Consider the following 57,671-nt stretch of genomic DNA (forward strand, 5'->3'; position numbering starts at 1 on the left):
CGCGGCGGACGCCGACATGCCGCTCACGGTCGTCCGGGTCCTGCTCGTGGACCTGGTGGAGGCGGGTCTGGTGCGGATCGCCGAGCCGCCCGCCGCGCGGGGTGCCCACGATCCGTTCCTGCTGAGGGAAATAGCCGACCGGCTGCGCGAGATGTGAACACCTTTGCGCGGCTGTGCAATGTTCTCCCGTCGTCGCCCCCAGTACGCAACGATCTTGCGCGGGTGCGCAAAGCTCATGCATTACGGTCGGGAACGTCAACCTCGTAGGGTCCTGCCTGTACGTGGAGTGGCGGGGACCGTCTGCTCGGCGATCCCCCGCGCTCCGGGCTGCCCTCAGCCATGCCCGCGCCGGGCCGCCGCGGTCGCCGCCTCACCGATAGGCAGCGATAAGGAGCCTCCCCAGTGTTGGACCACGGCGCAGCGCCCACCATGACCCCCCAGAGGGATCCCGGTGGCCCCGCCCAGGGCCTCGGCAGCCGTCTGATGCGGCGCAAGCCCGTCGAGCAGCTCGTCTCCGAGGGCGGCCAGGGCGAAGGCGGCACGCTCCGCCGCTCGCTCACCATGTGGCAGCTGACCATGATCAGCATCGGTGCCACCCTCGGCACCGGTATCTTCGTCGTCCTCGGCGAGGCCACCCCGCTCGCCGGCCCGGCCGTCGCGATCTCCTTCGTGGTAGCCGGCCTGACCGCCCTGTTCTCGGCCCTGTCCTACGCCGAGCTCGCCGGCGCCGTGCCGGTCTCCGGCTCGTCCTACTCGTACTCGTACGCCACCATGGGCGAGCTGATCGCCTGGGTGTGCGGCTGGTGCCTGGTGCTGGAGTACGGCGTCTCCGTCGCGGCCGTCGCCGTCGGCTGGGGCGAGTACCTGAACGAGCTGCTCGACGGCACGATCGGGGTGACGATCCCGGACGCCGTGTCCGCGCCGATCGGCGAGGGCGGGTTCATCAACCTCCCCGCCCTCGTCGTCGTGCTGCTCGCCATGGTCTTCCTGATGGGCGGCGCCAAGGAGAGCGCCCGCGTCAACACGGTCATGGTCGTCATCAAGATCGTGACGCTGCTGCTCTTCATCGGCATCGGCTTCATGGGCATCAAGGCCGGCAACTACACCCCGCTCGCCCCGCTCGGCGTCACCGGCATCAGCGCCGCCGCGGCCACGCTGTTCTTCTCGTACATCGGCTTCGACGCCGCCTCCACCGCCGGTGAGGAGGCGAAGAACCCGAAGAGGGACCTCCCCCGCGCGATCATGCTGTCGCTGCTGATCGTCACCGTGCTCTACTGCCTCGTCGCCCTGGTCGCCGTCGGCGCCATGCCGTGGCAGGACTTCGAGGGCACCGAGGCGGCACTCGCGCAGATCATGAAGGACGTCACGGGCCAGAGCTTCTGGGGTGTGGTGCTCGCCGCCGGCGCCGTCGTCGCGATCGCCAGCGTCGTCTTCGCCGTGCTGTACGGCCAGACCCGGATCCTGTTCGCGATGTCCCGCGACGGCCTGGTGCCCAAGGTCTTCGCCAGGGTGAACGAGAAGACCGGTGCCCCGCGCGCCAACACACTGATCGTCTCGCTGTTCTGCGGCGTCCTGGCGGCCTTCATACCGCTCGGTGAGCTGGCCAACGCCACCAGCATCGGCACGCTCTTCGCCTTCGGGCTGGTCAACGTCGCCGTGATCATCCTGCGCTGGAAGCGCCCCGACATGAACCGCACCTTCAAGGTGATGCTCTTCCCGGTCACCCCGATCCTCGGATTCGGCTTCTGCGCCTACATGATGCTCAGCCTTCCCGGCATCACCTGGGTGTGGTTCGGTGGCTGGATGGCCGCCGGGCTCGTGTTCTACTTCCTGTACGGCCTTCGCCGCTCCCGGTTGGCAACAGCAGAGAAGTGATCCACCCCCTGTGCGACTGAACGATCTCGACGAACGCATCGTCCACGCCCTCGCCGAGGACGCCCGCCGTTCCTACGCCGACATCGGTTCGCTCGTCGGCCTGTCCGCGCCCGCCGTGAAGCGGCGCGTGGACAGGCTCCGGGCGGAGGGAGTCATCACCGGCTTCACGGTCCGCGTCGACCCGGCCGCGATGGGCTGGGAGACCGAGGGCTTCATCGAGATCCACGCACGCAGCAACACCTCGCCCGAGACCATCAAGCGCGGCCTCGAGCGGTACCCGGAAGTCGCGTCCGCCTCCACCGTCACCGGTGAGGCGGACGCGATCGTCCAGGTCTTCGCCTCCGACATGCGGCACTTCGAGCGCGTCCTGGAGCGGATCGCCGGCGAACCGTTCGTCGAGCGGACCAAGTCGGTCCTCGTGCTGTCCCCCCTGCTCAGGCGGTTCTCCTCGGGGGCACCCGCCTGAGTCCGCGGCGGCCCGAGCCCGCGGTGGGGGAGGCGGTCCCACCGGTACCGCGCGGGCCCCTCCGGTCCCACCGGAAGCCGTCGGGGGTGCCGACGCCCGAGGCGCAACGGATCACCGGCCCTCGCCGGATTCACGCAACGGATCGACACTCGGAACGCAACGGTCTCGCCTTGTCCCGGCGGTTGGCCGGAACGTACCGTTTTTGACGTCTCCCCGACACCCTCCCCACTCCTTCCGAGGTAGGTCCATGCCGCCGCTGCGCACCGCCCTGCTCCAGAGCTCCGGGACCCCCGGCGACGTCGCGAAGAACCTCGAGATCCTCGACACCCACGCGGCCCGCGCCGCCGCCGCCGGGGCCGGCCTCCTCGTCGCCCCGGAGATGTTCCTCACCGGCTACGCGATCGGCGCCGACGTGCACCGCCTCGCCGAGACGGCCGACGGCGCCGCCGCCGGGGCCGTCGCCGCGACCGCCGCCCGGCACGGGATCGCCGTCGTCTACGGCTACCCGGAGCGCGGCACCGGGCCCGAGGCGGAGACGGTGTACAACGCGACGCAGCTGATCGGTCCCGACGGCGCCCGCCTCGCGAACTACCGCAAGACCCATCTCTTCGGCTGCTTCGAGAAGCAGTGGTTCGCGCCGGGCGACGAGACGGTCGTCCAGGCCGAGCTCGACGGCCTTCGCATCGGCCTGCTGATCTGCTACGACGTCGAGTTCCCGGAGAACGTGCGCGCCCACGCCCTGGCGGGCACGGACCTGCTGGTGGTGCCGACGGCGCTGATGAACCCCTTCCGGTTCGTCGCCGAGAAGCTGCTCCCGGTCCGTGCCTTCGAGAGCCAGATGTACGTCGCGTACGCCAACCGCACCGGCCCCGAGGGCGACTTCGACTTCGCCGGGCTGAGCTGCCTCGCGGGCCCCGACGGCATCGTCCGGGCCCGCGCCGGCCACGGGGAGGACCTGGTGGTCGGCGACGCCGACCCGGCCCTGCTGGCCGCCTCCCGCGCCGACAACCCGTATCTGCGCGACCGCCGGCCCGGCCTGTACGGGCCGCTCGCCCGCTGAGACATCCCGCCCCGCCCCCGCCACACCAGGAGCAACACCCCATGACGTCCACGGTGCCCACCGCCGTCCCGCACACCGACGCGCAGCCGCCCATCACCATGTTCGGGCCGGACTTCCCGTACGCCTACGACGACTTCCTCGCGAACCCGGCGGGCCTGGGCCAGATACCCGCGACCGAGCACGGCACCGAGATCGCGGTCATCGGCGGTGGTCTCTCCGGCATCGTCGCCGCGTACGAGCTGATGAAGATGGGCCTCAAGCCGGTCGTCTACGAGGCGGACCGGATCGGCGGCCGGCTGCGCACGGTGGGCTTCGAGGGCTGCGACCCGTCGCTCACCGCCGAGATGGGCGCCATGCGCTTCCCGCCGTCCTCGACGGCGCTGCAGCACTACATCGACCTGGTGGGGCTGGAGACCAGGGCCTTCCCCAACCCGCTCGCCGAAGCCACCCCCTCCACCGTCGTCGACCTCAAGGGCGAGTCGCACTACGCCGAGACCATCGACGACCTGCCGCAGGTGTACCGCGACGTGGCGCAGGCGTGGAACGCCTGCCTGGAGGAGGGCGCGGACTTCTCCGACATGAACCGCGCCATGCGCGAGCGCGACGTCCCGCGGATCCGCGAGATCTGGGCGGAGCTCGTCGAGAAGCTCGACAACCAGACCTTCTACGGCTTCCTCTGCGACTCCGAGGCCTTCAGGTCCTTCCGGCACCGCGAGATCTTCGGCCAGGTCGGGTTCGGCACCGGCGGCTGGGACACCGACTTCCCCAACTCCATCCTGGAGATCCTCCGCGTCGTCTACACCGAGGCCGACGACCACCACCGCGGCATCGTCGGCGGCTCCCAGCAGCTGCCGCTGCGGCTCTGGGAGCGTGCGCCGGAGAAGATCACGCACTGGGCGTACGGCACCTCGCTCGCCACGCTGCACGTGGACGGGGAGCCCCGGCCCGCCGTGACCCGGCTGCACCGCACCGCGGGCAACCGCATCACCGTCACGGACGCCTCCGGCGACATCCGCACCTACCGGGCGGCCATCTTCACCGCGCAGTCCTGGATGCTGCTCTCCAAGATCGCCTGCGACGACTCGCTGTTCCCCATCGACCACTGGACGGCGATGGAGCGCACGCACTACATGGAGTCGTCCAAGCTGTTCGTCCCGGTGGACCGGCCGTTCTGGCTGGACAAGGACGAGCAGACCGGCCGTGACGTCATGTCGATGACGCTCACCGACCGGATGACGCGCGGCACCTACCTGCTGGACGACGGCCCGGACAAGCCCGCCGTCATCTGCCTCTCGTACACGTGGTGCGACGACAGCCTCAAGTGGCTGCCGCTGTCCGCGAACGAGCGCATGGAGGTCATGCTCAAGTCGCTCGGCGAGATCTACCCGAAGGTCGACATCCGCAAGCACATCATCGGCAACCCGGTGACCGTGTCCTGGGAGAACGAGCCCTACTTCATGGGCGCGTTCAAGGCCAACCTGCCGGGTCACTACCGCTACCAGCGGCGGCTGTTCACCCACTTCATGCAGGACCGGCTGCCCGACGACAAGCGCGGCATCTTCCTCGCCGGCGACGACATCTCGTGGACGGCCGGCTGGGCCGAGGGCGCGGTGCAGACGGCGCTCAACGCCGTGTGGGGCGTGATGCACCACCTCGGTGGTGCCACCGATGCCACCAACCCGGGCCCGGGTGATGTCTTCGACGAGATCGCCCCGGTGGAACTCCCCGAGGACTGACGCCCCTCCCGGGACCCGCACGCCGCGGGTCCCGGCGTGAACGAACCCCCGCCGCCGACCGCGATCCGGCCGGACCCGGGAGGTCACCCAGCCGCCGCCGGCCGGACACCCCGGCCGGCGGCGGCCCCGTGTGCGCCGGGTCCGGCGCGGTGGGTCCCGCGCAGGCCGCCCGTGTTCGGGCCCGGGTTTGCCGCCGACAGGCGGCATGCGACGGTACGAGACGCTGCCGCTGCCGGGAGACGCCGAGTCGCACTGCCGACTGCTGCCCGGTCCTGGCAGTGTGCTTCCGCGGTGATCGATGCAACGATGCTTCATCGGCGCGTTCGCCGCCACGGCGGAGTGGCACTGAAGGCCTGCCCCGATCTTCCGGTTCCAGCCTCTTCGGGCTGGTTCCTCCCACCGCTTCCCCGGATTCCCCCATCGCAGACAGGACACGGTATGACCGAACCCCGGGCGAGGCGATACCGGCACTGGGCCTCCCGCGCTCTCGCCACTGCGTTCTTTGCAGTGCTCGCAGGTGTCGGATTCCTGTGGACCGCGCTGGGAATCTCCGGGGGTGGAGCTGCCGTCGGCCTCATCGGTGTGCAGGGCAGCATCACCGTGACGGCCTGTGACACGCGTCCAGCCGCGAGAGGAGGCGACACCACCTACTGCCGGGGGACCTTTGTCTCGGCGGACGGCCGGATCACCGACAGACATGCCGAGACGGAACCCGCGGAAGCGCGCCCCGGGGACCAACTCAGGGTTCGCAGTGTGCTCACCGGCGTGTATACCGTCGAGGACATGTCATCAGAGGCTCACCTGCACATCCTGGGAATCGTCGGGGGTGGGATCGCGAGCGCCGCCGGGTTCTACGGGATGCTTCGCGCGCCGGCGCTGAGCGAAGTGCGGGCCTCATGGCGGTCGTGGTCCCGCGTGCGCTCTGGACGGTGAGTTGCCGTCGGCCGGTGACGGCTTCGGCTGTTCCGGCGAGAGTGGTACCCGGGGAGGACCGGCCGCTTGCGTCATCGAACGCCGCAAGCGTCACCGCGCCGTGGCACCGACGTACGACAGGCTTGCCGTCCGCTACGAGGCGACCGTGCGTCATGGTGCGCCGTGAGCGCCCGCACCCGGCGCCCGGCAGTGCTGGTCAGAGCACAGGCCCCATTGCCGTCGACCGCAGCCCGTGACTTCGCGGCCTGCCCTTTCGGCCGGGGCCGTGCCGTCAGCGCAGCGGGGTGAGCAGGCAGCGCCCGACCAGGCCGACCCCGGCGTCCAGCCGTTCGGCGAACTCGTCGGCCAGAGAGGGAAGTTCCCGAAGCCCCCACAGCAGCCGCGCCGCCGACCAGGCGCCGTCACGGGCCCGCTCCAGGCTCCATGAGCTGAGGAGGTGGGTGAGGGGATCGGCGATCTCCAGCAGATCCGGACCGGGCATCAGATCCTCGCGGATGCGCTCCTCCAGCATCGTGAGGATGTCGCCCACGCGGTCGAAGTCGGCTTCCAGGTCCGGGGGTCGGCAGCCGAGCGTACGGCAGGTGTCCACCACGGCCAGCGCGAGGTCGTGTCCGATGTGCGCATTGATCCCGGCCAGCGCGAACTGCAGCGGGCGTACGCCGGGATGACGCCGGAACTGGAACAACGGCCGCCAGCAGGCGGGCGCCCGGCCGCCCGCGGCGACCGTGTCCGCGGCCGACAGATAGCGCTCGGCGAAGAGGACCTGCAGCGTGACTGCGGACTCGCGGTCGGGGAACCCGCCGTTGTCGATGCACCGGCCGAGTTGTTCCGTGACGGTCAGGTAGACGCGGTTGAAGACCGCGATCCCGTCGCCCGCGGGCCAGTCGGAGCGGAACGCGCGCATCCGGTCCAGCACCGTGCCGACCGGGGCTCGGCCCGCTCCGCCGTCGGCCGCGTACTGTGCGATCTTCGCCATGGGGGCAGCGTCCCAGCCTTAGGCTCGGACACGCGCCGCCCGGCCGCAGGCGTCCCCGGAACGGGGGAACGTCACGGCCGCGGCGGCCTGGGGAGGGAGCACAGCACATGTCAGGCGTACCCGATCGGCGCCGGGCGGAACGGCAGGACCGGCGCCTCGCGGCCGGCCGGGGCGTCATGGCCGCGGCGGCCTCCGCGGTGGTGGCCCTGGGCACCGTCGCCGGACTGATGTCCACCGCGGGCCGTGGCGGCGAGGAGGGTACGGCACGGCCCGAGGCGAGGAGTTCGCCCCTGACGATACCGCTGCCCGCACGCCCGAGCCGCACGCCGTCCGCACCCGAGGCGCCCCCGGCGCCCTCGCCCCCGGCCGTGTCCGCCACCTCGTCCCCGAAGAGCCGCCCGGCCGGCGGCGCCGGGACGCCCGCGGCCGCCGGCCGGCTCTACCGCCATCCGCAGTCCCAGGTGCTGGACTGGGTGCGGGAGCACCGTGACGATCCCCGCAGGCCGCTGATCGAGTCGCGTATCGCCGCGCACCCCGCCGCAGTCTGGTTCCCCGAGCACGACCCCGGCCGGATCGCGGGCCGGGTGCGCGCGGTGACCTCGGGTGCGGCCGCTTCGGGCCGCGTGCCGGTGCTGGTGCCCTACGCGATCCCGGACCGGGACTGCGGCGGCGCGTCCCGGGGCGGCGCGCCCGATCTCGCCGCGTACGACGCCTGGATACGGCAGTTCGCCGGCGGCCTCGGCGACGGACCGGTCATCGTCGTCCTGGAACCGGACTCCATCGCCCTCGCCGACTGCCTCGCGGACGACCGCCGGGCGGCCCGCTACGCCTCGCTCGCCCGGGCGGCGCGCACCCTGAAGGCCGCCAACCCCCGGGCGAGGGTGTACTTCGACGCGGGCCACTCCGGCTGGCACCCGGCCGCGAAGCAGGCCGCCGAGCTGCGTGCCGCGGGCGCCGCCACCAGCGGCGACGGCATCTTCACCAATGTCTCCAACTTCCACGGCACCGACGAGGAGGCGCGGTACGCACGCCGGGTGCTGGACTCCCTCGGCGGACCCCCGGGCCTGGGCGCCGTCATCGACACCAGCCGCAACGGCAACGGCGCGCCGGAACGGGGCGCCTGGTGCGATCCCGCCGGCCGCGCCCTCGGCCGGACCCCGACCACCGGGACGGGGAAGGCCCGCATCGACGCCTATCTGTGGGTGAAGCTGCCCGGGGAGTCGGACGGGTGCCGGGGCGCGGCGGGCACCTTCGCCCCGGACTACGCCTACGACCTGGCGACCGGCTGACCGCCGCCGTCACCCTCGTCGTACGTGGAGGTGCCCGCGTCCGGCGGCGGTTCCTGCGGCTTCATGCGCGCGGCGGCGAAGGCGCGCAGCACGTGGTGGCCGGTGATGACGGCGACGGTGCCGCCGGGCACGCCGCCCGGATCGCGGCGACGACCGCCGCGGCCTTCGGGCAGAGCCCGAACGGGAGCGCGAGGCACGTGGCGGCCCGGCAGGCGGCCGTCGAGTGCACCCGGGTGGCGGCCCTCACGCCGACGGCGGTGCACCCCCGCGCCGCGCCCGGAGATCCGGTGCCGGAGCGGGAGTCCGAGCGCCGGACGCCCCCGGCGCGGCGGGCGCCGGTCCCCGGGCACTGCCCCGCAGCACTCCCGCCCCCAGCACCAGCCCGAAGGCGAGCACCGTCACCAGCCCGAACGACGCGACCAGCGAGGTCAGATCGGCGATCCCGCCGATCGCCGAGGGAGCGATCAGGCCGGACGTGTACGTGATCGTCGCCACCCCCGCGATCGACTGGCTCGGGTTCGTCCCGCTGCGCCCCGCCGCCGCGAACGCCAGCGGTACCACCACGGCGATACCGAGCCCGATGCAGCCGAACCCGGCCATCGCGGCCGCCGGATGGGGCGCCAGAACCACCAGCACGCCTCCGGCGGTCGCGAGTACGCCGCCGACGCGGACCGTGCGGACCGGGCCGAACCGGTCCACGACCCGGTCGCCGGCCAGCCGCGCCACCGCCATGGTCAGGGCGAACGCCGTCGTGGACGCGGCGGCGAGCCCGGCCGAGGTGCCCAGCACGTCCCTCAGGTACACCGCCGACCAGTCCAGGCTCGCGCCCTCGGCGAACACCCCGCAGAACCCGATCGCGCCGATGACCACCGCGGCCTTCGGCGGCAGCGCGAACCGAGGGGGCGGCTCCTCGTCGGCGGAGCCGCGCAGGTCGAGCACACCCTGACAGGCCAGCAGACCGACCACGGTCAGGACGGCGGACGCGAGCAGATGATGGAGCCGTGCGTCGCTGCCGAGATGCGCGGCCACCGTACCCGCGGCGGAGCCGAGGAGTGCGCCCACGCTCCACATGCCGTGCAGCCCGGACATGATCGAGCGGTCGAGACGGTTCTCGACCTCGACCCCCAGGGCGTTCATGGCGACGTCGGACATCCCCGCGGCGGCGCCGTACACGAACAGCGTGGCGCACAGGGCGTACACGTGGGGGGACAGTGCCGGGAGGGCCAGGGACAGCGTCCAGAGCGCGAGCAGCCCGCGCAGCGCGGTGCGTGCCCCGTAGCGATGGCTGACGGCGCCCGCGAGCGGCATCGCGAGGGACGCGCCGATGGCGGGGAAGGCGAGTGCGAGGCCCAGTTGTCCCGCGCTGACGCCCGCGTGGTCCTGGATCCACGGGATGCGGGTGGCGAAGCTGCCCGTCACGGCACCGTGCACACAGAACACGGCGGCCACGGCGTAGCGCGCCCTGGTCAGCCGTCGCATGTCGTAGGCGTAGGCAGCCACCTCTGTCGGCATCGGCGCCGTCCTCCCCGGGAATCGCGGTCTGCGCGTAAACTATCAGGAACCCTGCCTGATAAATACCCGGCAGTGAGGCAGCATCTGGAAGGATTCCGGCATGCCCGCATCCCCGAGCACCGCCCGGGCCATCAACGACCGGCTCGCGCTGCGACTGCTGCAGCAGGAGGGCCCGTTGACGGCGGGCCAGCTGAAGACGCTCACCGGACTCTCCCGGCCCTCCGTCGCGGACCTGGTGGAACGGCTCCAGGTGTCGGGGCTGATCCGGGTCGTGGGAGAGGCCGGCGAGCAGCGCCGCGGGCCCAACGCCCGGCTGTACGGGATCGTCGCCGACCGCGCCCATCTCGCGGCCCTCGACGTCCGCACCCAGGGCCTCTCCGTCGTGGTCGCCGACCTGGTGGGCGCCACACTGGCCGAGGCGACGCTGCCCATCGGCAGCGACACGGGCACGGAACCGGCCGTCGAGCGGGCCGTGGCCCTGCTGGAGAGCACGGCCCACGAGGCCGGTGTCCGACGTCTGCACAGCGTCGGCATCGGCGCGCCGGGGCTGATCGACCCGGTCACGGGGGAGCTGCGGAACTCCACCAAGCTGCCCGCCTGGCATCGCAGACTCGTCGCCGCCCTCCAGCAACGGCTCCCGGCGACCGTGCTCGTGGAGAACGAGACCAACCTCGCCGCCGTCGCCGAACAGCGCCTCGGGTCCGCCCGCGGCCTGGACGACTTCGTGCTGCTCTGGCTCGGCCAGGGAGTCGGCGCGGCCGTCGTCCTCGGCGGTGCGCTGCGGCGGGGTGCGTCGGGCGGTGCGGGGGAGATCGGCTTCCTGCCGGTGCCCGGTACCGGCGGACTTCCGTCCGCGACGGGCTGCGACGCCGGTTTCCACGCGCTGGCCGGCGCGGCCGCCGTCCGGGAACTCGCCGTGCACCACGGCATCGACGCGGGAGCCGAGGAGGCGGTACGGGCCGCGGCGGCGGGGAAATGCCCCGGCGGGCGGGGCGACGCCTTCCTCGACGCGCTCGCCGGGCGGCTCGCGGTGGGGGCCGCCGCGGTCGCCGCCGTGCTCGACCCCGGCTGCGTGGTCCTCGGCGGGGAGATCGGGTACGCCGGCGGTGCGGCCCTCGCCGGACGGGTGGAGGCGCGCCTGGCGGACCTGTCGCCGCTGCGCACCGGCGTCCGGCCGGCGGAGCTGGGCGGTGAGGCCGTGCTGCGGGGCGCCCTGCTCGCGGCCCGGGACGCGGCCCAGGCGGAGCTCTTCGCGCCGGCGCCCTGAGGGTTCGCCTTGCCGCGGGCGTCCGTTGCGCCTTGCCCCGGTGGTGTACGTGCCGGCCGCCGGGTGCACGTCAGATGTCACGGCTGGGCGGCCCGCGCAGACCGCGGACCGTCGAGAGGGGGGCGCCGGAAGGCGAGGCGGGCCCAAGAGGCCTGCGGACCCGGCGGCGGCAAGGGCCGGGAACCGCCGCCGGGCGTTCCTCACGCGGGGTGCGGCAGGTCCCGAGGTGCCGCACCCCTTACGCGTCAGCAGGCCCCGAGGTCCTGCCACACCCCCCATTCGCCGGTGGTGCCGGGCTCCTCGCCCTTCGTCCACCACTTCGCCTTCCAGGTACGGGAGTCGTGGGAGACGGTCGTGCCGCCGCCGTACTCGGCCGTCGCGTTCCACGGGGGCGCCGTGCACTGCCCGCCGCCCCCGCCCGAAGTTCCACCAGCGGCCCCGCCCGTCGTCCCGCCCGTGTCGGACCCTCCGCCGGACGTTCCCGTGCCGGGGTCGACGACGGTGGCGCCCCGTGCGAGATCGTCCGCCAGTGCGTAGGTCTTCCCGCCGAAGGTCACCGTCCAGTTCGACGGAGTGGACACCGGTAGGTAGTAGACGAAGTCGATCTCCACGGACGCGCCCGGCGCGAGGGTCTGCCAGCCCGGCAGCTTGAGGGAGACGCGGTGGTGATCGCCCTTCAGCCCGCCCGCGTTGGTGCCCGTGTGGTCGCTCCGCACGACGGTCGTGCCGAAGCCGGACTGGTCCTTGGCGTTGCCCGGAGCGGATGTGCCGTAGTCGAACCGGAACTCCGTGCCGCCCGGCAGCGTCGCCGTCGTACGGTTGGTGATCCTGAGCTTGGGGCTGATCGGGTAGTTGGAGTCGCCGAGCGGGAATTGCCCGAACTCCACCTCCACGTCGACCGCTTCGGCGGGCATCGGGCCGGCCGCCCGCCGGGCGCCGTAGGGCGGGGCGGTCCTGAACTTCTCGTACATGGCCGTGGTGAGCGTGTCGCCGGTCTCGTACTGGCCCTTCGCCGCGTTCCAGCCGTAGTCGCCGGCCAGTTCCCAGACCATCGTCCCGCCGATACCGCGGTCCACCACGTAGTCGGCCTTGGCGCCCACCGACTGCTCGTCCTCGGTGGAGAGGAAGACCTTCTTCTCGGCGTTCCACAGCCAGGGCGCCACGAGCAGGGCGTCGTACCTGCGGACGTACGTCCCGGTCAGTGTCGTGCCGGCGGGGAAGCCGTACCGCGTGACGTAGTCGCCGACGACGCCGAGCTCCAGGTTCTTGGCGTGCCACATCGGGTTGGAGCCGGCCGGCGACTCCCTGCCCGCGGTGTCCTTGTCGTGCCAGAGGTTGTCGATCCCGACCGCGCCGTCACCGCACCTGGTCAGTCCCGAGCCGGCCGGGCAGGTCGTCGAGGGCGCCCGTCCCCACAATCCGTCCGTCCCGCCCTGGACGTTCTTGAATCCGCGGGTGTAATAGGGGAGGCCGATGTTGATCCGGCCGGGCGGCATCGAGCCGCGGAAGTAGTGATAGGCCCAGTCGGTGTTGAGATAACCGATTCCGCCGTACTGGGACGTCGAATAGACTCCGGCCGCCGCGAGTTCGCCGTCCTTGCCATCGTCGAACAGCGAGGCGTTCGGGCCGACGTACTCGTTCCAGGCGCCGTGCAGGTCGTAGGACATGATGTTGACGTAGTCCAGGTACTTCTGGACCTGGAACGTCTCCATTCCCCGGAGCAGATATCCGGACGACGGCGCCGCCACCGTGAGGAGATAGTGCTTCCCGTCCGCGGCGCCCGCCCGGTCCAGCTTCTCGCGCAGGGTCCTCATCAGTGCGGCGTAGCCCTTGACGAGGCCGGCGCGGCGCGGGTTGGACACGGTGTGGTCCAGCGGGTTCCCCGCGTCCTTCATCGACGTCGGGTACTCGTAGTCGATGTCGACGCCGTTGAACCCGTACTTCTTCACGAAGGCGACCGCCGATTCGGCGAAGGTGTCGATCCCGGCCTGGTTCACCGATCCGTCGGTGTTCGTCGCCATCGCGTAGAAGCCGCCGGAGTCCACCCTGCTGCCGTCGGCGGCGAAATAGCCGCCGGTCTCGGCCCAGCCGCCGACGGAGATCAGCGTCTTGACGTCCGGGTGCTGCTTCTTGAATTTCCCGAGCAGATTGAAATGCCCCTTGTACGGGAAAGCAGGGTCCATTTCCGCACCCGCGATGCCCGGCCAGGTCGTTCCGGTCGCGGGGTTGTCCGGTACGTCCGCGCCGACGGACAGCCTGTTGTCGCCGTCGACGTGCCCGAACGCGTAGTTGACGTGGGTGATCTTGTCCCACGGGATGTCGGAGGCGAGATAGGCCGGCTCGCCGTTCTTCCCGGTACGCCAGCCGGTGAAGTAGCCGATGACGCGGCGCTGGTGGTCGGCGCCCATCCGCTCGCGGCCTTCGGCGTCGTAGACGGTGCAGTAGGGCACCGCGACGCCGGGGGTGCGGTGGAGTCCGTCGGGCCGGCAGGACTCGTGGTCGTCGGCGGCGTGGGAGACGCCGCCGGTGAGCGAGCCGAGCAGCAGTCCGGCGGCGACCGCGCCGGCTGCGAGCAGCGTGGCTCTCGCACGGGTGGGAGTGAGCACGGTGGGGGCTCCTGGGGAGGGTGGGGATCACACGACTGGCGGTGGGATGGGTGGTGTTGGCCCTGGTGTGCGCACACCGGGGGGCTTCTCCGCGGAGGTGACGCAGAGATTAAGAGGACTAGACCAGTGCGTCAATAGGTCTGGACCATCCCGGGTCGGTGGGCTCCTGTGAGCCAGCACACAGGGAGTCACTCCCATGGCCCGCCGGTGCTCGTGGCACACTGGGCCTGTATCAGCAGCAGCGCACTCCGGGGTCGGTGCAATTCCGAACCGGCGGTTACAGTCCGCGACCCGTCCGCAGCCAGCGGCCGGTTGACCAGGTGAAATTCCTGGACCGACGGTGAAAGTCCGGATGGGAGGCAGTGCGCGGCGGGCGGCCCTGGCGGTCCGCCGGCCGTAGCGGCTGATCGTCCTCGAGGACACTCCGAGGACGGTCGGGACCGTTGACGCCGGCGTTTCCCGAGGTGCCGCGCCGCTTCTCTGTCGACATCGACAGCCCCGGAGTCCGTGCCCGAAGAGGCAGGAGGACCCGGTGGCCACCGCAGCCGACACGCACGCCATGCGCCGAGCCGTTGTGCTCGCCGCCCGCGGTCTCGGCTCCACCAGCCCCAACCCGGTCGTCGGGTGCGTCGTCACCGACATGTCCGGACGCCGGGTCGGCGAGGGCTTCCACCAGCGCGCCGGCGGCCCCCACGCGGAGATCCACGCCCTCCGGGAAGCGGGCGGGCACGCCCGCGGCGGCACGGCGTACGTCACCCTCGAGCCCTGCAACCACACCGGCCGCACCGGCCCCTGTGCCCAGGCCCTGGTCGAGGCCGGGATCGCCCGTGTCGTGTACGCGGTCGCCGACCCGAATCCTCAGGCCACCGGAGGGGCCGACACCCTGCGCGCGGCCGGCGTCCAGGTCGAGCAGGGCCTTCTCGAGGAGGAGGCGGAGGCGGGCAACACCGCCTGGCTCACCGCGGTGCGGCTGCGCCGCCCCTACGTCGTGTGGAAGTACGCCGCCACCCTCGACGGCCGGATCGCCGCCGCAGACGGGACCAGCCGCTGGATCAGCTCGGCCGAGTCCCGTGCCGACGTCCACAGGCTGCGCGCCGAAGCCGACGCCGTGGTCGTCGGCTCGGGCACGGCCCGGGCCGACGACCCGCAACTCGCGGTCCGCGGCATCGACGGGGCCACCCAGCCGCTGAGGGTCGTGCTCGACACCGAGGCCCGGGCCGTGAGGCCGGGCGCCCGGGTCCTCGACGCCGCCGCACCCACCCTCGTCGCCGTCGCCGAGGACGCCGAGACCGCCCTCCCCGGCGTGCTGCGGCTGCCCCGGGACGGCCGCGGCCTGTCCGTCCCCGCCCTCCTCGAGGCGCTGTACGCGCGCGGCGTCCGCTCCGTGCTCCTCGAGGGCGGCCCCACGCTCGCCGGATCCTTCGTCGCCGCGGGCAGCGTCGACCGAGTCGTCGGCTACCTCGCGCCCGTACTCCTCGGCGACGGCCCCGCGGCCCTCGCGGGCGCCGGAATCACCACCATCACCGAAGCGTTGCGGCTCGACGTGGCCGAGACCGTGCGTCTCGGCCCCGACCTGCGCATCACCGCGACCATCCCCAAGGGAGCCTGACAGTGTTCACCGGAATCGTCGAAGAGCTGGGCGAGGTCACCGCCGTGGAGGACCTCGGCGACGCCTCCCGCTTCCGAGTGCGCGGACCCGTCGTCACCGAGGGGGCCAAGCACGGCGACTCCATCGCCGTCAACGGCGTCTGCCTCACCGTCGTGGAGGCCGCCGGCGGCGAGTTCACCGCCGATGTGATGGCCGAGACGCTGAAGCGCTCCGGCCTCGGCACGCTCGACGCCGGCTCCCGGGTCAACCTGGAGCGGCCCATGGCCGCCGACGGGCGCTTCGGCGGGCACATCGTCCAGGGGCACGTCGACGGCACGGGCGCGGTCGTCGAGCGCACCCCGTCCGAGCACTGGGAGATCGTCAAGGTCTCCCTCCCGGCCGGGCTCTCCCGCTACGTCGTGGAGAAGGGCTCCATCACGGTCGACGGCGTCAGCCTCACCGTCGTCGACGCCGGCCGGGACCACTTCACCGTCAGCCTGATCCCCACCACCCTCGCGCTGACCACGCTCGGCACCAAGCAGCCCGGCGACCCGGTCAACCTCGAGGTCGACGTCGTCGCCAAGTACGTCGAGCGGATGCTCGGCGACCGCTCCGACCGTGCGGGGGGGACCGCCGAGTGAGCGCTGTCGACTGGCTGAACTCCGAGGCGTTCACCGCCTTCGGCCAGCACATCAAGTGGTCCGACATGACCGGCAACGTGATCGGGCTGATCGCCCTCGCGCTCGGCTGGCGCCGCTCCATATGGACCTGGCCCGCCCAGTTCCTGTCCGGCCTCATCCTCTTCGCCGCGTTCGCCCCCCATCTGACCGGCAGCGCCGGCAAGCAGGTGGTCGTGATGGCCGTGGCCGGCTGGGGCTGGTGGCAGTGGACCCGGGGCCGGGGACAGGCCCAGGACGGCTCCATCGCCGTCCGCTTCGCCACCTGGCCCGAGCGCGGACTCATGCTCGCCGTGGCCGCCCTCGGAACCGTCGCCGTCGCCCTGCTCTTCACGGCCTACCCCACGCTGTCGTGGGACCCCTGGCCGGACGCCTACATCTTCGTCGGCACGCTCGTCGCCATGTACGCCCAGGCCCGCGGCATGGTCGAGTTCTGGTTCGCCTGGCTCCTCGTCGATCTCGTCGGCGTGCCGCTGAACTTCGCCAACGGCTACGCCTTCTCCGGTTTCGTCTACGTCATCTACGGCGCGCTCGTCCTGTGGGGCATGCGCGACTGGTGGCTCCGGTCCCGTACGACCACTGCTCTGGAAGGAGCGGCAGCATGAGCGTCCGCCCGTCCCCCACCACCGCCCTGCCGGACGCGGGGGGCCCCGTCGCCCCGTCGCACTGGTTCCCGGCCGACGGCACCGAGGACGATCTCCGCCTCGACCCGGTCGAGCGGGCCATTCGCGACATCGCCGCCGGTCGGCCCGTCGTGGTCGTCGACGACGAGGACCGCGAGAACGAGGGCGACCTCGTCATCGCCGCCGAGAAGGCCACCCCGGAGATCGTCGCGTTCATGATGAGCGAGTGTCGCGGACTGATCTGCGCGCCCANCTCGACCCGGTCGAGCGGGCCATTCGCGACATCGCCGCCGGTCGGCCCGTCGTGGTCGTCGACGACGAGGACCGCGAGAACGAGGGCGACCTCGTCATCGCCGCCGAGAAGGCCACCCCGGAGATCGTCGCGTTCATGATGAGCGAGTGTCGCGGACTGATCTGCGCGCCCATGGAGAGCGAGGAGCTGGAGCGGCTCGAGCTGCCCCAGATGGTGGCGCACAACACCGAGTCGATGAGCACGGCGTTCACCGTCTCCGTCGACGCCGGGCCCGCGCACGGGGTGACCACGGGCATCTCGGCCGCCGNATGGAGAGCGAGGAGCTGGAGCGGCTCGAGCTGCCCCAGATGGTGGCGCACAACACCGAGTCGATGAGCACGGCGTTCACCGTCTCCGTCGACGCCGGGCCCGCGCACGGGGTGACCACGGGCATCTCGGCCGCCGACCGCGCCACCACCCTGCGGCTGCTGGCGGGCGGCACGGCGGACGCGGCCGACTTCGTCCGCCCCGGCCACGTCTTCCCGCTGCGCGCCCGGCCGGGCGGTGTCCTGGTGCGCCCGGGCCACACCGAGGCCGCGGTGGACCTCGCCCGGCTCGCGGGGCTGCGCCCCGCCGGGGCGATCGTCGAGATCGCCGGCGAGGACGGGGTGATGCTGCGGCTGCCCGAACTGGTGCCCTTCGCCCGCAAGCACGGACTCACGATCATCTCGATCGAGGACCTGATCGCCTACCGTCGCAGCGCGGAGCCGACCGTCCGCCGCGAGGCCGAGGTCGACCTGCCCACCGCGCACGGCGCGTTCACGGCCTACGGCTACCGCTCCACCGTGGACGGCGTCGAGCACATCGCGCTCGTCCACGGCGACATCGGCGACGGTGAGGACGTCCTGGTCCGGATCCACTCCGAGTGCCTGACCGGCGACATCTTCCACTCGCTGCGCTGCGACTGCGGCCCGCAGCTGCGGGAGTCCATGGAGCGCATCACCGAGCAGGGCCGGGGCGTGGTGGTCTACCTCCGCGGCCACGAGGGCCGGGGCATCGGACTGCTCTCCAAGCTCCGCGCGTACGAGCTGCAGGAACAAGGCCGCGACACGCTGGACGCCAACCTCGAGCTCGGGCTGCCCGCCGACGCCCGCGACTACGACGCCGGCGCGCGGATCCTGGACGACCTCGGGGTACGCAGCCTCCGGCTGATGACCAACAACCCCGACAAGACCAACGCCCTGCTCCGGCACGGACTGAAGGTCGTCGACCGGGTGGCCATGCCCGTGCAGGCGGGCGAGCACAACCTGCGGTACCTGCGCACCAAGCGAGACCGCATGGGGCACGACCTGCCCTGGCTCGACACCGTGACGGCGTCGACCTGCGGCAACCAGTAAGACCTGCGGCAACCAGTAGGAACAGGAACGAGGAGACACGTGAGCGGCAAGGGCGCACCCGAACTGTCCGTACGCAACTGCGGAGACCTCCGCGTGGCCGTCATCGCGGCCCAGTGGCACGAGAAGATCATGGACGGACTCGTCGACGGTGCCCTGCGCGCCCTGCACGAGCTGGGCATCGACGAGCCGACCCTGCTGCGGGTCCCCGGCAGCTTCGAGCTCCCCGTCGTCGCCAAGGTGCTGGCCGGCCGGGGCTACGACGCCGTCGTGGCGCTCGGGGTCGTCATCCGGGGCGGCACGCCCCACTTCGACTACGTGTGCCAGGGCGTCACCCAGGGCCTGACCCAGGTCACCGTCGACACCGGCGTCCCCGTCGGCTTCGGCGTGCTCACCTGCGACACCGAGGAGCAGGCGCTCGACCGGGCCGGCCTGGAGGGCTCGAGCGAGGACAAGGGGCACGAGGCGGTCACCGCCGCGGTGGCCACCGCGGCGACGCTGCGTTCAGTATCCGAACCCTGGCGCTGAGGAGGGTCCACTTCCGCGTAGGGTGGGACCACCATGTCCAAGAAGACGTTCGAGGAGCTCTTCGCCGAGCTCCAGCACAAGGCCGCCAACGGCGACCCCGCGACCTCCCGCACCGCCGAGCTGGTGGACAAGGGCGTCCATGCCATCGGCAAGAAGGTCGTCGAGGAGGCCGCCGAGGTGTGGATGGCCGCCGAGTACGAGGGCAAGGAAGCCGCCGCCGAGGAGATCTCGCAGCTGCTGTACCACGTCCAGGTGATGATGGTCGCGCGAGGGATCAGCCTCGACGACGTCTACGCCCATCTCTGAGCACACTCGTCCCGTACACCCGAACACTCCCCACGCAAGCACCTACGCACCCGAAGGAAGCCCGTCTCATGCTGCGCATCGCCGTCCCCAACAAGGGTTCACTCTCCGGACCTGCGGGGGAGATGCTCCATGAGGCGGGCTACCTCCAGCGCAAGGACTCCAAGGAACTCGTGCTCGTCGACCCCGAGAACGAGGTCGAGTTCTTCTACCTCCGCCCGCGCGACATCGCGATCTACGTCAGCTCGGGCCGCCTCGACATCGGCATCACCGGACGGGACCTGCTCCTCGACTCCGGCGCCAGCGCCGAGGAGATCCTCCAGCTCGGCTTCGCCCGCTCCACGTTCCGCTACGCCACCAAGCCCGGAACGGCCTCCGGCGTCGAGGAGTTCGGCGGTCTGACGATCGCCACCTCGTACGAGGGCATCGTCGCCAAGCACCTCGCGGACAACGGCATCGACGCCTCCGTCGTGCACCTCGACGGAGCCGTGGAGACCGCGATCGAGCTGGGAGTCGCCCAGGTCATCGCCGACGTCGTGGAGACCGGCACGAGCCTGCGCAACGCCGGCCTCGGGGTCATCGGCGAGCCGATCCTCACCTCCGAGGCCGTCGTGATCCGCCGTACGGGCGCCGAGGCCGACGACCCCAAGGTGCAGCAGTTCCTCCGCCGCCTCCAGGGCGTCCTGGTCGCGCGCTCCTACGTGATGATGGACTACGACTGCCGGGTCGAGCACCTGGAGAAGGCCGTCGCGCTCACTCCGGGCCTGGAGTCGCCGACCGTCTCCCCGCTGCACCACGAGGGCTGGGTCGCCGTCCGCGCGATGGTCCCGGCCAAGGAGGCGCAGCGGATCATGGACGACCTCTACGACCTGGGTGCCCGCGCGATCCTGACGACGGCGATCCACGCCTGCCGCCTCTGAGGACCGGGACGGCACGGAGCATGTACATGGACCAACAGGAGCTGCCCACGCTCCCGGTGACCTTCCGGCCCACCCGCACGCGGGCGGTCCTGCTGTCCGTCGGGACCGTGATGTTCGCGGTGATCACCGCGGTCGCCGTCGCGCTGGAGAAGCTCAGTCCGGGGGAGCGGATCAGCTTCGTCCTGACCGCGGTGCTGTTCTTCGCCGTGCTGGCGCTGCTCAGCCGCCCCAAGGTCGTCGCCGACGACCGGGGCGTCACGGTCGTCAACCTCACCCGGACCCGAAGGCTCGACTGGGCGGAGATCCTCCGTGTCAACCTCCGCCCGGGTGACCCCTGGGTGTTCCTCGATCTGAGTGACGGCACCAGCCTCCCGGTCCTCGGGATCCAGCCCGGAATCGCCCGCCACCACGCCATCCGCGACGCCCGGGCGCTGCGGCTGCTCGCCGAATCGCGAGGCACCGGCACGGACGACCGCTGAGCCCCTGCCCCTCGGGGCGGACTCGTGATTACTCTTGACCCGGAGGCGCCGAGTGCGCCTCCGCCTCACACCTGTGGGCCGGCCACGGCCCGTGAGGCACCCCTGCGACCCGAGGAGTGACCCTCTCCGGCAATGGACGGATCGTCCGGTAGTACCTGCGCCGCCCCCTCCCAGGAGGCGGCGGCATGATCATCCCGCTACTGCTGCTCCTCGCGGCATTCCTGCTCATCCTCGCCAACGGGTTCTTCGTGGCCGCCGAGTTCGGCCTGGTCACCGTCGAGCGCGCGGACGCCGAACGGGCCGCCGCCGAGGGCGACCGCCGTGCCGGGACCGTCGTCCGGGCCCTGCGCGAGCTGTCGTTCCAGCTCTCCGGCACCCAGCTCGGCATCACCATCACCTCCCTCGTCGTCGGCATGCTGGCCGAGCCCGCGCTCGCCCGGCTGCTCGGCGGCCCGCTCGCCGCGGCCGGGATCCCCGGCGGGGCCGTCCCCGGCGTCGCCGTCGTGATCGGCATGCTGCTCGCCTCCGCCGTCCAGATGGTGGTCGGCGAGCTCGTCCCGAAGAACTGGGCCGTGTCGCGGCCGCTGCAGGTCGCCCGGTTCGTGGCCGGCCCGCAGCACCGCTTCTCGGCGGTGTTCCGGCCCGTGATCGCCCTGCTCAACGCCGTGGCCAACCGTCTCGTACGGGCGTTCGGCGTGGAGCCCGCCGAGGAGCTGGCCTCCGCCCGTACGCCCGGTGAACTGGTCTCCCTCGCCCGTCACTCGGCCCGTGCCGGGGCCCTCGAGGAGGACACGGCGGACCTCTTCGTCCGGACCCTGTCGCTCGGGGGGCTCACCGCCCAGCACGTGATGACCCCGCGGGTGAAGATGAGCGCCCTGCAGTCCGACGCGACCGCGGCGGATGTCCTCAATCTGACCCGGGCCACCGGGCTCTCCCGGTTCCCCGTCTACCGGGACCGCATCGACGAGGTCGTCGGCATGGTCCACCTCAAGAACGCCCTGGCGGTGCCGGCCCACGAGCGGCTGCGCACCCCGGTCGGCCGTATCGCCGTGCCCCCACTGCTCGTGCCCGAGACCCTGCCGGTGCGGCAGCTGCTGGGGCGGCTGCGGAGCGAGCAGCCCATCGCCGTGGTCGTCGACGAGTACGGCGGCACCGCCGGGGTCGTCACCCTGGAGGACATCGTCGAGGAGATCGTCGGCGAGGTCCGCGACGAGCACGACGCCGAGGCCGACGGCCGGCCCGAGCTGGCTCCGGCCCCGCCCGAGGACGGCAGCCCGGCCTGGGAGGCCGACGGCAGCTGCCGCGTCCTCACCCTGCGGCGGATAGGCCTCGACGTGCCCGACGGCCCGTACGAGACCGTCGCCGGTCTCGTCGCCGACCTCCTCGGCCGGATCCCGGCGCCCGGTGACCGAGCGGAGCTGCCCGGCTGGCGGCTCTCGGTCCGCCAGGTCGACCGCTACCGCGCCGAACGGGTCAGGCTCGTCCGTACGGCGGACGCCCAGGCCATGGCGGAGGCCGCCCGATGAGCGTCCTTCAGCTGCTGTTCGCGCTGCTCCTGGTGCTCGCGAACGGCTTCTTCGTCGGCGCGGAGTTCGCGCTCGTGTCGGTGCGCCGCAGCCAGGTGGAACCGCTCGCCGCGCAGGGCTCCTCCCGGGCCCGGCAGGTCCTGCACGGGCTCGAGAACCTGCCGCAGATGATGGCGGCGGCCCAGTTCGGCATCACCGTCTGCTCGCTGACTCTGGGCGCGGTCGCCGAGCCGACCGTGGCGCACCTGCTGGAGCCGGTGTTCCACGCCCTGCGGGTGCCCGAGGCGCTGGTCCACCCCCTCGGCTACGTGATCGCCCTCGCCGTCGTGGTCTTCCTGCACCTCGTCGTCGGCGAGATGCTGCCGAAGAACCTGGCGATGGCCGCCCCGGAGAGGACCGCGCTCTGGCTCAGCCCCGCGCTGGTCGGCTTCGCAAGGCTGTGCCGGCCGGTGACCGCGGCGCTCGGCGCCTGTTCCCGGCTGGTGCTGAGGCTTTTCAGGGTCGAGCCGAAGGACGAGGTCGAGGCGGTCTTCACCAGCGACCAGCTGAGCCAGCTGGTCGAGGACGCCGGTCAGGCCGGACTGCTCGACCCGGAGGAGCAGGAACGTCTCGGGGACGCCCTGGAACTGGGCAGCCGCCCCGTGACGGACGTCCTGATCGCCCGGTCCTCCCTGGTCACGGTGCCGCCCTCGGTGACGCCGAGGCAGATCGAGGAGCTGACCGTCCGTACGGGCTACTCCCGGTTCCCCGTAGGCGGCGAGGGCAGCGGGAAGTTCATGGGTTACCTCCACGTCAAGGACGTCCTGGACCTGGAGGACGACGAGCGGGCCGTCCCACAGCACATCTGGCGCCCCATGGCCACGCTGCGGTCGGAACTGCCGCTCGACGACGCGCTCACCGTGATGCGCCGCGCGGCCACGCATCTGGCCCAGGTCGCCGACGCGTCGGGACGTGTCCTTGGCCTCGTCGCCCTGGAAGACGTCCTCGAGATGCTCGTGGGCGAGGTGCGCGACCCGGCCCACCGTCCGGTGCCGTCCGCCGCGTCCGTCCGGGGCCCCCACGCGGCGGTCCTGCGAGGCGGTCTGCGGACGGATCCGCCGCACCAGCAGGACGTGCGCTCCCAGCAGCCGAGCCCGAGCGGGGTGTGAGGCCGTGTCCCGCCCTTCGGGGCGAGGCGCGGCACCCCGGCGGCGGTTGCAGCCGTTCCGGCCGCGTGACGCAGGGGGCTCACGGTCCGGTGGGGTCCTGGGAGCCGCGGTCCCGCGGACCGCGGCCCGAGAGCACCTCCCCGTACGCCTGCATCAGATCCGGCAGCCGAAGCGTCGCCAGGTCCTCGCGTGTCGGTGTGCCCGCGTACCCCGAGAGGCGCAGGTCCCGGTAGGCACAGCTCTTCTCGTACAGCGTGCGCAGGAAGCGGCCGTTGCCCAGCTCGTCGATCCAGCTCTGGTCCACCACATGGCCGCTGATCGACCGCAGCTCGTCCAGCGCCTCCTCGTCCCACAGATCGCCGTTGGCCGCCGCGAGCACCTCGCCGATCGCCGTCAGCTCCAGCGGCCGGTACGAGGGGAAGTCAACCCGGGTGGTGAACCGCGAGGACAGCCCGGGGTTGGTGGCGAGCAACCGGTCCATGCCCTCCGGATAGCCGGCGAGGATGACCACCAGATGGTCCCGGTTGTCCTCGGCCCGCTTCAGCAGCACCTGCAGCGCCTCGTCGCCGTAGGCGTCGCCCTTGCTGTAGCCGGTGTTGGAGAGCGCGTACGCCTCGTCCACGAACAGGACGCCGCCGAGCGCGGAGTCGATCAGCTCATTGGCCTTCACCGCGGTCTGGCCCAGGAACTCCCCGACCAGGTCGGAGCGCTGCGCCTCCACCAGATGGTCGCCGCCCAGCAGCCCGAGCGCGTAGAAGACCCGGCCCAGGATGCGGGCCACGGTCGTCTTGCCGGTGCCGGACGGGCCGGAGAAGACGAAATGCCGCTTCGGGGGCTGGACGGGGAGGCCCTGTTCGGCCCGCAGCCGAGCCATCCGCAGCTGTGCGGAGAGGGCCTTCACCTGCCGTTTCACCGGCTCCAGACCCACCATCCGCTCCAGCTCCGCGAGCGCCTCGGCGAGCAGCACCGGATCGGTGGGTCCGGACGGGAACGGCGGCGCAGACCGGCGCGGGGCCCCCGACTTCTGCCGCACCCGGTCGGCCGGGCTCGCGGCGGCCGCGGGCCCGAGCGGGGGCTGGGGCTCGCCCCCGTAGCGCGGTTCGGGTACGAAGGGGGGCTCGGCCTCGGCCGGCTGGGCGTCCGCGGAGTCCTGTCCCGCACCCGCACCCGCTCCCGCGCCCGCCAGCGACACGGTGGCCAGGCCCGCGGCCTCGTCCGTCCCGTCGATGCCGTCGATGCCGTCGTAGTCGGCGATCGCGGTGAGCCGGGCCGAGGTGTCCATGAAGGCCGGGTCCACCCGGTGCACGGCCCGGTACAGCGGCAGGGCGGCGGCGCTGCGGCCGGTGCCCTCATGAGCCCGGGCCAGCCAGTAGCGGAGTTCCTTGCGCTGGGGCTGCTCGCTGCGGCAGCGCATCAGTGCCGCGGACAGCAGCGGCTCCGCCTGCCCGTACATCTCCAGCCGCACCCGCGCCATGCCGGCGAACAGGCCGGCCTCGATCCCGAGCAGCGGATCGTCCACGAGCGGTTCGGTGTGCCGCACCAGCTGCTCCCAGTCCTTGACCAGGTAGGCGCGGCAGGCGTGCAGAAAGCGGACCTGCGGATCGGCGTCGACCGGCGGCAGCCCCGCGAGCGCGCGGTCCAGCTCGGGCACATGGCGCCCGTCGAGCCAGTGCGAGGCGTGCGCGAGCAGGAGGTCGCGCGGGCTCTCCAGCACGGGCTGCACCCACCAGCCGAGCCAGTACCAGGAGTTCAGCCTGCGGCGGTGACGGCTCCGTTGCTCGCCGAAACGCTCCCGGTTCCGGTACATCCTCAGCAGCGCGGTGGTGGTGTCCACGCGCAGGGCGTGCAGTCCGAGCCAGCCGTCGGCCATCCCGGGGTCGAGCCGCACCGCGCTCCTGAACTCCTCCTCCGCCTGCGGGTAGGCGCCCATGGTGTAGGCGTCCACGCCGCGCACCCAGGCGAGGTCGGCCGGGGCCGGTGAGCCCTGCGTGCCGATGTCCATCGGGTCCCCCACATACCTGCCCCCGTGCTGTCCCACCGGGCGGATGCCCGGCGGAGCGTGCCGAACCACCTTGTCGCGGACGGGAATTGACCGCACCGGGGTGCATCGTACCTGCGCAGGGGGCGGCTGATTAAGGGCGCGCGAGCATGGCGCGAACGGTGACCCTGGGTGAGCGTGGAGTGCCGCAGGAGTGCCGGGGGGAAGGTGCTGAGGATAGAACGAAGCCCCCGATCACGGGGGAACAACCGGGGGCTTCGCGTCCGGGCGACTCCGAAAAGCCGCACATTGAGAACGTAAGACCTGTAAGGGCCCTGGGTCAAGCAGAGTTGAGGCACCCGGCAGGGTGGATTTCCGACTGTTCAGTACGGTGGTCGGAGGTGGTCACGTTCCGTGAGGAAATGGTTCGCTCCTGCTGTCGCGCCGGGTCCTGGCAGCCACTCGTACCCCTCGGGCAACTCGCGTACCAGGGTGTCGGCGAACGGGCGCGAGGGGTCGTCCGCGAAATGGCGGCTCTCCGCCACGGTCCAGCCGTCCCAGAAGCCGGAGAGCTCCGGTCCGTCGCGGCGCCGGCCGCGTGTCCACGACTCCTGCGGGCCCCGCTCCATCCACAACAGGCGGGCCAGATGGGGCCGCAGCGCCCGGCGGCCTGCGCCCACGCCCTCGACCAGGACGACCTGCGCTGCGGGCAGCATGCATGGTGCCCCGAAGCGGCGGAGATTCCAGTCGTACGGCTGATACAGCCCGCTCTCGCCGCGCGACCACGGGTCGATCACCTGTTCAACCAATCGGCCGGTCCAGGAGAAGAGTTCCTCGTGGGTGGCGATGTCGTCGAGGCGCAGCACCGGCGCTCCGCCGAGCGCCTCCGCGAGTCCGGCGGCGAACGTGCTCTTGCCGGAACCCGCGTGGCCGTCGACCGCGATCAGTCGGACCGGGCCGCAGGACGGTGGCAGTGCGCGGAGGCCCGCGGCGGCGCGTTCGAGGGACACGGGGCGGCTCATGGGGATCACCCTAAGGGAGTGCGTGGGCCCGCCGTCGGTCTGTTGCAGGTCATGCCACTGGTCGAGACCAATATTGGTCGGGGTGGCGCCGTGCGAGTCGCTGGCAGAAGCCGTTCGGGAACCGAGATGGTTGGCGCACCGACGCACCCCCCGAGACCGCTTCCGGAGGTCCCATGACCACGCCTGCCTCGCGCAGATCCGTACTCACCGCGGCACTCGCGGCCGCGGCCGGCGGAAGCGCCCTGACCTCCGCCGCCACGGCTGCCGCCACCGGATCTCCCGGGCCCGCCGCGCGCCCCCGTCCGCTCGTGGACAACCGTTTCTGGAGCTCGTACACGGACTGGCACAGCGGCGAGGGTGCGGGTACCCGCGCCGTCGCCGGCAGCCGCCCGGGACTGGTGATCGGCGCTCCGGCAGGCCGCACGCGGTACGCCGACCCGCACACCGGCCGCACCACGGCCTGGGACTACGCGCGGTGGATCTCGCCGGTGCACCGCCCCCGGGTGGCCGCCACCGAGGTCATCGCCTCCTGGAACGCCCGCACCCCGGCCGGGACCTGGCTGCAGACGGAACTCTCCGGCACCTACAGCGACGGCAGTACGACCCCGTGGTTCGTCATGGGCCGCTGGGCGGCCGGCGACGGGGACATCCTGCGCGCCTCGGTCGACGGCCAGAGTGACGGCAGGAGCAGCATCTGGACCGACACCTTCGCCGTGGACGACCCGGCGGGCGGACTGCGGCTGGTCTCCTACCGGCTCCGGCTGACCCTCTACCGCCGACCGGGAACGGCCCTCACACCGACCGTGTGGCGCGTCGGGGCCATGGCCTCGGACGTCCCGGACCGCTTCACCGTGCCGGCCTCCGCGCCCCGGATCGCCCGTGAGCTGGCGGTGCCGCGCTACTCGCAGAACACCCACGTCGGTCAGTACCCCGAGTACGACAACGGCGGCGAGGCCTGGTGCAGCCCCACGTCCTCGCAGATGATCGTCGAGTACTGGGGCCGCAGGCCGACGGCGGGGGAGCTGGCCTGGGTCGACCCGGACTTCGCCGACCCCCAGGTCTGCCACGCGGCCCGCCACACCTACGACCACCAGTACGAGGGCTGCGGGAACTGGGCGTTCAACGCCGCCTACGCGGCCACGTACCGCGAGATGAACGCCGTGGTCACCCGGCTGGAGTCGCTCGGCCAGCTGGAGACGCTGGTCGGTGCGGGCGTCCCCGCCATCACCTCCCAGTCCTTCCTCAAGGAGGAGCTGACCGGCGCGGGCTACGGCACCTCGGGCCATCTGATGACCGCGATCGGCTTCACCGCCGGCGGGGACGTGATCGCGAACGACCCCGCCTCACCCAGCAACGAGGCCGTGCGCCGGGTGTACCGACGGGCGGAGTGGGAGACGGTCTGGCTCCGCACCAAGCGGTACGACGCGAGCGGGAGAGTGGCGTCCGGCACAGGCGGCGTCTGCTACCTCTTCTGGCCCGAACGCCCGACGGCCGCCCAGCGCAAGGCCCTCGCCGCTCTCGGCATCGACTGACGCGCCACCGCCGCGCCCGGGGCCGTGACCGGTGTCACTGCCCGCCTGCGGCGCGGCTGGCACTGTGGTCGGGGCAGGTCCCCCGCACCCGGTGAGGGCGCGGCCGGGTCCGCCGGGGGGTGACCGGAACCACAAGGACGACCGAGCGAGCTGCCATGACCACGACCACAGCCAACGCCAACGTCGCCCGGGCCCGCACCGGAGGTCCCGAGGACGACGGCCCCAAGATCGCCGAGCACGTCATGGGTTGGGTGCTCGTGGTCGTCCTGGCGATGCTCGTCACCCAGGCCGGGCTCCTCTGACGGCCCGCACGGACGCGTGAAACCGCCCTCGCGCACGTGTGAGAAGGGGACAGGCAGCCCGACCGGCTCCCGCCCCCGCCCCTCCCGCTCGGTCGGTCGACCTGATCAGTTCCCGCCGTAGGGGCGCCCGCAGGTGGCCGGGGAGGTCCGGTGGCCGGGCCGCCCAAGCCCCACGGCGTGATTCCCGCCCGTGACGGACGGCGTCGGATGGGGCATACTCAAGCCGCCACAGCCGCTGGTCAGCCACTTCCGTGATCCGGGAGGGCAGCATCGGCGCACCAGTGACATCCGGCGGCGCCGTCCAAACCCTTCGCGCGCGACCGCCGCAGCGCCCGACAGGGAGGAGAGCGCCGCAATGCCCGACCGCGCCCCGCAGCCGGTGGACCGCACACTGCCCACCGAGGAGGCCAGGGATCTGATCACCCTGGTCCGAGAGATCGTCCAGCGGGAGATCGCTCCACACGCGGCCGAGGAGGAGGAAGCGGGCCGCTTCCCGCGCGAACTGTTCTCCCTGCTCTCCGAGTCGGGACTGCTCGGCCTCCCCTACGACTCCGAGTACGGCGGTGGCGACCAGCCGTACGAGGTCTACCTGCAGGTCCTCGAGGAACTGGCCGCGGCCCGCCTCACCGTCGGTCTGGGAGTCAGCGTCCACTCCCTCGCCTGCCACGCGCTCGCCGGCTACGGGACCAAGGAGCAGCGCGGAGAACACCTCGCCGCGATGCTCGGCGGCGGGCTGCTCGGCGCCTACTGCCTCTCCGAGCCGTCGTCCGGCTCGGACGCGGCCTCCCTGCGCACGAAGGCCGAGCGCGACGGCGACGCCTGGGTCATCACCGGGACCAAGGCCTGGATCACCCACGGCGGGGTCGCCGACTTCTACACCGTGCTGGCCCGCACCGGCGGCGAAGGTGCCCGCGGCATCTCGGCGTTCCTCGTACCGGGCGACGCGGAGGGGCTGAGCGCGGCGGCGCCCGAGAAGAAGATGGGCATGAAGGGCTCGCCCACCGCCCAGCTCCACTTCGACGGGGTACGCGTTCCCGACGCCCGCCGGATCGGTGACGAGGGGCAGGGCTTCGCGATCGCCCTCTCCGCGCTCGACTCGGGACGTCTCGGCATCGCCGCCTGTGCGATCGGCGTGGCCCAGGCCGCGCTCGACGAGTCCCTCGCCTACGCCACCGGGAGGAAGCAGTTCGGCCGCCCCATCGCCGACTTCCAGGGACTGCGTTTCATGCTCGCGGACATGGCCACGAAGGTCGAGGCCGGCCGTGCGCTGTACCTCGCCGCCGCGCGGCTGCGCGACCGGGGCCTGCCGTTCTCGAAGGAGGCGGCGATGGCCAAGCTGTTCTGCACGGACACCGCGATGCAGGTCGCCACCGACGCCGTGCAGGTCCTCGGCGGCTACGGCTACACCGCGGACTTCCCGGTGGAGCGGCTGATGCGCGAGGCCAAGGTGCTGCAGATCGTCGAGGGCACCAACCAGATCCAGCGGATGGTCATCGCCCGTCACCTGGCTGGGCCAGAGTCCCGCTGACCCAGCCGGTCCGCCCGCTCCACACCGGCGCCGCCGTGAGCCTGTTCCACTCCTGGTCGCGGCGGCCCGGCAGGGTCCGTCCGGCAGTGGCCCAGCGGTGCAGCAGATCGCGGTAGATCGGCGGATCGGGCGTATGCGGAACCGATTCTTCTTGACGTGACGTCATCAGCCGGCGGCGGCCCTGGCCGCTCTTGGGGTGCTGCGCGGTCATGCCCGTCCAAACGGCGTCCGGCCGTGCGGAGTCACCCTCGATGTCATTCGAGCACCGGTTCGCCCCCTCACCGGGGCGTGCGGGCCCGGTCCCGGCGTGATCCCTGTCGCGCACGCACGCGCCGCAGGGGCGAGTGTGCGCGCCCCGCGGAGGCCGTCGCGCGACCCGGGGTGTGGCGTGCCGTCACGCGTACTTCGGCGGACGGGAGATGCCGGGGATGCCGGACCGGACCGGACCGTCCCGCACCGCGAGAGCGGCGCCGTCGTGGGGCGGGGGAGTCCGGGTGGGCGGGGAGCCGCCGCTCAGGCGGCCCGCCGCATCGGGGGCACCTTCAAGGGCCGCGAGCCCGGGCCGCCGACGTGAGAGAAGGGCTGCGTCCGCCAGTCCAGTCCCTGAGGGAGCGTCAACAGCAGTGCTGTGTCCTGCTCCTGGACCTCGAGCGTGTCGTCCGCGGGGCGGGCCTCCGCCGCCGCCCGGCCCGTCCCGGCGCAGACCGAGAGCACGAACGGGTTCCACGGCGTCGGGCACAGTGCGTGCTCGGGCAGCACGTGTTCGTCCGCGAGCAGCGCGATCGGCTGCGCGCAGTCCGGGCAGACGACCCGGTACATCTCGAAGGTCTCGTATGAGTCGAGCTCGTCGTCCTCGCGGGAAACGACGGAATCAGCAGGCTCCGGTTCGTGACGTCCGGTGCGCTTCAGGCTCTGCATGGAAAATCTCCCCCTCGGGTGGGCCGACCAGGCGCTTGCGGCCTCGACCACAGCAAGCACTTCCCTCCCGGCACCCGGGGTAACCGCGCGGCCCCGACGGACACGGCCCCGCACCTGTGGTGTTCGTCACATGCCTCCCGCAGGTGCCCTCCCAGGGGGCGGCCGACTGTGCCGGAGGGCGCCCGGGGCAATAGGTTGACGTGCATGGAGGAGCTGGATCGTCAGATCGTCGAGTTGCTCGTCAGGGACGGGCGCATGAGCTACACCGATCTGGGCAGGGCCACGGGCCTGTCCACCTCGGCGGTGCACCAGCGCGTGCGCCGGCTCGAGCAGCGGGGCGTCATCCGGGGGTACGCCGCCGTCGTCGACCCCGAGGAGGTCGGACTGCCCCTCACCGCGTTCATCTCGGTGAAACCCTTCGACCCCAGTGCCCCCGACGACATCGCCGAGCGGCTGGCCGGCGTACCCGAGATCGAGGCCTGCCACAGCGTCGCCGGCGACGAGAACTACATCCTCAAGGTCCGGGTCGGAACCCCGCTCGAGCTGGAGGAACTGCTCGGCCAGATCCGCTCTCTGGCCGGTGTCTCCACGCGCACGACGGTGGTGCTCTCCACCCCGTACGAGGCACGGCCGCCGCGAATCTAGGCTGTTCCCATGAGCGAGAGTGCGACCCCGGCCGAACACCGCACCGTGCTGCTGCGCGGTGGAGAAGTCCACAGCCCCGCCGACCCCTTCGCCACCGCGATGGTCGTCGAACGCGGGCACGTCGCCTGGGTGGGCTCCGAAGGGGCCGCGGACGCCTTCGCCTCGGGGGTGGACGAGGTGATCGACCTCGAGGGCGCCCTCGTCACCCCGGCCTTCGTGGACGCGCACGTGCACACGACGGCGACGGGCCTGGCGCTCACCGGACTCGACCTCTCCTCCGCCGTCTCGCTCGCCGAGGCGGCGGAACGCATCCGGGCGTACGCCGGGGCCAGGCCCGCCGACCGCGTCCTCATCGGGCACGGCTGGGACGCCTCGCGCTGGCCCGAGCGGCGGCCGCTCAGCCGTGAGGAGCTGGACGGGCTCACGGGAGGCCGCCCCCTCTACCTCACCCGGATCGACGTCCACTCGGCGCTGGTCACCACCGCGATGCTCGACCTCGTGCCCGCGGTCCGGGGCATGGACGGCTTCCGCGGCGGCGAGCCGCTCACCGGCGATGCGCACCACGCCGTCCGGGCGGCTGCGTACGCCTCGGTCTCGCCCGGGCAGCGGGCCGAGGCCCAGCGTGCTGCGCTGCGGCACGCCGTGTCCCTCGGCGTCGGCACCGTCCACGAGTGCGGTGGGCCCGACATCTCCTCCGAGGACGACTTCACGGGGCTGCTCAAGACGGCGGCCGACGAGCCGGGACCGCGCGTCGTGGGCTACTGGGCCGAGACGGACGTGGAGCGGGCCCGCGCCCTCGGGGCCGCCGGAGCGGCAGGAGACCTCTTCGCCGACGGTTCGCTCGGCTCGCACACCGCCTGCCTGCACGAGCCTTACGCCGACGCCCCGCACACCGGCGCCGCCCACCTCGACGCGGCCGCCGTCGCCGCGCATGTCACCTCGTGCACCGAGGCCGGGCTCCAGGCCGGCTTCCACGCCATCGGCGACCATGCGATCAGCAACGTCGTGGCGGGAGTGAGGGCCGCCGCGGACGCCGTCGGTCTCGCCCGGATCCGGGCCGCCCGCCACCGGGTCGAACACGCCGAGATGCTCACCCCCGAAACGGTCGCCGCGTTCGCCGAACTCGGTCTGACCGCCTCGGTGCAGCCCGCGTTCGACGCGGCCTGGGGCGGCGACACCGGCATGTACGCGCAGCGCCTGGGCGCCGAGCGGGCCCGCACCCTCAACCCGTACGCCGCCCTGCTGCGCGCCGGGGTCCCGTTGGCCTTCGGCTCGGACAGCCCGGTCACCCCCCTCGACCCGTGGGGTACCGTGCGGGCCGCGGCCTTCCACCGCACTCCCGAGCACCGGGTCTCCGTACGCGCCGCCTTCACCGCCCACACCCGCGGCGGCTGGCGCGCCGTCGGACGCGACGACGCGGGCACGCTGGTGCCCGGGGCCCCTGCGGACTACGCGGTCTGGCGCACCGGTGAGCTCGTCGTCCAGGCGCCCGACGACCGGGTCGCCCGCTGGTCCACCGACCCCCGTTCCGGTACGCCCGGCCTGCCCGATCTCACCCCCGGAAACACGCTCCCGGAGTGCCTGCGAACCGTGGTCTCCGGACAAACGGTCTACGTGCGGCCGGGCGAGTGACATCGGGACGAATCCTCCCGGCGCCCACCGCCGTGCGGGTTCCTCCACGACCTGCGGATCTTCGTCGCTGACCAGCCCAATCGGTCAATCGCCGCAGATCGCACGACTGTTGACAGAGTGCGCCCGTCGGCCGGTAGGTTCGGCGGGTCCACCACAGGACGTCCGACCGGCCGGCTTCCACGCAGTCGTCGAACGCCGCTGGGCCAGGGGGTGGAGCGCCGCACCGGCGCTCCACCACTGGGAGCCAGGTCCAGCGCCCGCGCCTCGGGGCGAGGGAAGGCCGCGGCCGGTGGGGGTCTCCCCTGCTCCTATGGTGCTCGGGGGGAGGTGCGACCAGGGTGGGGCGCGGCGTTCAGTAGACAACGGCTCTCGGTCGACCCGCAGCCAGCGGTTCCCAGGCCGGCCCGAAGGACGCCGGGCCCCACCCTCCGCCCCGCACCGTGCCGTCGTCGCCCCGCCGACGGCGCTCGCTATGGTGGGTCCCTGCGTACGGACGTTAAGGGGCAGCATGAACGACGGCGGTCAGCGGCGGTACGGTCCGCTCGGCAGAGCCTTGGTGATCATTCCGACCTACAACGAGGCGGAGAACATCGAGCCGATCGTCTCCCGGGTGCGTGCCGCCGTGCCGGAGGCCGACATCCTGGTCGCCGACGACAACAGCCCCGACGGCACGGGAAAGATCGCCGACGAGCTCTCGGCCGAGGACGGCCGGATCCACGTCCTTCACCGCAAGGGCAAGGAGGGCCTCGGAGCCGCCTACCTCGCGGGCTTCCGCTGGGGCATCGACAACGGCTACGGCGTCCTGGTCGAGATGGACGCCGACGGCTCCCACCAGCCGGAGGAACTGCCCAGGCTCCTCACCGCGCTCAAGGGTGCCGACCTCGTGCTCGGCTCCCGGTGGGTGCCCGGCGGGCGCGTCGTGAACTGGCCCAAGTCCCGGGAGTTCCTCTCGCGCGGCGGCAGCACCTACTCGCGACTGCTGCTCGGTGTGCCGATCCGCGACGTCACGGGCGGCTTCCGCGCCTTCCGGAAGGAGACCCTCGAAGGGCTGGGGCTGGACGACGTGGCCTCGCAGGGCTACTGCTTCCAGGTGGACCTCGCCCGGCGGGCCGTGGAGGCGGGCTTCCACGTCGTGGAGGTGCCGATCACCTTCGTCGAGCGCGAGCTGGGCGACTCCAAGATGAGTCGCGACATCGTCGTCGAGGCGCTGTGGCGGGTCACCGCCTGGGGAGTCGGCACCCGGGCGGGCAAGATCATCGGCCGCAGGCCGCTCTGACGGGTTCGCCCGAGCTCCTGGGCTTCCGACGGCCGCTCCCGCTCTCCGGTGCCGGGTCCCGGTCACCGGGCCGGGGCTCCGGAGCGGTCGGCCGGACCGCACCGGATTCCGGCCGCGGCACGGCACTCCCACTCCGCCGGCCGGATTGCCGACCGGCCTTACGTCACTCCTGCCGCGGCCCAGGCACACTGGGAGCATGACGACCGGCGCAACGACACCGACCGCCCCCAAGCGCTCACGCGCCCGCACCTTCGTTCCCCTCGGCATCGCCGCCTGGCTCGTGCTGGAGATCTGGCTGCTGACCCTCGTGGCCGGTGCCGCGGGCGGGCTCACCGTCTTCGCGCTGCTCGTGGCCGGAGGCGTGCTCGGTGCCGTGGTGATCAAACGGGCCGGCCGTCGTGCCTTCCGCAGTCTGTCGGACACCATCCAGCGGCAGCAGTCGGGCACGGCGGGGACGGCGGGCGCCGAGGACGCACGGAGTACCGGGAACGGCTTCCTGATGCTCGGCGGACTGCTCCTCATGCTGCCCGGCCTGGTATCGGACGCGGCCGGTCTCCTGCTGCTCGTACCGGCGGTCCGCACGGCCCTCGGGCGGAGGGCGGAGCGGTCGCTGGAGCGACGGATGCGGCAGGCGAGTCCCGGTTCTCTCGGAGACGCGTTCCAGCAGGCCCGTATTCACCGCCCGGATGGAAAGATCGTGCGGGGTGAGGTCGTCCGCGAGGACGCGCCCACGGGACCCCGTCCCGAGCCGGGGCCGCGTCCGCCGCTGACGTCGTAGCCCGAGGGACGCCGCACGGCCTGCGGCCCGCAGGGGGCGCGCCTGCGCACCGAAGGTGACGCGGCCGGTTGCTCGTGCCGGGTCGGTGCCACGGTGCCGCACGGAGCGGCCCGGGCGCGTTCCCGAGCCGTGTGCCCGGCGTACGAGAGCGCATACGAAGGAGCCGCGGGCTGCGGCACACGATGTGTGTGCCGCAGCCCGCGGCTCCTGCGCTCTGTGCGAGTCGGCGGTACGTCCTTACGCGGACTTCCGGCTGTCGCGCGGGTGCACCGCGATGTTCATGGCCCCGGAGCGGAGGACGGCCAGCCGCTCGGCCAGCACCTCCTCGAGCTCCTCACGCGTGCGCCGCTCCATCAGCATGTCCCAGTGCGTACGCGCGGGCTTCCCCTTCTTCTCCTCGGGGCCGTCCCCGTCCACCAGGAGTGCCTGGGCGCCGCACGCCTTGCACTCCCACTCCGGCGGAATCTCCGCCTCCACCGAGAACGGCATCTCGAATCGATGTCCGTTCTGGCATGCGTACTCCACCGCCTGGCGCGGGGCCAGATCGATGCCGCGGTCGGTCTCGTAGCTGGTCACCACGAGGCGCGTGCCGCGAAGAGCTCGCTCACTCATGAATCGTGCCTCCCGGGCTTGTCGCCCACAGGACAGGTGTCGCTGTCGTCGTCATCCGGTCAACGTCCGGTCGGCGGTAAAGATTCCCGTTGCCGGTCATGCGTCGTCGCCCGTCGTGCCGCTGCTTTTCCAGGGTTTGGGTACCCACCAGTGCCCGGTTTGTCACATCTGGCAGAAAGTGTCACCCAGCGTTTGGAGCTTTTCAGCGCGCAGTAACGGTCCGCCTGGCAGGCCAAAGGCGTACACTACCGGCCCTTCGCTTCAACGTCTAAATCCGGTCCGGTACCGGGTTCCCCGCCGCGGCCACCGCACGCCTCACCGGGACACGTGCCAGGAGCACGAATCCCAGTGCGAAGAAGATCACCAGAGAGATGATGGCGGTCCGGTAGCTTCCCGTCAGCTGGAACGCCAGACCGAACACCAGCGGTCCCAGCCAGCTCAGCCCCCGGTCGCTCATCTCGTAGGCGGAGAAGTACTCCGCCTCCTTGCCGCGCGGGACGAGATGGGAGAACAGCGAGCGGGACAGCGCCTGGCTCCCGCCGAGCACCAGGCCGATCGCGGCGGCGAGTGCGTAGAACCACACCGGCGTCCGCGCGGGCAGGAAGTATCCGGCGGCGAGGATCAGCGTCCACACGGCGAGCGAGCCCAGGATCGTGCGCTTGGCTCCGTGGACGCGGGCCAGCCGGCCCATGCCCAGCGCGCCGGCCACCGCCAGCACCTGCACCAGCAGCACCGCCGTGATCAAGGTGGTCTGGTCGAGGCCCAGCTCCTCGGAGCCGTACACCGATGCCTGGGAGATCACCGTCTGCACCCCGTCGTTGTAGACGAGGTACGCCAGCAGGAAGGACAGCGTCAGCGGATGGCGGCGCATGTCCTTCAGGGTCGCGACCAGCTGGCGCCAGCCCGCTCCGACCGCGCCCTCCGTGAGGGCGGGCGTCCCGGCCGCGGTCCGCCGGTCCCGCAGCCGCCGCAGCGGCACGAGCGCGAAGGCGCCCCACCACACCCCTGCCGAGGCCAGGCAGACGCGGACCGCTTCCGACTCGGAGAGCCCGAAGGACTCGTGGCCGGTGTAGAGGACGAGGTTCAGTACCAGGACCAGCGCCCCCGAGGTGTAGCCGAAGGCCCAGCCGCGTGAGGAGACCGTGTCCCGCTCCTCCGGCCCGGCGATCTGCGGCAGGTACGCGTTGTAGAGGACCATCGAGACCGACAGCGAGGCGTTGGCGACGATCAGCAGGAACGCGCCGAGGAGATAGCGGTCCCCGTCGAGGAAGAGCATGGCCGCCGTCGCCGTCGCCCCCAGGTACGCGGCGACCGCCAGCAGCGGCTTCTTGCGGCCGGTGCGGTCGGCGACGGCACCCACCATCGGCATCACCAGCACCGCCAGCACCACCGAGACGGACACCGCGTAGGGGAACACGGAACCGGCGCGGACCGGGATGCCGAGCGGGTGGACGAAACCGTCGGCGTCCGCCGCCGACTTCGCCACCGCGGTGAGGTACGGGCCGAGGAAGACCGTCAGGACGCTCGTCGAGTAGACGGAGCAGGCGAAGTCGTAGAAGTACCAGCCGCGCTGCTCGCGGCGGCGATCGGTGTCGTCGGCACCGGTGGTCCGGTCCGTGGTGTCAGCGGTCACGACCCGCCCCCCTCACTCGTCCCCGTGGGGAGACGTCGCGACGCTCAGACCCAGACCCCCCGGTCGGTCATCACCGTACGCAGCATCTCCAGATGATCGGTCATGATGCCATCCACTCCCAGGTCCAGGAGAGCGGCCGTACGGTCCGGATCGTTCACCGTCCACACGTGCACCTGGAGCCCGCGGGCGTGGGCCTCGCGGACGAAACGGCGGTCCACCACACGCATCCCGCCCTGCGACTCCGGTACCTGTGCGCACACCGCGCCGGAGCGCAGCACCGCCGGGATCCCGAGCGACCGCAGCCGCAGGCCGAGCACCCCGCGCACGCCGTACGAGGTCGCCAGCGCCGGGCCGGCGAGCCGCGCCGCACGCGACACCCGGCCCTCCGAGAACGAGCCCACGCAGACCCGGTCCCAGGCGTTCGTCCGCCGCACGAGGGCGACCAGTGGCTCCAGCGCGCCCTCGGCCTTGATGTCCACGTTCCAGCGGGCCTCCGGGAACTCCTCCAGCAGGTCCTCGAAGAGCGGCAGGGGTTCCTTGCCGGCCACCCGTGCCCGTTCGACCTCGGCCCACGGAAGCCGGTCGATCCGGCCGCGGACGTCGGTCACCCGGTCCAGCGTCGGGTCGTGGAACGCGACGAGCCTGCCGTCCGCGGTGGTGTGCACGTCCGTCTCGAAGTAGCGGTAGCCGAGCGCGGCCGCGCGCCGGAACGCCGCCGCCGTGTTCTCCAGGCCGTCGGCCGTGCCGCCGCGGTGGGCGAACGGTATGGGGGCGGGGTGGTCGAGGTACGGGTGCCGGGGGCGCGCTGCGGAAGTCACGAACGCAGTATCGCTCGTTCGGGTGACGATCCGGCGACGACCGTGCTTCGTCCACCGTTGGACGGGATGGCGAACACGCGCAGGAACAGCTGCGCCAGCGGGCCGATGGACAGGGCGTAGAGGACCGTACCCGCGCCCACCGTGCCGCCGAGGAGGAACCCGGTCGCCACGACCGCGACCTCGATCGCCGTCCGGGCCAGCCGGATCGAACGTCCCGTCAGCCGGTGCAGCCCGGTCATCAGCCCGTCGCGCGGACCGGGGCCGAAGCGGGCGGAGATGTAGAGGCCGGTGGCGGCGCCGTTGAGGACGATCCCGGCCGCCATCACCGGGATCTGCACGGCCGGGCCGTGGACGTCCGGTACGACGGCGAGGGTGCCGTCCATGGCGATGCCGATGACGAAGACGTTGGAGACGGTTCCGAGTCCGGGTCTCTGGCGGATCGGTATCCACAGCAGCAGGACGACGGCGCCGACGATGATCGAGACGACGCCGATGGTGAGTCCCGTCCGCTCGGCCAGGCCCTGGTGCAGCACACCCCAGGGTTCGAGGCCGAGACCCCCGCGGACCAGGAGCGCCGAGCTCGCCCCGTAGAGCGCCAGGCCGAAGTAGAGCTGCATCAGTCTGCGGGGCAGTTGCCTGCCCCGCAGACCGGATGTGATGGACAAGGTTCTGCCCCCGGTGGTGGAAGTGGACTGATGCATGACACTCTGTGGCGGGGATACGGAGGTCAACCATGGCCAATCCGAGGAAGGTGGACTGACTGCGATGGCTCAGTGGACTTCGGCCGTGGGGGCGCCCGCGCTGGCCCGGCAACTGCAGGCACAGCAGCCGCGCCCGGCGGGCCCCGGCACCCGCAGACCGCCCGCGTACCGTGCCCTCGCGGACGGTATCCGGCTGCTCGTCCTCGAGGGCCGGGTCCCCGTCGCCGCCCGGCTGCCCGCCGAGCGCGAACTCGCACTGGCCCTGGCCGTCAGCCGTACCACCGTGGCGGCCGCCTACGAGGCCCTGCGGAACGAGGGCTTCCTGGAGTCCCGCAGGGGGGCCGGCAGCTGGACGGCCGTACCCGCCGGCAACCCGCTGCCTGCGCGGGGGCTCGAACCGCTGCCGCCGGAGTCCCTCGGCTCGATGATCGACCTCGGCTGCGCGGCGCTGCCCGCCCCCGAGCCCTGGCTGACCCGGAGCATCCAGGGCGCGCTGGAGGAACTGCCGCCGTACGCGCACACCCACGGCGACTACCCGGCCGGCCTGCCCGCGCTGCGCCGGACGCTCGCCGACCGGTACACCGAGCGCGGCATCCCCACCATGCCTGAACAGATCATGGTGACCACCGGCGCCATGGGCGCGATCGACGCGATCTGCCACCTCTTCGCGGGACGGGGCGAGCGCATCGCCGTCGAGTCGCCGTCGTACGCCAACATCCTCCAGCTGATGCGCGAGGCAGGCGCCCGGTTGGTGCCGGTCGCGATGGCCGAGGGGCTCAAGGGGTGGGACCTGCCCCGCTGGCGGCAGGTCCTGCGCGACGCCGCACCCCGGCTCGCCTACGTCGTCGCCGACTTCCACAACCCCACCGGGGCGCTCGCGGACGAAGACCAGCGGCGGCAGCTCGTTGACGCAGCCCGGTCCGCCGGCACGGTGCTCGTCGTCGACGAGACGATGGCCGAACTCCGCCTCGACGACGAGACCGGGATGCCCCGGCCCGTCTGCGCCTTCGACCCGGCGGGCTCGACCGTCCTGACGGTCGGCTCGGCGAGCAAGGCCTTCTGGGCGGGCATGCGGATCGGCTGGGTACGGGCCGCCCCGGACGTGATCCGCTCCCTGGTCGCCGCGCGTGCCTACGCCGACCTGGGCACCCCGGTCCTGGAGCAGCTCGGAGTCAACTGGCTGATGGGCACCGGCGGCTGGTACGAGGCGGTGGCCCTGCGCCGTGAGCAGGCCCGCCGGAACCGGGACGAGATGGTGACGGCGCTCCACCGGGAACTGCCGGACTGGGAGTTCGAGGTTCCGCACGGCGGACTGACCCTGTGGGTACGCGCGGGCGGTCTGTCCGGATCCCGTCTGGCGGAGGTCGGCGAGCGGGTGGGCGTGCGCGTCCCCTCCGGGCCGCGGTTCGGTGTGGACGGCGCTTTCGAGGGGTACGTCCGGCTGCCGTTCACCGTCGGCGGACCCGTCGCCGAGGAGGCCGCGGCCCGGCTGGCGGCGGCGGCCCGGCTGGTGCGGACGGGCGTGACCACGGGCACGGAGGCGCCGAGGACGTTCGTGGCGTAGGGGTGCTCGCGGCGTCCGGGGAACCGTGCGGCGGCGTGACGGGCGACGGCCCGGGAGCGGCTTTCCGTCAACGGCGGGTCGGCCGGGTGCGGGGGGCGCGCCGGGGCGCGGCGTGAGCCGATGTGCTGCGGCGGCCGGGTGGGCCCGTCCCGGAACCGCCGGCGGCGTGGGCCCGGTCCGGCGCCGCGTTCGTTCAGCCCTCCGCGGGCACCGGCGCCGAGGAGGCTCGTACGGGCGCGCTCGTCGCCGGTTCCGGGACGGACCCGGTGTGCGGTTCCCCTGCCGGACCGGCCGGAAGCTCCCCGTGCGGCCCGGCCGGTGTCCCGCCGGGGCCCGCCGGCTCGGTCTCCCGCTCCGTGCCCCGCCCGTCCGCGGGCATGTCCGCCGCCCCGGTGGCCTGCCTCTCCGGGAGCAGACGCAGCACGGCCTGCCGGTGCTCCTCGCTCGCCGCCTCGTCGAACGGGTCGGGCGTCGCGGGCACCTGGAGCCTGAGTACCGCTCCCGTTCCCATCCGGGCGTAACCCCGGCCGGGCGGCACCTCGGAGGTGGGGGTCGTGTGCGGGGGAGCGCCGAGCACGCCCTTCACCTGCTCGGGCGTGGCCGGGCCGAGCACGAGCCGGGCGCGTGTGTGCGTGCGCACCGTCTCGTTCAGGAACTCGAGGCTGTCGAACTGTTCGGCGACCACCACGGTCACGTGCGCGGCCCGGCCGTGCCGGAGCGGGACCTGCAGCAGTTGCTGGGGGTCAGGCCTGCCGTCCCCGGCCGCCAGATGACTGAAGACACTGGGCCTGTCCACGAGGATGCACAGCGGGCGCCGGGCGTCCTCGGGAGCGGGGTGACCCGCCTGCCGTGCCCGGTTGGCGGCGATGAGCCGGCGCTCCGTCTCATGGGCCGCCCACTCCAGACCGGCAAGTGCCCCGGCCAGCCCGCACTCGACGGCGAGCACGCCGTCGCGGCCCGTCAGACAGGCGTACTCGCCGGTGCCGCTGCCCTCCACGACGAGGACGTCCCCGTGCGGCAGCGCCTGCAGGGCGAGGGAACGCAGCAGGGAGGTCGTGCCGCTGCCCGGGTGGCCGACCGCCAGCAGATGCGGTTCGGTGGAGCGCGGTCCGGTGCGCCACACCACGGGCGGCGCGTCCCTCGTCGCGTCGCCGTCGAGGACGGGCACGGTCCGCTGGACGGAGTCCGGGTCGGTGAAGCCGAGGACCAGTTCGCCGGGAGCGGTCACGAAGCGCTGGGCGGCGATGGTGGTCGGGAGCGGGGGCAGGACGCTCATCAGCAGCCGGTTGGCCTCTTCGTCCCAGGTGAACAGGTACTCGCGGCCGCGGCCCGACTTGGCGTGGAGCAACTGCTCGATCCGGGCGCGGGCCTCGGGCTCGCCGTCGGGGAAGTACGCCGGGTACGCCACCCGCAGCCGGGTCAGCCGGCCGTCCGCGTCGAACTCGTGGTCGCTGAAAGCCTTCGCCCACTCCCCGCCGTGGGCGAACAGCGGACTCGGATCCTCCGGGACGGAGAAGTACGGCACGAGCGCGTCGTGGAGCGCCTGGAGCCGGGCGACCTGGGACTCGTCGGGGCCGGTGCGCACCGGCGTGCGCACCCGCCCCTTCCAGGCCGCCACCCCCATCAGGCCGATCAGCCCGAGCAGCGGCCCGTACGGGAGGAGGGCGACGGCCAGGACGCAGACCGCCGCCAGGAACAGCGCGGGGCCACGCCGGTCCTTGGGCGTGTCGGCCCACTTGCGCAGTCCGGCGGCGGTCAGCAGCCGTAGCCCGCGGCTGATCGTGATGAGCGGATGGAGGACGTCGGTGGCGTTGTCGGCGGCCGTCCGCGCCAGCTCACGGCTGCGAGCGATCCGGTCGTTGGCGCTGATCGGAATGCGGGGGAGTGGTCGCCGGGCCACGTGGTTCTCCTGCTCCTCAGAAGTGTGGGAGGGGTGGTGCGGGGACGTCAGAACTTGATCCCACCCAGGAGGCTGGCCAGGCTCGCGCCTCCCGCGGTGATGCTCGGGGCGATGGCCGTGCCCGCGAGGTAGAAGCCGAAGAGTGCGGAGACCAGCGCGTGCGACGCCTTCAGTCCGTCCTTCTTGAAGAACAGGAAGACGATGATGCCCAGCAGCACGACGCCTGAGATGGACAGAATCATGAGCGGTTCTCCTGGTTGAGGGGACAGTCACCATGAGTCCTTCCATCCTCACAGAAGGTATCTATACGACAAAAGGTGCATTCGGGTGAAAGTTCGCCACTTTCACCGGACCGGCGGATGACGGATCGTTGCCGAACGGGTGTTGATCTTCGCGGTGCCACTCCTGGTGATCTTCGCCGTGTGCCGCGGGATCTTCCTCACGGGTACTTGGAGTGATGCCCCCCGTGGGGGCGAAGTACCCTGTCGGTTCGCTCGTGCGGCGCCGCCCCGCCCTACGAAGCGGCAGGTCAAGCCCCTATCGGGAGTCCGGGACGCACCGGGCGCCCGTCGTCAGCGCAGTGAAAGGCGGTCCTTCGGATGAGTGAAGCCCCGGATCCCGAGGTGGTCGAGCTGGCCTCCAGGATCTTCGACCTGGCACGCCAGGGAGACGCCGAGGCACTTGCCGCCTACGTGGACGCAGGCGTCCCGGCGAACCTCACCAACGACAAGGGCGACTCCCTGGTCATGCTCGCCGCCTACCACGGCCACGCCGGCGCGGTGACCGCTCTCCTGGCACGCGGTGCCGACGCGGACCGTGCGAACGACCGCGGCCAGACGCCTCTCGCGGGCGCCGTCTTCAAGGGCGAGGACGAGGTGATCCGCACTCTGCTGGCCGGCGGCGCCGACCCGGAGGCGGGAACTCCGTCCGCGGTGGATACCGCGCGGATGTTTGGGAAGACAGACCTCCTGGAACTGTTCGGCGCCCGGTGAACGGGAGTTGAACGCCAGGCGGAGCAGCCGCCCGAAATGTGGTCGCGGCGACGAAATGGCTGGGTCATCATGACGTCGGGCCCGCAGGGGGCCACCGACGAGAGGCAGAGGAAGATGGTTTGCACCAAGCGGAAGACGACGGGCAGCCGATCATGTTGCCGCGTGGCCTAGGCGAACACACCCCCGGTCGCGTCGACAGCTTGATGTGAGGCACTTTCCATGTTCGAACCAGTCATAGCGCCGAGCGGTACCTTGCTCGGCCTGCTGCAGAGGGGCCGCGGCGACGGCACGCTGCACGCGCTCGCCGCGCCACGTGCCGAAGCCCTCGGGGCCCTCAACCACTGCGTGCTCCACGACCCCCGCCACGACTGGCAGGTGGAGAACCGCTCCCTCTACTACGCCCGCCTCTTCCTGGACCTGGGCGGCGGTCTCGACGAGATCGAGACCCACCTCTTCGCTGCCGAGGACCACCTCGCCACCGACGACACCCGGACCGGGCTCGCGCTCTCCGTGCTGGGTCACCTGGCCTCCTACGGACGCGACGACGCGCTCGTGCTGCTGCGCAGGTACGCGGCGACCGGCGCCAACTGGGCCTGGGCCCTCGACGAGCTCGCCCTGCGCGACGACGACTCCGGGCTGCGCTCACTCGCCGGAGCCGTGCTCGGCCGTTTCCCGGCCACCCCGGAGGGCGACGCCGAGCTGGCCGCCACCGTGCGCGACGCCTTCGAGCCGAGGCCGTGGCGGCTCTGGGCCGAGGACCGCCGGGAGGCGGTCGGCGCCCGGGTGCGCGCCGCCCGGGAACGCGGGTCCTTCGACCGCTGGCAGCGCCAGATGCGGCCCACGGGGCCACGCCCCGGCTGGAGCGTCGAGTCGGTCCTCGACTGGGCCCAGCAGGGCCTGGAGCGCGGCAGCGCCCTGCACGTCCCCGCGGCGCGCTGCCTCGGCGCCGTCGCCGGCCCCGGGGACCGGCCGCTGATCGCCGAGGCCGCGCGCCGCGGGCCCGACGGCGCACGCTGCGCCGCCCTGCACTACCTGGCGGAGGCGAGAGATCCCGCCGTCCTCGATCTCATCGAGGCCGCGGTCGCCGACCCTTCCCGTACCGTCGCCGACGCCGCCGTCGCCGCGTTCGAGCGGATGTGCGGCGAAGCCGCCGTCGACCGGGCGCGTGGCTGGATCCACCGTCCCGACGCGCTCGGAGCCTCTGCCGCGGGCGTCCTCGCCTGTCGTGGCGGCGCCCAGGACAGCGAGCTCGTGCTCGGCGCGCTCCGCGAGACCGTCCGTGCCGACGGACCAGACGCCCCTCTGCTGTGGGCCCTCGTCGACGGCACCGGCCGGCTGGGCATCGGCTGCGCCGCACCCGTGCTGCGCCACGTCTACCGCGAGACCGCCTCCTCCCAGTTGCGCGGCCGCGCGGCCCGCGCCCTGGCCGCCGCCGACCCCTCCTTCGCGACCGGCTTCGCCGTCGAGTGCCTGTGGGACTGCGAGGAGACCACGAGAGAGGTCGCCGCACTGCACGCCGCGACCGGCGACGCACGCGTCGCCGAGCGTCTCCGCCGGCTCGCCGCCGACCCGGCGGAGGAGGCCGAGGTGCAGACGGCCGTCCGCAGCCGTATCGCGCGGGAGGCTCCTCCGCGCTGACCTGACGCGCCGGGGTGCCCGCCGACCGCGGGCACCCGCGGACGCGGGGAGCGGCGCAACCGGCGAACCGGACCGGTGGCCGGGCCGCCACTCTGCGGCACGACGCCGGCCCGGGCGGGCGGTCGACGGGCCGGGCCGGCGGAACGGCCCCTTCGGCGGTTCGGCGGTTCGGGCTCCCGGGTCCCTCGGCTCCTCGGCGACGCATGCCTCCCGTCGTCGCCGAGGCGGCGGACGGCCGAAAGCACAGCGGGGCCGTGGCCGAAACGGGCACGCAGGGGCAACGCGGGGCAAGCCCGGTGGGCCCACGCAGGCCGGGGTCAAACGCTCATGGGACGTTCGACGCGCGGAAAGATCCACGTTGGCCGCGCCACCCCCGGCGGGACGAGAACACGAGTATGCGTGTCGTCATCGTCACCGAATCCTTTCCACCCGACGTGCCGAGGGCGCCGCCGACCGGCTGAACAGGCGCAGCGCCTGGGCGTACTCGCGGATCGTCTGCACCACGGAGTGGGCCGAGCGCGAGTTCGTCCGGATCGGCGCGCGGAACGTGGTGCGCGCACCCCTCGGCGTCGAGCTCGACCGCTGCAGGCCGGGACGCCGCAGCCGAGTGCTGCGCGCCCGCTACGCGGAGGGCGCCGACGCCCTGCTGCTGCTCTGCTCCCGGCTCTCCGTGGAGAAGCGTCCCGGCATGGCCCTGGAGGCACTCGCCGGGCTGCGCGGGAGCGGGGTGCGGGCGGCCCTCGTGGTGGCGGGGGAAGGCCCGCTGCGCGCCCGGCTGGTCCGGCGGGCGCGCGAGGAGCGGCTGCCGGTGCACTTCCTCGGCCATGTCGCCGACCGCGAGGCCCTGGCCGACCTCCAGGCCGCAGCGGACATCTGCCTGGCGCCGGGGCCCGCCGAGACGTTCGGGCTGTCCGCGCTGGAGGCGCTCGCCAGCGGCACGCCCGTCGTCGCCAGCGCGTCCTCGGCCCTGCCCGAGGTCGTCGGCGACGCGGGAACCGCCGCGCACGACAGACCGGAGGCCTTCGCCGACGCGGTCCGGGAACTCCTCGCCCGCGCCGAGGGCCCGCGCCGCGCCGCCGCCCGTGCCCGGGCCGAACTCTTCGGCTGGGACCGTGCCGTCGCTGCCTTCCTCACCGCCCACGACGCCCCCACCCGGCTCGCGGGCAGCCCGGAGACAGCGGCATGACCACCGAGCAGGGCCCGCCCCTCGGCGTTGCGGCGGCGGACGCCCCGGGCGGTACGGGCACGCGCCGGCCGGGCCGGGTGCGGGGGAGGCGGCTGTGAAGGTGGGGACCTCGTCCTCCGGCGCCGGGGAGACGCCCGTCGGCGCCGTGGCTGCCACCGGTTCCGGTGGCGCGACCGTTGCCGAGGACCCGGTGGCGGCTCCTCCCGGCCCCGGTGACCGGGCCGCCGAGGCGCTGACCCCACCCGGAGCGGGCGGCCCGGTCGCCGCGCCTCCGGCCATGACCGCCGCGCCCGGTGCGGGGTCCGCGTCCGTCCCCGTCCCCCGGCCGCGTACCGGTGCCCGCGCGGGCGCGCTGCCCCGGGCGCCCGTCCCCGCGCCGGGTCCGGCGCCCGAGTCCAGGGCCATGACCGCCGCGCGCGTTCCGCGCTTCGCCGCCCTCGGTGATTCGCTCACTGAAGGCGTCGGCGACCGCGTCGACGGGGCGTGGCGCGGCTGGGCCGCGCTGCTGGCCGAGGGGCTCGGCACGACCGGTGAGACCGCGGAGTTCCGCAAATTCGCGGTCAGCGGTGCGCTCGCCCGCGATGTGCACGAGACCCAGGCCCCCGCCGCCCTCGCATACGCGCCCGACCTCGCCTCCGTCATCGTCGGCGTGAACGACACCCTCCGGCACACCTTCGACATCCTCGACCTCGCCGTACGCCTCGACGAGGTCTGCGCCGCCCTGAGCGGAAACGGCAGCCGGCTGCTGACGGCCTGCCTGCCCGACCCGGGTGAGATGCTCGGGCTGCCGGCACCCCTCGCCCGCCCGCTCGCTCGCCGCCAGCGCGCCGTGAACGCGGTGGTCCACGCGCTGTCCGAGCGGTACGGCGCCGTCCATCTGCATCTGGCCGACGTGGCCTGGGTCGAGGACCGCTCGATGTGGAGCGCCGACCGGCTCCACCCCGGCGAACGCGGTCACCGGGAGATCGCCCGCCGGTTCCACGAGCTGCTCATCGCCGAAGGGCTCGCCCTCGGCGCCGCGCCGGGCGGCGAACCCGAACAGCCGGCGCCCAGCCGCACGGCCAAGGCCGTGTGGCTCGCCACCGCCGGAACCGCGTGGGTGGCGCGCCGGTGCACCGACCTGCTGCCCCAGCTGCTCGGCCTCGCCGGCGCCGAGCTGGGGCACTGGGCCCGGGGCACCAGTGCCCGACTGGACCACATCGCCGAAAACGCCCTCACTTCCGCCCTCGCCTCGCTGTCCCCCGTCCCACCGCTTGCCAGAATGGGGGAATGAGCGGGCGCTGGGAGTTCTGGATCGACCGTGGCGGGACGTTCACCGACATCGTCGGCAGACGGCCCGACGGGCGTCTCGTCACCCGGAAGCTGCTGTCCCACAACCCCGAGCACTACGCCGACGCGGCCGTCGCCGGCATCAGGCTCCTCCTCGGCCTCGGACCGGACGATCCCGTGCCGGCGGACCGCGTCGAGGTCGTGAAGATGGGCACGACCGTCGCCACCAACGCGCTGCTGGAGCGCCGCGGCGAACCCACCGTGCTCCTCGTCACGGAGGGCTTCCGGGACGCCCTGCGCATCGCGTACCAGAACCGCCCCCGGCTCTTCGACCGCCACATCGTCCTTCCCGAGGCCGTGTACGACCGAGTCATCGAGGTCCCCGAGCGGATCGCCGCCCACGGCGAGGTGGTCCGGCCGCTGGATCTCGCCCCGGTGCGGGAGCGGTTGCGGCAGGCCCGCCGGGACGGCTTCGCGAGCGCGGCCGTCGTGTTCATGCACGGCTACCGCCACCCGGACCACGAGTCGGCCGTCGCCGCCGCGGCGCGTGAGCTCGGCTTCACCCAGGTGAGCTGCTCCCACGAGGTCAGCCCGCTCATCAAACTCGTACCCCGCGGCGACACGACCGTCGTGGACGCGTACCTCTCGCCGATCCTGCGCCGCTACGTCGACGAGGTCGCGAAGGAACTCCGCTCCATCCGCCTGATGTTCATGCAGTCGAACGGCGGACTGCGCGAGGCCGCCCACTTCCGGGGCAAGGACGCCGTGCTGTCCGGTCCCGCCGGTGGGGTCGTCGGCATGGCCCGCACCTCGGAACAGGCGGGCCACCGCCGGGTCATCGGCTTCGACATGGGCGGGACGTCGACCGATGTGTCCCACTATGCGGGCGAGTTCGAACGGGAACTGGGCACGCAGGTCGCCGGTGTGCGGATGCGCGCGCCGATGATGAACATCCACACCGTCGCCGCCGGCGGCGGCTCGATCCTCCACTTCGACGGCCGGCGCTACCGCGTAGGCCCCGACTCGGCGGGCGCCGTACCGGGCCCCGCCTGCTACCGGCGCGGCGGCCCGCTCACCGTCACCGACGCCAACGTGATGCTCGGGAGGATCCAGCCGGGACACTTCCCCGCCGTCTTCGGACCGGACGGAGACCAGCCGCTCGACGCCGATGCCGTACGGGAGGGGTTCGAGCGGCTGGCCGAGGAGGTCCGCGAGGCCACGGGCACCGATCGCAGCCCGGAGGAGGTCGCGGCGGGCTTCCTCGAGATCGCGGTCCTCAACATGGCCAACGCCGTCAAGAAGATCTCCGTCCAGCGGGGCCACGACGTGACCCGCTACGCCCTGACCTGTTTCGGCGGCGCCGGCGGCCAGCACGCCTGCGGGGTCGCCGACGCACTCGGCATCGACACCGTCATCGTGCCCCCACTCGCCGGAGTGCTCTCCGCATACGGCATCGGCCTGGCCGACGCCACCGCGATGCGCGAGCAGTCCGTGGAAGCGGAACTCGGCGAGGACACCCTGGTCCGGGTCCGGGAGCTCTGCGACGAGCTGGCCGGACGCACCCGGGCGGAGCTGCGGGAGGACGCCGTCCCCGACGAGGCGATCGGAACCCGCGCCCGCGTGCTCGTCCGCTACGCCGGCACGGATGCCGGGATGCCCGTGCCCCTCGGCACGGAGAGCGAGATGCGCGAGGCGTTCACCGCTGCGCACCGCGCACGGTACGCCTTCACCATGGACAAACCGCTGGTCGTGGAGGCGGTTTCGGTCGAGGCGGTGGGTACGGCCGGGCCCCATGGGACCGTCGTCGTCGAGGAGGCCGCCGGCGGCACGGGTCCGCGAGTGCGGGACACCGTGCGGATGTTCCTGGACGGCCGTCCCGCCGACGCTCCGCTCCTCCGGCGGGTGGACCTCTCACCGGGCGACACGGTCGAAGGTCCCGCGATCGTCGCCGAGGCCGATGCCACCACCGTGGTGGACCCCGGCTGGCGGGCCGCCGTCGGTGAGGGAGGACATCTGCTGCTCACCCGTGTGCGGCCGCGGCCCGGCCGTACCGCCGTCGGCACGGACGTCGACCCGGTGCTGCTGGAGGTCTTCAACAACCTCTTCATGGCGATCGCCGAGCAGATGGGGCTGCGGCTCGAGAACACCGCCCACTCGGTCAACATCAAGGAGCGGCTCGACTTCTCCTGCGCCCTGTTCGACGCCGACGGCAACCTCATCGCCAACGCGCCCCACATCCCGGTGCACCTGGGCTCGATGGGCGAGTCCATCAAGGAGGTGCTGCGGCGCAACGCCGGCGAGCTGCGGCCCGGCGACGTGTACGCCATCAACGATCCGTACCACGGCGGCACCCATCTCCCCGATGTGACGGTCGTGACGCCGGTCTTCGACGAGGCCGGCCGTGAGCTGCGCTTCCTCGTGGCCTCGCGGGGGCACCACGCGGAGATCGGCGGGATCACGCCGGGCTCGATGCCCGCGTTCAGCCGCACGATCGACGAGGAGGGCGTGCTCTTCGACAACTGGCTGCTCGTACGGGACGGGCGGCTGCGCGAGGCCGAGACCCGGGAACTGCTGACCGGCGCCCGGTATCCGTCCCGCGACCCCGACACCAACCTCGCCGACCTTCGGGCCCAGATCGCCGCCAACGAGAAGGGGATCGGCGAACTGGGCCGGATGGTGGAGGAGTTCGGCCTCGACGTGGTGCGGGCGTACATGGGGCATGTGCGCGACAACGCCGAGGAGTCCGTACGCCGTATCGTCGCCGGGCTCGGCGACGGCTCCTGCCGCTACGAGACCGACAACGGCGCGGTCATCGAGGTCACGCTGACCGTGGACCGGGAGGCACGCGGGGCCGTCCTCGACTTCACCGGTACCTCCGGGCAGCAGCCGGGCAACTTCAACGCCCCCAGGTCGGTGGTGATGGCGGCGGTGCTGTACGTCTTCCGCACCCTGGTCGCCGACGACATCCCGCTCAACAGCGGCTGCCTGGAACCGCTGGACGTACGTGTGCCGGACGGCTCGATGCTCGCTCCGGTGTACCCCGCGGCGACGGTCGCGGGCAACGTCGAGACCTCGCAGGCGGTCACGGGCGCCCTGTACGCGGCGCTCGGGGTCCAGGCGGAGGGCTCGGGCACGATGAACAACGTCACCTTCGGCAACGACCGGGTCCAGTACTACGAGACCGTGGCGAGCGGTTCCGGCGCGGGCGACGGCTTCCATGGCGCCGATGCCGTGCAGACCCACATGACCAACTCCCGGCTCACCGACCCCGAGGTGCTGGAGTGGCGTTACCCGGTACGGGTGGACGCCTTCTCGGTGCGGGACGGAAGCGGGGGAGCGGGCCGCTGGACCGGCGGTTGCGGCGCCGTCCGCCGCATCCGCTTCCTGGAGCCGATGACCGTCACCCTGCTGACCGGTCACCGGCGGGTGAGGCCGTACGGGATGGCCGGCGGCGAGCCCGGGACAGCGGGATCGAACGCCGTCGAGCGCTCGGACGGGACGATCGAGGAACTTCGCGGCGTGGACTCGGTGGAGGTCGGCCCCGGCGACGTCCTCGTCGTACGGACCCCGGGCGGCGGTGGCTACGGGCACCCTGCCGGCTGAATCGGGCCGCCGTACCGGGCGGTCCGGGTGCCCGCACCGGAAGCGACCCGTTGGGCGCCCGAGGACCGGGCGACCGGTGCGTGCCGCCCGGGCAGCCGACGCGACACGATCTGTGCGGCAGCGGATCCGTGGACGGAACGCGCTCCGGGAGCCGCGCGGTGGGCCGGAGCGGTCCGGTGCCCGGCCGGCCCGGCCCGCGGAGCGCCGGGGTGGAGTGCTCGTGCGGCTCGGCCGGGCCATCGTGATGCCGCCCAGCCCGGGGGTGCCTCTGCGGTCGAGGTCGGCGTCCGGCCCGTGGTTCACCCGGCCGGAACGAATCGCCGGGAGCTTCTGGAAGCGCTGCAGGCGGGCAGACGCGACGACGCCGAGCGGCTTCTCGCCCGCCACCTCGACGGCTCCCGGGCCCGGTTCGTCGACGTCTGCGCAGGGCTCGTGGCGGACGGGGACGCGGCGGAGCGCCGAGCACCGGGGCGCCCGTGCCGCGCACGGGGTTTCTGCGCCGTTTCGACCGGTGTCCGTGCGAGGACCTAGTCTGTGCACCGTGACTTCGCCTGCCCCGACGGAATCCGTTCCGCCCCAGCTCAGCGCGGGGCCGCGCCCCGCGCAGGGCCCGGCCGCCGACGAAGGGCTCGCGCGACGGCTCCGCGCGCTCGCGTGCACCGCCCCGCTGCACGATCTCGACACCCGCAAGGCGAACCTCGCGGGCGAGTACTCGGTCTACGCGATGGCGGAGGTCGCCCTCGCCGCCATCGACCTCGTCACGCTCAACATGGACTTCGACACCGGCGCCGACCACGAGCAGATAGTGGCCAGGCTCCTCCCGCGGATCGCGGCCCAGGCCCCGCAGCGCCCCGCCGCCGAACACGAGCGGGTGGCGCGCTGGGTGCTGGAGAACCTGATCAACGTCGGCAGCGTCGACCGCGGCTTTCGCGCCGTGTACGGCACCTTCGGTCCGGACGGGGTGTACGTCCGGCGGGACTACGACTTCAAACTCATCGAGGAGGTCCCCGGCTACGGCGGCGGTGTCTATCTGCGCACCACCGACGAGGCGGTGAACGTCCTCGTCGGCGCTCTCGACACGGACGTCACCAGCGCCCAGATCGCCGCGGAGGTGAAGCTGGAGGTGCTGATCAGCCGCGGCCGGCTCGCCGACGCCCAACTGGCCGCGGAGCAGGCCCGCTACCGGACCGTGCAGTACGCCGAGACCCTGCGCAGGACGCTGGAGGCCACCCGGCGCAATGTGCGCGCCGTCGACTGGCTCAACGCCGTGCCCGACATGATCGCCGAGGCGCTCGACCACGTCGCCGACCGCTACCGTCACGAGAACGCGATCCTCACGAACATCCGCAAGGCCCGTGACGAGGCCGAGGACCCCGAGCACAAGCGCCAGGCCGCAGAGCTCGTCGACATAGTCAAGGACTGCATCCGCCGCCACACCCAGCTCCAGTCCCGGCTCCTGGAGGCCGGCCCGCTCTTCCGGGCAGAGCAGGACCGCCAGGCGTTCGCCGCTCCGGCGGCGCGCTCCGGCGTCGATCTGTACGGCCATCTCGTCGCGCCGCTGCTGCCCCTGCCCGTCGACCGGGCCATCCGCGTCACCGACGCGTACTTCGCACACGGCACCGGGCTGCGTACTCCCGCGTCCGCCCGGGTCGCGGACCTCGTCGACCTGCTCCTCAGTCCGCCCGTCGAGCGCGAGCACCTGGGCGCCGAACTGCCCGAGCCGGATCTGATCGCGACCCCGGACGACAGCCGTTTCAGCGAGGAGCAGCTGACGAGCGCGATGGAGCTGCTGGACCTGGAGCACGACGCCCCGCGCCGGCTCTCCGGTCTCCTCGCCGACGCTCGCCGCCGCGATCCGGACCTGCCCTATCTCGTCGCCCTCCTCGCCGTCCACGCGGCCAGCCCTCCGGTCGGCACGGCCTACCGCCAGGGCGAGGAGCGGCTGCTGTTCGCCGTCGACGACGGCACCGAGCTGGACGACCCCGAGTTCGGCGGCGCGGACCTGATCGTGGGCACGGCCCTGCTGGACGCGGCCGGCATGACCGCGGACCGCACGGAGGCCGCGTGACGCCGAGCCCGGGGCACGATGTCCCCGCGTCCCCGTCTCCGCCCGTCCGGCGTGCGCACCGCCCGCCTGCCCGGGAGGACCGCCCGGCCGACGGCCCGGCGCGCCGCGCAACCGCCCGGCACCGCACACAAGAGCCCCACCACCGCACAGAGGAGCCCCAGCCGTGAGCGACCAGCACGCAGAGCACGCCGGGCCCCGGCGTGAGCCGGACGTGCCGCTCGGGCCGCCGTCCGGGCCGATGTCCGCCTCCACCGGCGTCACCCCGGCCGACGCGGCCGACGCGGCGCGGCTCGTCTCCTTCGGGCTCCAGCCCAAACTGCTGCCCGCCCGCGACGCCGAGTACGCCGACCTGCTGCGGCGCTACCGCGAGGAGCCTGCCTTCGCCCGCCTCGCCGACGCCGTCGCCACCGGGCTCGGCCTGGTCGTCCTGGAGGTGTCGCCCCGCGCCGGGATGGCCGTGACCGCCGCCGAGGACTCGGTCTTCGCCGTCCGTATGGGCGACTACGCCCGACGGGCCTCCGCCGACTCGGCCGACCGGTTCCTCCACGGCCTCGCCCATCTCGCCGTCGCCGCGCTGGCGTTCCCCCGCCCCGAGGACCTCGCCGACGACGGCTACATCGGCCGGATCACCGTCAACGGCGTCGACGCCTTCGTACGGCAGGCCTGCCGCCGCCTGGAGGAGCGGGCCGAGGAGCAGGGGGAGAACACCGATCCGGCGTCCGACGCCCCGGGACTCGAAGCCGCGTGGCGCATCTACGCGCGGCGCAGCGCCACCGGAGCCACCAAGGACGCCCGCCGCCTCGCCGGCTCCACCACGGGCATCATCGCCAAGGCGGTCGCCTTCCTCACCGACTCCGGCTTCCTGCAGCGCACCGGGGAGGACTCCGGCGGCGCCTACCGGACCACCGCCCGCTACCAGCTGCAGGTCCGCGACATGGCGGGCAGTGCCGCCATGGCCGAGCTGCTGGAGCTCGGAGTCGTCCCCGTCACGGACGGCTCCGCCACGCTCGTGCCGGCGCCGGACGCCGACGACCTGGAACTGGCCGCCGACGCCGGCCTTCCCTTCCACCCATGACCTCGCGGCGGGCCGCCCGCCGCCGTCCACCCTCGCCCCATCCGCCTCAACACCCCTGAGAACGACGAGAGTCCGCCGCCATGTACGAGCTGTCCCGGGTACGCCTCTACTCCATCGGGCCCGCCGGTGCGCGCTATGCCGACACCGTGCTGGACCTGCGCGGAGTCGGCGCGCCCGTGCCCAACCCGGCCCCGACGCAGGCCGAGTTCTTCGAGGAGGAGCCGGTCGGACCGCCCCGCCGCCCCGCCCCCGCGGGCGTGCTCTTCCTGGAGAACGGCGGCGGCAAGTCCGTCCTCCTCAAGCTGATCTTCTCGGTGATGCTGCCCGGTCACCGCAACACCCTCGGCGGAGCCAGCTCCGGTGTGCTGCGCAAGTTCCTGCTCGCCGACGACTGCGGCCACGTCGCCCTGGAATGGCAGCACACTCTCACCGGCGAACTGGTCGTCGTCGGCAAGGCCAGCGAATGGCGCGGCCGCCAGGTCTCCAACGACCCCCGCAAGTTCGCCGAGGCCTGGTACTCCTTCCGGCCCGGGCCCGGTCTCAGCCTGGACTCGCTGCCCGTCGCCGAGTCCACCGCCGTCCGCCCGCCCGCCGAGGGCGCCTCGGGCGCGCGGGGCCGCCGTCGCACCATGAAGGGCTTCCGCGACGCCATCACCGAGGCGGGCAAGGCGTATCCGCACCTGGAGGTGTACTGGGAGGAGATCCACGACCGCTGGAACGAGCACCTCGGAGACCTGGGCCTCGATCCCGAACTCTTCCGCTACCAGCGGGAGATGAACGCGGACGAGGGAGAGGCCGCCGGGTTGTTCGCGGTCAAGAAGGACTCCGACTTCACGGACCTGCTGCTGCGCGCCGTCACGGACACCCGTGACACGGACGGGCTCGCCGACCTCGTCAGCGGCTTCGGCAGCAAACTGGGACGCCGCGCCGAGCTCATCGCCGAACGCGACTTCACCGCAGGCTCCGTCGACCTCCTCGGGCGCATCGTGGAGGCCGCCGACACCCGGGCCAGGGCCCGCGACATCCACCTCGGGGCCGAACGCCGCACCCGTACCCTCGCGCACCGGCTCTCCGCCAGGGCCGGCGAGGAGCGCGCCCGTACCGCCGAACTCGCCCAGCAGGTCACCGCCGCCGCGCACACCGTCACCGAAGCGGAGCGGTCGCGCAGCCACAGCTCCCTCATCGCGGCCGAACTGGCCTACCGGCACGCGTCGCTGGCCCTCACCGCGGCGGAGAAGGCCGCCGCCGCCCAGCGCCGCGAGCTGACCGAGGCACGCACCCTCCACGCCGCCTGGCAGGCCGCCGAGGCGGTGCTCCGCCACCGGGCCGCCACGGACCGCTCCGCACGGGTGGCCGCCGCCATCCGCGAGGCCGAGCGGGACGCCGCCCCCGCGCTCGCGGCCCGCGCGAAGGCCGCCGCCGATCTCGTGCGCGCCCTCCACTCCGCCGCCGAGGACGGCGAGCGCCTGGCCAACGAGGAGGAGGAGCGCTCCGCCGGTCTCCAGGAGGCCGGCGAGGCCGCCCACCGCGCCGCCACCGCCGCCGCCACCGACGCCCAGCGGGCCCGCAGCGAGGCGGGCCATCTGCGCCAGCGCCTCGCCGAGGTCGAGCAGGAGACCGCGGAGGCCGTCCGCGCCGGCTGGCTCGACGACACGGCCCCGGACGCCGACCCGGCGCGGGCCGCCCTCGCGGCCAGCGACGCGGAGAAGGCCGCGGTCATCGCCTGGGACGCGGCCCGCGACGCCGCCCGCACGGCTGCGGAACGCGCCCGTGAGACGGCGGCCGCCGAGAGCCGGGCCGAACTGACCGCGGCCCGTGCCGCGGACGCCGCCGAGGCAGCCGCCCACGCCTACGACGCCGAGCGGCTCGCCGCCGCTTCCCTCGCCGGGTCCGAGCGCCTCGGCGAACTGCTCGGTCTGCCGGTGACCGCCGGGTCGGCGGAGGTCCCCGGACCCCGGCGCGAGCCGTCCACCGAGCCGCCCGGTCACGCCGCGACGGACACGCGGACGGCGATCCCGGCACAGACGACCGGCCCCGAGGACGGCCGCCCCGCGACCGCTCCGGCGGGGACCGCGGCAGCGGACGGCCCCGAGGTCGTCCGGCGCGAACACGGCGCCGAAGGCCCCCTCACCGCCGAGGAGTTCGACCGCTGCGCCGACGAACTGCGAGAGCTCCTCGATCAGGGTGTCGCGGCCGCCGAGCGCCAGCTGTTCGACCTGAGGACCGCGGCCGCGGACGACTCCCGCATCCTCGGGGCGCTCGGCGACGGCGGGCTGCTGCCTCCCGGGCCCGACGTCCTCGCGACCGTCGAGTTCCTCGGTGAGCACGGCATCCCCGCACTGCCCGGCTGGCGCTACCTCGCCCAGGCCGTCGCCCCGGCCGACCATGCCGCCGTGCTCGCGGCGCGGCCCGAGCTGGTCGACGGTGTCGTGATCACCGACCCCGTGTCGTACGCCCGCGCCCGCGAGGTACTGAACGGCGCGGCACTGCTGCCGCGTTCCGCCGTCGCCGTCGGAACCGCGGCAGCCCTGCTCGCCCCCGTACCGGGGCCGGCCGCCGGAACGGACACGGACGTGTTCCTCGTGCCGCCGAACCCCGCCATGCACGACGAGCACGCCGCGGACGAGGAGCGGCAGGCACTCCGGGCCCGCGCCGCGGAGCGGGACGAGGAGATCAGGAACCTCGCGGCCCGGCTGGCGGGCGACCGCGCCCTCGCCGCCCGTATCGGCTCCTGGCGTGCCGACTGCCCGCCCGGCATGCTCGCCGAACTCGCCGGGGCCGCGCGCACCGCCCGGGATGCGGCCGAGGCCGCCGAGGAGGCGCTCGCGGAGGCTCGCACCGCCCGGGCCGAGGCCGAGGAGGCCGCCGCCGACACCGCCCGGGTGCGCGACGAACGCCAGGACACCGCCCAGCGGGCCCGCCGTGCCGCGGACGCGCTCGCCGGGCTCGCCTTCCGCCTCCGCGAGCGCGCCGGCTGGCAGGCGAAGCTGCGTGAACTCGCCGACGAGGCGGCCGAGTCCGACGCCCGCGCCACCTCCTGCCTCGATCGGGCGAGAGCCGCCGACCAGGACCGCCGGGCAGCCCAGCGTGCGGCGGACGACGCCCGGCGCACCGCACGCGCCCTCCGTGCCGAGCGCGCGGAGATCGCGGGCGCGCCCGAGCAGTTGCCCGACCCGGACGAGACCGACGACACCCCCCGCCCTTCGCTGCCCGCCCTGCGGGAGGCGTACCGCGCCGCGTCCCAGTTGTACGAGAAGGTCGGCGTCGGGGCCGACCTCCGCGCCGAACAGGCCCACGCCGAGAGTGACGAGAGCGCCGCGCTCGCCGAACTCGACCGGCTCACCAACAAGGTCCGCACGCGCGCCGCCCAGCTGCTGGAGGGCACCGACGGGGCCGACGGCCCCTCCCGCCAAGCCGCCGCGGCCCGCGCCGAGTCGCATGTGCAGACGCTGGAGACCCGCGCCTCCGAGGCCAGCGAGAAACTCGGTCGGCTGCGCGGTGAGGCCGAGCGCCTCGCGCCGGTGGACGGTGACGCACACATCGGGCTTCCCGAGGAGACGGAACCCTCGGACGCCCAGCACGCCCAGGCACTGCTGCGGACGGCCACCGGCGAGCTGGCCGCCCGTACCGAGGCGCTGGACACCGCCCGGGCGAGGCACGCCGAGCTGCTGCGCGCGCACCGCACGGCCGAGGACGCGGCGGGCGGCTTCGACGAGACGGCGGCCCTCCTGCGCGATCTGCTCAGGGACCACACCGACGAGGAGCAGGAGCAACCCGAGCCCTACGCGGGCAGTCTCGAAGAGGCCAGGCACTCGGCGGCCGAGGCCCGCCGTTCCCTGCGCGGTTGCGCGGCCGACCTGTCC

Annotated in this window: 46 protein-coding genes, 4 pseudogenes and 1 riboswitch (2 of these 51 only partly in view); of the genes and pseudogenes, 36 read left to right on the forward strand and 14 right to left on the reverse strand. The window is 73.1% G+C overall.

The window, feature by feature from the left end:
- From QMZ92_RS15485 to QMZ92_RS15510, 6 genes are all read left to right on the forward strand, one after another.
- Positions 1-157: the end of a DUF742 domain-containing protein gene (locus QMZ92_RS15485; protein WP_283297963.1), read on the forward strand. 212 nt of this gene lie to the left of the window's left edge; the window shows 157 of its 369 coding nt (coding positions 213-369); its start codon lies off the left edge, out of view; it ends in the stop codon at positions 155-157.
- Between the two features lie 245 nt (positions 158-402).
- Positions 403-1,875 (forward strand): amino acid transporter, encoded by a 1,473-nt coding sequence (locus QMZ92_RS15490; RefSeq protein ID WP_502962059.1) that lies wholly within the window; start codon positions 403-405, stop codon positions 1,873-1,875.
- Between the two features lie 10 nt (positions 1,876-1,885).
- On the forward strand, positions 1,886-2,341 hold the full coding sequence (locus QMZ92_RS15495; RefSeq protein WP_138056358.1) for an Lrp/AsnC family transcriptional regulator: 456 nt from the start codon (positions 1,886-1,888) through the stop codon (positions 2,339-2,341).
- A 247-nt stretch (positions 2,342-2,588) separates the two neighbouring features.
- The gene (locus QMZ92_RS15500; RefSeq protein ID WP_283297965.1) at positions 2,589-3,401 is read left to right on the forward strand and encodes a carbon-nitrogen hydrolase family protein; all 813 of its coding nucleotides are present in this window, start codon (positions 2,589-2,591) and stop codon (positions 3,399-3,401) included.
- Between the two features lie 41 nt (positions 3,402-3,442).
- On the forward strand, positions 3,443-5,137 hold the full coding sequence (locus QMZ92_RS15505) for a flavin monoamine oxidase family protein (protein WP_283297966.1): 1,695 nt from the start codon (positions 3,443-3,445) through the stop codon (positions 5,135-5,137).
- Between the two features lie 438 nt (positions 5,138-5,575).
- Positions 5,576-6,070, forward strand: coding sequence for a hypothetical protein (locus QMZ92_RS15510; protein ID WP_283297967.1), 495 nt, complete (start codon positions 5,576-5,578; stop codon positions 6,068-6,070).
- Positions 6,071-6,341: 271 nt separating this feature from the next.
- Here the strand turns inward: QMZ92_RS15510 and QMZ92_RS15515 are convergent, their stop codons facing one another.
- Positions 6,342-7,046, reverse strand: a complete 705-nt coding sequence (locus tag QMZ92_RS15515; RefSeq protein ID WP_283297968.1) for a DUF5995 family protein — start codon at positions 7,044-7,046, stop codon at positions 6,342-6,344.
- 107 nt (positions 7,047-7,153) lie between these two features.
- Here QMZ92_RS15515 and QMZ92_RS15520 point away from each other — a divergent pair, with 107 nt between their 5' ends.
- Positions 7,154-8,335 (forward strand): glycoside hydrolase family 6 protein, encoded by a 1,182-nt coding sequence (locus tag QMZ92_RS15520; protein ID WP_283297969.1) that lies wholly within the window; start codon positions 7,154-7,156, stop codon positions 8,333-8,335.
- Here QMZ92_RS15520 and QMZ92_RS36360 read toward each other — a convergent pair.
- Together QMZ92_RS36360 and QMZ92_RS15530 are read right to left on the reverse strand one after the other, a co-directional pair.
- On the reverse strand, positions 8,314-8,466 hold the full coding sequence (locus QMZ92_RS36360) for a hypothetical protein (RefSeq protein ID WP_502962060.1): 153 nt from the start codon (positions 8,464-8,466) through the stop codon (positions 8,314-8,316). The genes QMZ92_RS15520 and QMZ92_RS36360 overlap by 22 nt on opposite strands.
- 112 nt (positions 8,467-8,578) lie before the next feature.
- Entirely contained in the window at positions 8,579-9,847 is a 1,269-nt protein-coding gene (locus QMZ92_RS15530; protein WP_283297970.1) for an MFS transporter, read from the reverse strand.
- 100 nt (positions 9,848-9,947) lie between these two features.
- Here QMZ92_RS15530 and QMZ92_RS15535 point away from each other — a divergent pair, with 100 nt between their 5' ends.
- Complete coding sequence (locus QMZ92_RS15535) at positions 9,948-11,114, forward strand: ROK family transcriptional regulator (protein WP_283297971.1); 1,167 nt, start codon at positions 9,948-9,950, stop codon at positions 11,112-11,114.
- Between the two features lie 245 nt (positions 11,115-11,359).
- Here QMZ92_RS15535 and QMZ92_RS15540 read toward each other — a convergent pair whose 3' ends face one another.
- A complete protein-coding gene (locus QMZ92_RS15540) occupies positions 11,360-13,720 on the reverse strand; it encodes a chitinase C-terminal domain-containing protein (protein WP_283297972.1) in 2,361 nt (786 codons plus the stop codon).
- 239 nt (positions 13,721-13,959) lie between these two features.
- Positions 13,960-14,090, forward strand: a riboswitch (FMN riboswitch).
- Positions 14,091-14,252: 162 nt separating this feature from the next.
- Here QMZ92_RS15540 and ribD point away from each other — a divergent pair.
- The 12 genes and pseudogenes from ribD (at position 14,253) to QMZ92_RS15600 (ending at position 23,138) form a co-directional block, all read left to right on the forward strand.
- Entirely contained in the window at positions 14,253-15,329 is a 1,077-nt protein-coding gene (ribD, locus tag QMZ92_RS15545) for a bifunctional diaminohydroxyphosphoribosylaminopyrimidine deaminase/5-amino-6-(5-phosphoribosylamino)uracil reductase RibD (RefSeq protein ID WP_283297973.1), read from the forward strand.
- A gap of 2 nt (positions 15,330-15,331) precedes the next feature.
- Positions 15,332-15,949 (forward strand): riboflavin synthase, encoded by a 618-nt coding sequence (locus QMZ92_RS15550; RefSeq protein WP_283297974.1) that lies wholly within the window; start codon positions 15,332-15,334, stop codon positions 15,947-15,949.
- Complete coding sequence (locus QMZ92_RS15555; RefSeq protein WP_283297975.1) at positions 15,946-16,590, forward strand: nicotinamide mononucleotide transporter family protein; 645 nt, start codon at positions 15,946-15,948, stop codon at positions 16,588-16,590. The genes QMZ92_RS15550 and QMZ92_RS15555 overlap by 4 nt, the downstream gene beginning before the upstream one ends.
- A pseudogene (locus QMZ92_RS15560) lies at positions 16,587-16,859 on the forward strand (3,4-dihydroxy-2-butanone-4-phosphate synthase); the annotation flags it as partial. The gene QMZ92_RS15555 and the pseudogene QMZ92_RS15560, both read left to right, overlap by 4 nt.
- Positions 16,835-17,155, forward strand: a pseudogene (locus tag QMZ92_RS15565) (3,4-dihydroxy-2-butanone-4-phosphate synthase); the annotation flags it as partial. The pseudogenes QMZ92_RS15560 and QMZ92_RS15565, both read left to right, overlap by 25 nt.
- A 14-nt stretch (positions 17,156-17,169) precedes the next feature.
- Positions 17,170-18,237: pseudogene (locus tag QMZ92_RS15570) on the forward strand (bifunctional 3,4-dihydroxy-2-butanone-4-phosphate synthase/GTP cyclohydrolase II); the annotation flags it as partial.
- A 39-nt stretch (positions 18,238-18,276) separates the two neighbouring features.
- Positions 18,277-18,762, forward strand: a complete 486-nt coding sequence (gene ribH / locus QMZ92_RS15575) for a 6,7-dimethyl-8-ribityllumazine synthase (protein WP_283297976.1) — start codon at positions 18,277-18,279, stop codon at positions 18,760-18,762.
- 33 nt (positions 18,763-18,795) lie between these two features.
- Entirely contained in the window at positions 18,796-19,068 is a 273-nt protein-coding gene (locus tag QMZ92_RS15580) for a phosphoribosyl-ATP diphosphatase (RefSeq protein ID WP_093658196.1), read from the forward strand.
- Positions 19,069-19,136: 68 nt separating this feature from the next.
- Complete coding sequence (gene hisG, locus QMZ92_RS15585; protein WP_283297977.1) at positions 19,137-19,985, forward strand: ATP phosphoribosyltransferase; 849 nt, start codon at positions 19,137-19,139, stop codon at positions 19,983-19,985.
- 26 nt (positions 19,986-20,011) lie between these two features.
- Positions 20,012-20,464, forward strand: a complete 453-nt coding sequence (locus QMZ92_RS15590; protein ID WP_138056371.1) for a PH domain-containing protein — start codon at positions 20,012-20,014, stop codon at positions 20,462-20,464.
- Positions 20,465-20,649: 185 nt separating this feature from the next.
- Positions 20,650-21,990, forward strand: a complete 1,341-nt coding sequence (locus QMZ92_RS15595) for a hemolysin family protein (RefSeq protein ID WP_283297978.1) — start codon at positions 20,650-20,652, stop codon at positions 21,988-21,990.
- Entirely contained in the window at positions 21,987-23,138 is a 1,152-nt protein-coding gene (locus QMZ92_RS15600) for a hemolysin family protein (RefSeq protein WP_283297979.1), read from the forward strand. Before QMZ92_RS15595 ends, QMZ92_RS15600 begins: the two co-directional genes overlap by 4 nt.
- 79 nt (positions 23,139-23,217) lie before the next feature.
- Here the strand turns inward: QMZ92_RS15600 and QMZ92_RS15605 are convergent, their stop codons facing one another.
- Both QMZ92_RS15605 and QMZ92_RS15610 read right to left on the reverse strand, forming a co-directional pair.
- Positions 23,218-25,140: an AAA family ATPase gene (locus tag QMZ92_RS15605; RefSeq protein WP_283297980.1), complete on the reverse strand. Its 1,923-nt coding sequence runs from the start codon at positions 25,138-25,140 to the stop codon at positions 23,218-23,220.
- 359 nt (positions 25,141-25,499) lie between these two features.
- Positions 25,500-26,138, reverse strand: coding sequence for a uridine kinase family protein (locus QMZ92_RS15610; protein WP_283297981.1), 639 nt, complete (start codon positions 26,136-26,138; stop codon positions 25,500-25,502).
- Positions 26,139-26,311: 173 nt separating this feature from the next.
- Here QMZ92_RS15610 and QMZ92_RS15615 point away from each other — a divergent pair, with 173 nt between their 5' ends.
- From QMZ92_RS15615 to QMZ92_RS15625, 3 genes are all read left to right on the forward strand, one after another.
- Positions 26,312-27,670 carry a C39 family peptidase gene (locus QMZ92_RS15615; protein ID WP_283297982.1) on the forward strand — a complete coding sequence of 453 codons (1,359 nt, stop codon included), beginning with the start codon at positions 26,312-26,314 and terminating at the stop codon, positions 27,668-27,670.
- A gap of 155 nt (positions 27,671-27,825) precedes the next feature.
- Positions 27,826-27,972 (forward strand): SCO1431 family membrane protein, encoded by a 147-nt coding sequence (locus tag QMZ92_RS15620; RefSeq protein WP_283297983.1) that lies wholly within the window; start codon positions 27,826-27,828, stop codon positions 27,970-27,972.
- A 355-nt stretch (positions 27,973-28,327) separates the two neighbouring features.
- Positions 28,328-29,500: an acyl-CoA dehydrogenase family protein gene (locus QMZ92_RS15625; RefSeq protein ID WP_283297984.1), complete on the forward strand. Its 1,173-nt coding sequence runs from the start codon at positions 28,328-28,330 to the stop codon at positions 29,498-29,500.
- Here QMZ92_RS15625 and QMZ92_RS15630 read toward each other — a convergent pair.
- Complete coding sequence (locus QMZ92_RS15630) at positions 29,463-29,711, reverse strand: hypothetical protein (RefSeq protein ID WP_502962061.1); 249 nt, start codon at positions 29,709-29,711, stop codon at positions 29,463-29,465. The genes QMZ92_RS15625 and QMZ92_RS15630 overlap by 38 nt on opposite strands.
- Positions 29,712-30,013: 302 nt before the next feature.
- Positions 30,014-30,418 carry a hypothetical protein gene (locus QMZ92_RS15635; protein ID WP_283297985.1) on the reverse strand — a complete coding sequence of 135 codons (405 nt, stop codon included), beginning with the start codon at positions 30,416-30,418 and terminating at the stop codon, positions 30,014-30,016.
- A 204-nt stretch (positions 30,419-30,622) separates the two neighbouring features.
- Here QMZ92_RS15635 and QMZ92_RS15640 point away from each other — a divergent pair, with 204 nt between their 5' ends.
- From QMZ92_RS15640 to fxsA, 4 genes are all read left to right on the forward strand, one after another.
- Positions 30,623-31,063 (forward strand): Lrp/AsnC family transcriptional regulator, encoded by a 441-nt coding sequence (locus tag QMZ92_RS15640; RefSeq protein ID WP_138056379.1) that lies wholly within the window; start codon positions 30,623-30,625, stop codon positions 31,061-31,063.
- A gap of 9 nt (positions 31,064-31,072) precedes the next feature.
- Entirely contained in the window at positions 31,073-32,695 is a 1,623-nt protein-coding gene (locus QMZ92_RS15645) for an amidohydrolase (RefSeq protein WP_283297986.1), read from the forward strand.
- 508 nt (positions 32,696-33,203) lie between these two features.
- Positions 33,204-33,971: a polyprenol monophosphomannose synthase gene (locus QMZ92_RS15650; protein WP_283297987.1), complete on the forward strand. Its 768-nt coding sequence runs from the start codon at positions 33,204-33,206 to the stop codon at positions 33,969-33,971.
- 196 nt (positions 33,972-34,167) lie between these two features.
- Complete coding sequence (gene fxsA, locus QMZ92_RS15655; protein ID WP_283297988.1) at positions 34,168-34,749, forward strand: FxsA family membrane protein; 582 nt, start codon at positions 34,168-34,170, stop codon at positions 34,747-34,749.
- A 237-nt stretch (positions 34,750-34,986) separates the two neighbouring features.
- Here the strand turns inward: fxsA and QMZ92_RS15660 are convergent, their stop codons facing one another.
- The 4 genes from QMZ92_RS15660 to yczE form a co-directional block, all read right to left on the reverse strand.
- Positions 34,987-35,361, reverse strand: a complete 375-nt coding sequence (locus QMZ92_RS15660) for an RNA polymerase-binding protein RbpA (RefSeq protein WP_003959706.1) — start codon at positions 35,359-35,361, stop codon at positions 34,987-34,989.
- Positions 35,362-35,629: 268 nt separating this feature from the next.
- Positions 35,630-36,994 carry an MFS transporter gene (locus QMZ92_RS15665; RefSeq protein ID WP_283297989.1) on the reverse strand — a complete coding sequence of 455 codons (1,365 nt, stop codon included), beginning with the start codon at positions 36,992-36,994 and terminating at the stop codon, positions 35,630-35,632.
- Positions 36,995-37,038: 44 nt separating this feature from the next.
- A complete protein-coding gene (locus tag QMZ92_RS15670; RefSeq protein WP_283297990.1) occupies positions 37,039-37,812 on the reverse strand; it encodes a glycerophosphodiester phosphodiesterase family protein in 774 nt (257 codons plus the stop codon).
- Positions 37,809-38,513 carry a membrane protein YczE gene (gene yczE / locus QMZ92_RS15675; protein ID WP_283297991.1) on the reverse strand — a complete coding sequence of 235 codons (705 nt, stop codon included), beginning with the start codon at positions 38,511-38,513 and terminating at the stop codon, positions 37,809-37,811. Before yczE ends, QMZ92_RS15670 begins: the two co-directional genes overlap by 4 nt.
- A gap of 64 nt (positions 38,514-38,577) precedes the next feature.
- On the opposite strand from yczE, the gene QMZ92_RS15680 reads away from it, so the two are divergent.
- Entirely contained in the window at positions 38,578-40,077 is a 1,500-nt protein-coding gene (locus QMZ92_RS15680) for an SCO1417 family PLP biosynthesis transcription factor (RefSeq protein ID WP_283297992.1), read from the forward strand.
- Between the two features lie 193 nt (positions 40,078-40,270).
- On the opposite strand, the gene QMZ92_RS15685 is transcribed toward QMZ92_RS15680, so the two are convergent.
- The gene (locus tag QMZ92_RS15685) at positions 40,271-41,977 is read right to left on the reverse strand and encodes a hypothetical protein (protein WP_283297993.1); all 1,707 of its coding nucleotides are present in this window, start codon (positions 41,975-41,977) and stop codon (positions 40,271-40,273) included.
- A gap of 47 nt (positions 41,978-42,024) precedes the next feature.
- Positions 42,025-42,219 carry a hypothetical protein gene (locus QMZ92_RS15690; RefSeq protein WP_093658158.1) on the reverse strand — a complete coding sequence of 65 codons (195 nt, stop codon included), beginning with the start codon at positions 42,217-42,219 and terminating at the stop codon, positions 42,025-42,027.
- 357 nt (positions 42,220-42,576) lie between these two features.
- On the opposite strand from QMZ92_RS15690, the gene QMZ92_RS15695 reads away from it, so the two are divergent.
- The 8 genes and pseudogenes from QMZ92_RS15695 to QMZ92_RS15730 all read left to right on the forward strand — a co-directional run.
- Positions 42,577-42,969, forward strand: coding sequence for an ankyrin repeat domain-containing protein (locus QMZ92_RS15695; RefSeq protein WP_283297994.1), 393 nt, complete (start codon positions 42,577-42,579; stop codon positions 42,967-42,969).
- 219 nt (positions 42,970-43,188) lie between these two features.
- Positions 43,189-44,607 carry a HEAT repeat domain-containing protein gene (locus QMZ92_RS15700; RefSeq protein WP_283297995.1) on the forward strand — a complete coding sequence of 473 codons (1,419 nt, stop codon included), beginning with the start codon at positions 43,189-43,191 and terminating at the stop codon, positions 44,605-44,607.
- Between the two features lie 436 nt (positions 44,608-45,043).
- A pseudogene (locus tag QMZ92_RS15705) lies at positions 45,044-45,793 on the forward strand (glycosyltransferase); the annotation flags it as partial.
- Between the two features lie 403 nt (positions 45,794-46,196).
- The gene (locus tag QMZ92_RS15710; protein WP_283298016.1) at positions 46,197-47,066 is read left to right on the forward strand and encodes an SGNH/GDSL hydrolase family protein; all 870 of its coding nucleotides are present in this window, start codon (positions 46,197-46,199) and stop codon (positions 47,064-47,066) included.
- Complete coding sequence (locus QMZ92_RS15715; RefSeq protein ID WP_283297996.1) at positions 47,063-50,665, forward strand: hydantoinase B/oxoprolinase family protein; 3,603 nt, start codon at positions 47,063-47,065, stop codon at positions 50,663-50,665. The genes QMZ92_RS15710 and QMZ92_RS15715 overlap by 4 nt, the downstream gene beginning before the upstream one ends.
- 541 nt (positions 50,666-51,206) lie before the next feature.
- The gene (locus tag QMZ92_RS15720) at positions 51,207-52,733 is read left to right on the forward strand and encodes a hypothetical protein (protein ID WP_283297997.1); all 1,527 of its coding nucleotides are present in this window, start codon (positions 51,207-51,209) and stop codon (positions 52,731-52,733) included.
- A gap of 211 nt (positions 52,734-52,944) precedes the next feature.
- On the forward strand, positions 52,945-53,808 hold the full coding sequence (locus tag QMZ92_RS15725; protein WP_283298017.1) for a hypothetical protein: 864 nt from the start codon (positions 52,945-52,947) through the stop codon (positions 53,806-53,808).
- Between the two features lie 80 nt (positions 53,809-53,888).
- Positions 53,889-57,671: the 5' portion of a hypothetical protein gene (locus QMZ92_RS15730; protein ID WP_283297998.1), read on the forward strand. Its footprint extends 1,164 nt past the window's final position; the window shows 3,783 of its 4,947 coding nt (coding positions 1-3,783); it begins with the start codon at positions 53,889-53,891; its stop codon lies off the right edge, out of view.

This window comes from Streptomyces sp. HNM0645 (genome assembly GCF_030056615.1).
GTDB lineage: Bacteria > Actinomycetota > Actinomycetes > Streptomycetales > Streptomycetaceae > Streptomyces > Streptomyces marianii.

Coding starts and splice junctions, on each gene's coding strand:
- QMZ92_RS15500 (WP_283297965.1), top strand. CDS start 2,589: ATGCCGCCGCTGCGCACCGCCCTGCTCCAGAGCTCCGGGACCCCCGGC.
- QMZ92_RS15505 (WP_283297966.1), top strand. CDS start 3,443: ATGACGTCCACGGTGCCCACCGCCGTCCCGCACACCGACGCGCAGCCG.
- QMZ92_RS15510 (WP_283297967.1), top strand. CDS start 5,576: ATGACCGAACCCCGGGCGAGGCGATACCGGCACTGGGCCTCCCGCGCT.
- QMZ92_RS15515 (WP_283297968.1), bottom strand. CDS start 7,046: ATGGCGAAGATCGCACAGTACGCGGCCGACGGCGGAGCGGGCCGAGCC.
- QMZ92_RS15520 (WP_283297969.1), top strand. CDS start 7,154: ATGTCAGGCGTACCCGATCGGCGCCGGGCGGAACGGCAGGACCGGCGC.
- QMZ92_RS15530 (WP_283297970.1), bottom strand. CDS start 9,847: ATGCCGACAGAGGTGGCTGCCTACGCCTACGACATGCGACGGCTGACC.
- QMZ92_RS15535 (WP_283297971.1), top strand. CDS start 9,948: ATGCCCGCATCCCCGAGCACCGCCCGGGCCATCAACGACCGGCTCGCG.
- QMZ92_RS15580 (WP_093658196.1), top strand. CDS start 18,796: ATGTCCAAGAAGACGTTCGAGGAGCTCTTCGCCGAGCTCCAGCACAAG.
- hisG (WP_283297977.1), top strand. CDS start 19,137: ATGCTGCGCATCGCCGTCCCCAACAAGGGTTCACTCTCCGGACCTGCG.
- QMZ92_RS15590 (WP_138056371.1), top strand. CDS start 20,012: ATGGACCAACAGGAGCTGCCCACGCTCCCGGTGACCTTCCGGCCCACC.
- QMZ92_RS15595 (WP_283297978.1), top strand. CDS start 20,650: ATGATCATCCCGCTACTGCTGCTCCTCGCGGCATTCCTGCTCATCCTC.
- QMZ92_RS15600 (WP_283297979.1), top strand. CDS start 21,987: ATGAGCGTCCTTCAGCTGCTGTTCGCGCTGCTCCTGGTGCTCGCGAAC.
- QMZ92_RS15605 (WP_283297980.1), bottom strand. CDS start 25,140: ATGGACATCGGCACGCAGGGCTCACCGGCCCCGGCCGACCTCGCCTGG.
- QMZ92_RS15610 (WP_283297981.1), bottom strand. CDS start 26,138: ATGAGCCGCCCCGTGTCCCTCGAACGCGCCGCCGCGGGCCTCCGCGCA.
- QMZ92_RS15615 (WP_283297982.1), top strand. CDS start 26,312: ATGACCACGCCTGCCTCGCGCAGATCCGTACTCACCGCGGCACTCGCG.
- QMZ92_RS15620 (WP_283297983.1), top strand. CDS start 27,826: ATGACCACGACCACAGCCAACGCCAACGTCGCCCGGGCCCGCACCGGA.
- QMZ92_RS15625 (WP_283297984.1), top strand. CDS start 28,328: ATGCCCGACCGCGCCCCGCAGCCGGTGGACCGCACACTGCCCACCGAG.
- QMZ92_RS15630 (WP_502962061.1), bottom strand. CDS start 29,711: ATGACCGCGCAGCACCCCAAGAGCGGCCAGGGCCGCCGCCGGCTGATG.
- QMZ92_RS15635 (WP_283297985.1), bottom strand. CDS start 30,418: ATGCAGAGCCTGAAGCGCACCGGACGTCACGAACCGGAGCCTGCTGAT.
- QMZ92_RS15640 (WP_138056379.1), top strand. CDS start 30,623: ATGGAGGAGCTGGATCGTCAGATCGTCGAGTTGCTCGTCAGGGACGGG.
- QMZ92_RS15645 (WP_283297986.1), top strand. CDS start 31,073: ATGAGCGAGAGTGCGACCCCGGCCGAACACCGCACCGTGCTGCTGCGC.
- QMZ92_RS15650 (WP_283297987.1), top strand. CDS start 33,204: ATGAACGACGGCGGTCAGCGGCGGTACGGTCCGCTCGGCAGAGCCTTG.
- fxsA (WP_283297988.1), top strand. CDS start 34,168: ATGACGACCGGCGCAACGACACCGACCGCCCCCAAGCGCTCACGCGCC.
- QMZ92_RS15660 (WP_003959706.1), bottom strand. CDS start 35,361: ATGAGTGAGCGAGCTCTTCGCGGCACGCGCCTCGTGGTGACCAGCTAC.
- yczE (WP_283297991.1), bottom strand. CDS start 38,513: ATGCATCAGTCCACTTCCACCACCGGGGGCAGAACCTTGTCCATCACA.
- QMZ92_RS15680 (WP_283297992.1), top strand. CDS start 38,578: ATGGCTCAGTGGACTTCGGCCGTGGGGGCGCCCGCGCTGGCCCGGCAA.
- QMZ92_RS15690 (WP_093658158.1), bottom strand. CDS start 42,219: ATGATTCTGTCCATCTCAGGCGTCGTGCTGCTGGGCATCATCGTCTTC.
- QMZ92_RS15695 (WP_283297994.1), top strand. CDS start 42,577: ATGAGTGAAGCCCCGGATCCCGAGGTGGTCGAGCTGGCCTCCAGGATC.
- QMZ92_RS15700 (WP_283297995.1), top strand. CDS start 43,189: ATGTTCGAACCAGTCATAGCGCCGAGCGGTACCTTGCTCGGCCTGCTG.
- QMZ92_RS15710 (WP_283298016.1), top strand. CDS start 46,197: ATGACCGCCGCGCGCGTTCCGCGCTTCGCCGCCCTCGGTGATTCGCTC.
- QMZ92_RS15715 (WP_283297996.1), top strand. CDS start 47,063: ATGAGCGGGCGCTGGGAGTTCTGGATCGACCGTGGCGGGACGTTCACC.